37 protein-coding genes and 2 tRNA genes are annotated in these 41,462 nt (G+C 67.2%); 27 read left to right on the top strand and 12 right to left on the bottom strand.

Annotated elements, in window-relative coordinates; all coding sequences use genetic code 11:
• The first annotated feature begins 92 nt into the window (after positions 1-92).
• Positions 93-893, top strand: coding sequence for an acryloyl-CoA reductase electron transfer subunit gamma (acrB, locus tag QZ332_RS06615; protein WP_295763896.1), 801 nt, complete (start codon positions 93-95; stop codon positions 891-893).
• A 17-nt stretch (positions 894-910) separates the two neighbouring features.
• Positions 911-2,020, top strand: coding sequence for an acryloyl-CoA reductase electron transfer subunit beta (gene acrA / locus QZ332_RS06610; RefSeq protein WP_295763893.1), 1,110 nt, complete (start codon positions 911-913; stop codon positions 2,018-2,020).
• A gap of 47 nt (positions 2,021-2,067) precedes the next feature.
• On the opposite strand, the gene uvrC is transcribed toward acrA, so the two are convergent.
• Positions 2,068-3,921, bottom strand: a complete 1,854-nt coding sequence (gene uvrC, locus QZ332_RS06605) for an excinuclease ABC subunit UvrC (protein WP_295763890.1) — start codon at positions 3,919-3,921, stop codon at positions 2,068-2,070.
• Positions 3,922-3,994: 73 nt separating this feature from the next.
• Positions 3,995-4,258, bottom strand: coding sequence for an HPr family phosphocarrier protein (locus tag QZ332_RS06600; protein ID WP_295735727.1), 264 nt, complete (start codon positions 4,256-4,258; stop codon positions 3,995-3,997).
• A 534-nt stretch (positions 4,259-4,792) separates the two neighbouring features.
• Here QZ332_RS06600 and QZ332_RS06595 point away from each other — a divergent pair.
• Positions 4,793-5,185, top strand: coding sequence for a hypothetical protein (locus QZ332_RS06595; RefSeq protein ID WP_295763888.1), 393 nt, complete (start codon positions 4,793-4,795; stop codon positions 5,183-5,185).
• A gap of 118 nt (positions 5,186-5,303) precedes the next feature.
• A complete protein-coding gene (gene tsaA / locus QZ332_RS06590; RefSeq protein WP_295763886.1) occupies positions 5,304-6,017 on the top strand; it encodes a tRNA (N6-threonylcarbamoyladenosine(37)-N6)-methyltransferase TrmO in 714 nt (237 codons plus the stop codon).
• Between the two features lie 151 nt (positions 6,018-6,168).
• Here tsaA and QZ332_RS06585 read toward each other — a convergent pair whose 3' ends face one another.
• The 4 genes from QZ332_RS06585 to QZ332_RS06570 form a co-directional block, all read right to left on the bottom strand.
• Entirely contained in the window at positions 6,169-7,062 is an 894-nt protein-coding gene (locus QZ332_RS06585) for a YitT family protein (protein WP_295763883.1), read from the bottom strand.
• Positions 7,063-7,227: 165 nt separating this feature from the next.
• On the bottom strand, positions 7,228-7,536 hold the full coding sequence (locus QZ332_RS06580; RefSeq protein WP_295763880.1) for a sigma-70 family RNA polymerase sigma factor: 309 nt from the start codon (positions 7,534-7,536) through the stop codon (positions 7,228-7,230).
• Positions 7,517-7,750: a hypothetical protein gene (locus QZ332_RS06575; RefSeq protein ID WP_295763877.1), complete on the bottom strand. Its 234-nt coding sequence runs from the start codon at positions 7,748-7,750 to the stop codon at positions 7,517-7,519. Before QZ332_RS06575 ends, QZ332_RS06580 begins: the two co-directional genes overlap by 20 nt.
• Complete coding sequence (locus QZ332_RS06570) at positions 7,747-7,929, bottom strand: hypothetical protein (protein ID WP_295763874.1); 183 nt, start codon at positions 7,927-7,929, stop codon at positions 7,747-7,749. Before QZ332_RS06570 ends, QZ332_RS06575 begins: the two co-directional genes overlap by 4 nt.
• 100 nt (positions 7,930-8,029) lie before the next feature.
• Between QZ332_RS06570 and QZ332_RS06565 the strand changes: the two genes are divergently transcribed.
• The 13 genes from QZ332_RS06565 (at position 8,030) to carB (ending at position 23,372) form a co-directional block, all read left to right on the top strand.
• A tRNA-Thr gene (locus tag QZ332_RS06565) sits at positions 8,030-8,105 on the top strand.
• A gap of 30 nt (positions 8,106-8,135) precedes the next feature.
• Positions 8,136-8,220 (top strand) — tRNA-Tyr (locus QZ332_RS06560).
• 371 nt (positions 8,221-8,591) lie between these two features.
• Positions 8,592-9,341, top strand: a complete 750-nt coding sequence (locus QZ332_RS06555) for a LexA family transcriptional regulator (protein WP_295763871.1) — start codon at positions 8,592-8,594, stop codon at positions 9,339-9,341.
• 101 nt (positions 9,342-9,442) lie between these two features.
• The gene (gene proS / locus QZ332_RS06550; RefSeq protein ID WP_295763868.1) at positions 9,443-10,876 is read left to right on the top strand and encodes a proline--tRNA ligase; all 1,434 of its coding nucleotides are present in this window, start codon (positions 9,443-9,445) and stop codon (positions 10,874-10,876) included.
• Positions 10,877-10,946: 70 nt separating this feature from the next.
• Positions 10,947-11,690, top strand: a complete 744-nt coding sequence (locus QZ332_RS06545; protein ID WP_295763867.1) for a heparan-alpha-glucosaminide N-acetyltransferase — start codon at positions 10,947-10,949, stop codon at positions 11,688-11,690.
• Positions 11,687-14,353, top strand: coding sequence for a translation factor GTPase family protein (locus QZ332_RS06540; protein ID WP_295763865.1), 2,667 nt, complete (start codon positions 11,687-11,689; stop codon positions 14,351-14,353). Before QZ332_RS06545 ends, QZ332_RS06540 begins: the two co-directional genes overlap by 4 nt.
• A gap of 4 nt (positions 14,354-14,357) precedes the next feature.
• Positions 14,358-14,789 carry a signal peptidase II gene (locus QZ332_RS06535; RefSeq protein WP_295763862.1) on the top strand — a complete coding sequence of 144 codons (432 nt, stop codon included), beginning with the start codon at positions 14,358-14,360 and terminating at the stop codon, positions 14,787-14,789.
• A gap of 97 nt (positions 14,790-14,886) precedes the next feature.
• Positions 14,887-15,027 carry a six-cysteine ranthipeptide SCIFF gene (gene scfA / locus QZ332_RS06530; RefSeq protein WP_204791920.1) on the top strand — a complete coding sequence of 47 codons (141 nt, stop codon included), beginning with the start codon at positions 14,887-14,889 and terminating at the stop codon, positions 15,025-15,027.
• Between the two features lie 75 nt (positions 15,028-15,102).
• Complete coding sequence (gene scfB, locus QZ332_RS06525; protein WP_295763859.1) at positions 15,103-16,488, top strand: thioether cross-link-forming SCIFF peptide maturase; 1,386 nt, start codon at positions 15,103-15,105, stop codon at positions 16,486-16,488.
• Positions 16,485-17,828, top strand: a complete 1,344-nt coding sequence (locus QZ332_RS06520) for an amino acid decarboxylase (RefSeq protein ID WP_295763856.1) — start codon at positions 16,485-16,487, stop codon at positions 17,826-17,828. Before scfB ends, QZ332_RS06520 begins: the two co-directional genes overlap by 4 nt.
• A 97-nt stretch (positions 17,829-17,925) precedes the next feature.
• On the top strand, positions 17,926-18,105 hold the full coding sequence (locus QZ332_RS06515; protein ID WP_295763854.1) for a ferredoxin: 180 nt from the start codon (positions 17,926-17,928) through the stop codon (positions 18,103-18,105).
• Between the two features lie 168 nt (positions 18,106-18,273).
• Positions 18,274-19,341 (top strand): carbamoyl phosphate synthase small subunit, encoded by a 1,068-nt coding sequence (locus tag QZ332_RS06510; protein WP_295763851.1) that lies wholly within the window; start codon positions 18,274-18,276, stop codon positions 19,339-19,341.
• Positions 19,341-23,372, top strand: a complete 4,032-nt coding sequence (carB, locus tag QZ332_RS06505) for a carbamoyl-phosphate synthase large subunit (protein ID WP_295763847.1) — start codon at positions 19,341-19,343, stop codon at positions 23,370-23,372. The genes QZ332_RS06510 and carB overlap by 1 nt, the downstream gene beginning before the upstream one ends.
• Before the next feature lie 70 nt (positions 23,373-23,442).
• Here the strand turns inward: carB and QZ332_RS06500 are convergent, their stop codons facing one another.
• The 3 genes from QZ332_RS06500 to QZ332_RS06490 form a co-directional block, all read right to left on the bottom strand.
• On the bottom strand, positions 23,443-24,525 hold the full coding sequence (locus tag QZ332_RS06500) for a DUF4825 domain-containing protein (protein WP_295763844.1): 1,083 nt from the start codon (positions 24,523-24,525) through the stop codon (positions 23,443-23,445).
• Complete coding sequence (locus tag QZ332_RS06495) at positions 24,515-25,006, bottom strand: RNA polymerase sigma factor (RefSeq protein ID WP_295763842.1); 492 nt, start codon at positions 25,004-25,006, stop codon at positions 24,515-24,517. The genes QZ332_RS06500 and QZ332_RS06495 overlap by 11 nt, the downstream gene beginning before the upstream one ends.
• Before the next feature lie 241 nt (positions 25,007-25,247).
• Positions 25,248-26,789: a 4Fe-4S dicluster domain-containing protein gene (locus QZ332_RS06490; RefSeq protein ID WP_295763839.1), complete on the bottom strand. Its 1,542-nt coding sequence runs from the start codon at positions 26,787-26,789 to the stop codon at positions 25,248-25,250.
• A gap of 469 nt (positions 26,790-27,258) precedes the next feature.
• Between QZ332_RS06490 and QZ332_RS06485 the strand changes: the two genes are divergently transcribed.
• The 7 genes from QZ332_RS06485 to QZ332_RS06455 all read left to right on the top strand — a co-directional run bounded on the left by QZ332_RS06485 (position 27,259) and on the right by QZ332_RS06455 (position 34,639).
• The gene (locus tag QZ332_RS06485) at positions 27,259-28,359 is read left to right on the top strand and encodes a DUF4340 domain-containing protein (protein ID WP_295763837.1); all 1,101 of its coding nucleotides are present in this window, start codon (positions 27,259-27,261) and stop codon (positions 28,357-28,359) included.
• 13 nt (positions 28,360-28,372) lie between these two features.
• Entirely contained in the window at positions 28,373-29,050 is a 678-nt protein-coding gene (locus QZ332_RS06480) for a response regulator transcription factor (protein ID WP_295763833.1), read from the top strand.
• Between the two features lie 115 nt (positions 29,051-29,165).
• A complete protein-coding gene (locus tag QZ332_RS06475) occupies positions 29,166-30,416 on the top strand; it encodes a cell wall metabolism sensor histidine kinase WalK (RefSeq protein ID WP_295763830.1) in 1,251 nt (416 codons plus the stop codon).
• Positions 30,417-30,500: 84 nt separating this feature from the next.
• On the top strand, positions 30,501-30,647 hold the full coding sequence (locus QZ332_RS06470) for a hypothetical protein (RefSeq protein WP_295763827.1): 147 nt from the start codon (positions 30,501-30,503) through the stop codon (positions 30,645-30,647).
• Positions 30,648-30,775: 128 nt separating this feature from the next.
• The gene (locus QZ332_RS06465; RefSeq protein WP_295763825.1) at positions 30,776-31,474 is read left to right on the top strand and encodes a response regulator transcription factor; all 699 of its coding nucleotides are present in this window, start codon (positions 30,776-30,778) and stop codon (positions 31,472-31,474) included.
• Positions 31,449-33,797 carry a HAMP domain-containing sensor histidine kinase gene (locus tag QZ332_RS06460; RefSeq protein ID WP_295763822.1) on the top strand — a complete coding sequence of 783 codons (2,349 nt, stop codon included), beginning with the start codon at positions 31,449-31,451 and terminating at the stop codon, positions 33,795-33,797. Before QZ332_RS06465 ends, QZ332_RS06460 begins: the two co-directional genes overlap by 26 nt.
• A 29-nt stretch (positions 33,798-33,826) precedes the next feature.
• Entirely contained in the window at positions 33,827-34,639 is an 813-nt protein-coding gene (locus tag QZ332_RS06455; RefSeq protein WP_295763819.1) for a hypothetical protein, read from the top strand.
• Between the two features lie 121 nt (positions 34,640-34,760).
• Here the strand turns inward: QZ332_RS06455 and QZ332_RS06450 are convergent, their stop codons facing one another.
• The 3 genes from QZ332_RS06450 to QZ332_RS06440 form a co-directional block, all read right to left on the bottom strand.
• Positions 34,761-36,800 (bottom strand): SpoIIE family protein phosphatase, encoded by a 2,040-nt coding sequence (locus QZ332_RS06450; RefSeq protein ID WP_295763817.1) that lies wholly within the window; start codon positions 36,798-36,800, stop codon positions 34,761-34,763.
• A gap of 300 nt (positions 36,801-37,100) precedes the next feature.
• Positions 37,101-38,213 carry a PTS transporter subunit IIC gene (locus QZ332_RS06445; protein ID WP_295763814.1) on the bottom strand — a complete coding sequence of 371 codons (1,113 nt, stop codon included), beginning with the start codon at positions 38,211-38,213 and terminating at the stop codon, positions 37,101-37,103.
• A 99-nt stretch (positions 38,214-38,312) separates the two neighbouring features.
• On the bottom strand, positions 38,313-38,954 hold the full coding sequence (locus QZ332_RS06440) for a superoxide dismutase (protein ID WP_295763811.1): 642 nt from the start codon (positions 38,952-38,954) through the stop codon (positions 38,313-38,315).
• Between the two features lie 174 nt (positions 38,955-39,128).
• Between QZ332_RS06440 and QZ332_RS06435 the strand changes: the two genes are divergently transcribed.
• The 3 genes from QZ332_RS06435 to QZ332_RS06425 all read left to right on the top strand — a co-directional run bounded on the left by QZ332_RS06435 (position 39,129) and on the right by QZ332_RS06425 (position 41,312).
• The gene (locus QZ332_RS06435; protein WP_295763808.1) at positions 39,129-40,040 is read left to right on the top strand and encodes a hypothetical protein; all 912 of its coding nucleotides are present in this window, start codon (positions 39,129-39,131) and stop codon (positions 40,038-40,040) included.
• Positions 40,041-40,109: 69 nt separating this feature from the next.
• The gene (locus tag QZ332_RS06430; protein ID WP_295763805.1) at positions 40,110-41,078 is read left to right on the top strand and encodes a stalk domain-containing protein; all 969 of its coding nucleotides are present in this window, start codon (positions 40,110-40,112) and stop codon (positions 41,076-41,078) included.
• Between the two features lie 45 nt (positions 41,079-41,123).
• Positions 41,124-41,312, top strand: coding sequence for a hypothetical protein (locus tag QZ332_RS06425; protein ID WP_295763802.1), 189 nt, complete (start codon positions 41,124-41,126; stop codon positions 41,310-41,312).
• Positions 41,313-41,462 lie beyond the last annotated feature (150 nt).

Here is a 41,462-nt window from a genome sequence, read left to right as displayed (position 1 = left end):
CCAAGATCACCGAGATCTACGAGGGCACCAGCGAGGTCCAGCGCATCGTCATCTCTGCCAACATGGGTCTGTAAGAGGAGGAAGGAACTATCATGAAGATCATCGTTTGTGTCAAGCAGGTCCCGGATACCTCCGGCAAGGTGGCCGTCAACCCCGACGGCACCCTGAACCGGGCTTCCATGCAGACCATCACGAACCCCGACGACATGAACGCCGTCGAGGCCGCCCTGAAGCTGAAGGACGAGACCGGCTGCAAGGTCATCGTCGTCACCATGGGCCCGCCCCCGGCGGCCGCCATGCTGCGGGAGCTGATGGCCATGGGCGCGGACGAGGGCGTGCTGGTCTCCGCCCGGGAGTTCGGCGGTTCCGACACCTACGCCACCTCCCAGATCCTCGCCGCCGCCATCGACACCATCGGCGTGGAGAAGGACGACGTGGTCATGTGCGGCCGTCAGGCCATCGACGGCGACACCGCCCAGGTGGGCCCCCAGATCGCCGAGAAGCTGGGCCTGCCCCAGGTCACCTACGCCGCCGACATCCACAAGGACGGGGAGAACATCACCGTCAAGCGGATGCTGGAGGACGGCTATATGACCATCAAGGTCCAGACCCCCTGCCTGCTGACCTGCATCAAGGAGCTGAACGATCCCCGCTACATGTCCATCGGCGGCATCTATGCCACCTACAGCAAGCCCCTGGACACCTTCGATTATGACAAGCTGAAGGACCACAGGCTCATCGATCCCAGCACCATCGGCCTGAAGGGCTCCCCGACCAACATCTTCAAGAGCTTCACGCCTCCCCAGAAGGGCGCCGGCATGATGCTGGAGGGCGACGGCAAGGAGACCTGCGAGAAGCTGGCCGGCATCCTGGTCAGCAAACACATCATCTGAGAAGGGAGTACATAGATATGTCTAATTTCAACAGTGCGGATATCGCTGCCTTCAAGGACGTTTGGGTGTTCTGCGAGCAGCGCGAGGGCAAGCTGATGCCCACGGACTTCGAGCTGATCAGCAAGGGCCGGGACCTGGCGAACGAGCTGGGCGTGGACCTGTGCGGGCTGCTGCTGGGCGGCGAGGGCATCGAGGCGGCGGCGAAGGAGCTGGGCGGCTACGGCGCGGACAAGGTGTACGTCTGCGAGGACCCGAAGCTGGCCGTCTATAACACGGACGCTTACGCGAAGGTCATCTGCGACGTGATCGAGGAGCTGAAGCCCGAGGCGTTCCTGATCGGTGCGACGAACATCGGCCGGGACCTGGCGCCGCGGTGCGCGGCCCGGCTGCACACCGGCCTCTGCGCGGACTGCACCCACCTGGACATCGACGTGGCGAACTACATCCAGTTCCTGCGGGAGGCCTCCACGCTGGACGTGGACGGGCAGAAGTGGGACATGGAGGACCGGAACCTGAAGATGACCCGTCCGGCCTTCGGCGGGCACCTGATGGCGACGATCATCTGCCCGCGGTTCCGGCCCTGCATGGCGACGGTGCGCCCGGGCGTGATGAAGAAGAACGCGTTCGACCAGGCCAAGGCGGACGCCTGCGTCATCGAGAAGCCCGCGTTCACGCTGACCGACGGGGACATCAAGACCGAGGTCACGGAAGTGGTGAAGGCGGCGAAGAAGCTGGTGGACCTGATCGGGGCGGACTTCATCGTGTCCGTGGGCCGCGGCATCAGCAAGGATGTCGAGGGCGGCATCAAGCTGGCGGAGGAGCTGGCGGCAGAGCTGGGCGGCGTGGTCGGCGGGAGCCGTGCGACCATCGACAGCGGCTGGCTGAGCGCCGACCATCAGGTGGGCCAGACGGGCAAGACGGTGCATCCGAAGGTGTACGTGGCCCTGGGCATCTCCGGCGCGATCCAGCACAAGGCCGGTATGCAGGACTCCGAGTGCATCATCGCCGTGAACAAGAACGACACGGCCCCCATCTTCGAGATCGCCGACTACGGCATCTGCGGCGACCTCTTCAAGGTCACTCCCCTCCTCACCGAGGCCATCCGCGCCGCCAAGGCCGCCAAGTGACCGGCGCCAAACAGACGGATATGACCTAATAAAAGGAGGCTGACCGATCATCGGTCAGCCTCCTTCCCCTTTTCATCCGCCGCCGGGTGGAAATGCCTCCACACCGCCTCCGCGGCGCTCCGCGGCACCGCCGCCGCCAGCGTCTCCACGTCCGCCTCCCGGATGGCCTTGATGGTCCCGAACCGCTTCCGCAGCTCCTCCTTCCGCTTCGGCCCCACGCCGGGGATGCCGTCCAGCGCGGAGCGCATCGCGCTCTTGGCGTGGCTCTCATGGTGGTAGGTGATGGCGAAGCGGTGGGTCTCCTCCTGGATCTGCCCGATCAGCGAGAAGACCGCCTGCTCGTTCACGATCCCGACCTCCCGCCCGTCCGGGGCCACCAGGGCCCGGGTCCGGTGCCGGTCGTCCTTGACCATGCCGAAGATGGGCACGCCCACCCCGAACTCCCGGGCGACGCCCAGGGCCGTCTGGGCGTGGGTCACGCCGCCGTCGATCAAGAACACGTCCGGCAGGGGCAAGAACTTCTCATCGCCGTCCGCCGCCCTCTGGAGCCTCCGCCGCAGGACCTCCCGCATGGAGGCATAGTCGTCCGGCCGGCCCGCCAGCTCCTTGATCCGGAACCGCCGGTACGCGCTCTTCAAAGGCCGCGTCCCGCTGTAGACCACCATGGAAGCCACGATGTCGCTCCCCCCGGTGTTGGAGATGTCGAAGGACTCCAGCCGCTTGGGCGGCTCCGGCAGCTCCAGCATCTTCGCCAGCAGCTCCAGGGTGTGGGCCACCCGCTCCTCCGCCGAGGTGGCCCGCTCGGCCTCCTCGGCGGCGTTCCGCTGGGCCAGGCGGCGCAGCTCTTCCTTCTCCCCCCGCTGGGGGACGTGGACCCAGACCTTGTGCCCCGCCCGCTTCGTCAGCACCTGGGAGAGCTCCCCGCAGTACCCCTCCGTCTCGAAGGGGAGCAGGATCTCATGGGGCAAGATCGCCCGGGGCAGGTAATACTGGGCCGTCAGGGCGGACAGCATCTCCGCCTCGCCCTCCTCCATGGGGGCGGCGAACAGTTCCGTCTCCCGGCCCGCCAGATTGCCCTCCTCCATGTGCAGGATGGCGTAACAGCACTTGCCCGCCCCCCGGTACAGCCCCCAGATGTCCGTGTCGGCGCAGAGCCCGGCGATCACGGTCTGCTTCTTGCTCAGGGCGCTGATGGCGCCGATCCGGTCCCGGAGGGCCGCCGCCTGCTCGAAGCGCAGGGCCTCCGCCTCCGCCTCCATCTCCCCGGTCATGTCCCGCAGGAGCTCCTTCGCCTTCCCCTCCAGCATCTGGCACGCCTGCCGGATGCGGCGCTGATACTCCTCCGCCGTCATCTCCGGGCGGCAGAACCCGTCGCACCGTCCCATATGGAAATTCAGGCAGGGCCGCTCCGCCCCGATGTCCCTGGGGAACCGGCGGCTGCACGTGGGCAGGCGCAGCGCGGCGCACACCGCGTCCAGGGCCTGCCGGGTCTCGAAGCGCCCGCCGAAGGGCCCGAAGTACCGCGCCCCGTCGTTGGCCCACTTGTGGACCATGGAGAACCGGGGATAGGTCTCCCGGGAGAGCCGGACGAAGGGATAGCCCTTGTCGTCCTTGAGCAGGATGTTGTAGCGGGGCATGTGCCGCTTGATGAGGGAGTTCTCCAGCACCAGGGCCTCGAACTCGCTGGTGACGAAGATGGTGTCGAAGCGGTCCACCTGGGACACCATCTGCCGGGTCTTCGCCGTGTGGGAGGCGCTGTCCTGGAAATACTGGCTGACCCGGTTCTTCAGCTTCTTGGCCTTGCCCACGTAGATGACCTTCCCGGTCCTGTCCATCATGAGATAGACGCCGGGGGCCAGGGGGAGATCGTTCGCCTTCTCTTTCAGTTCGTCCCTGGTCATGCCGTCTGCCTCCTCTCGAAAAACCGCGAAAAAAAGAACACCCCGCGCTGACGGGCAGCACGGGGACGGTTCATTACTCTCCGAAGTTGTCTTTCACCAGATCCACCAGCGCGGTGACCGCCTCTTTCTCATCGCTGCCGTCCGCGATCAGGGTGATGGGGGTACCCTTCACGATGCCCAGGGACAAAACGCCCAACAAGCTCTTGGCGTTGACGCGGCGGTCCTCCTTCTCGACCCAAATGCCGCTTTTGAACTCGTTGGCTTTCTGGATGAAGAACGTGGCGGGGCGGGCGTGCAAACCAACTTCATTGTTGACAGTGATTTCCTGCGTATACATGTTGCAGCTCTCCTTTTTATATCAGATCAGATCGCGATGTATTGCCCACGAACTATCACTTTATCATCATAACCGCTTTTTCGCCTCCAGTCAATGGATAATTGCACAAACATTTTAAAAAAATTTCCCCGGCAGTAAAATTCTTTTTGTTAGTTTACACCAGTTTCAAGCGAAAATATACGTCATTTCGCCGAATTTTTGTGGGCCTCCAGAGACGCCCCGTCCTCCCGCGCTCCCCCGGGCCGCGGTCCTCCCGCGGCGCCCTCCTCCCATACTTATGGTCCCCGGCCGCGCTTCATGTCTCGTTCCTAAAAAAGCCTCCATCCCCTGGAAATCCCATGGTTCATCCGGCGCGGCCGGGGGACAATACCACTCGGGTATCGCAGATACGCGAGGCGGCACGGCCGCTCCGCGCGCCGTCAAAACAGTCCAAAGGCGGACGATCCCCTTTGGGCTCCTTTGACGGGGAGGGCGGCCCGGCCCCGGCCGGACCGGCGGGGCTGGGCCCTCATCTATCCTAAGGAGGAGTATCACGTGAAAAATACTCTGATGTTCCTGCTGGTATCCCTGCTCCTGGCCTTCAGCCTCACCGCCTGCGGCGGCGACGGCCGGGACGACGGCGACGACACCGGCAGTCAGGATCCCACCGGCCAGACCGGGACCGACGGCTCCGACACCGGGGACTACGGCACCGGCGGCCAGACCGGGACCAACGGCTCCGATAACGGGGACGCCATCATGGGGGGCGACTCCATCACCGGGGACGACGGGATCTCCGGGGACAACGGCCAGACCGGGACCGACGGCTATGACAACAACAGCGGCGTCATGCCCGACGACGGCCTGGTGGACGACGCCAGGGACGCCCTGGACGACGCCGGCCGCGCCGTGGAGGACACGGTGGACGACGTCACGCGGGGCCTCTGATCGTCTCCGGGCCGCCGGAGGGCCCTATGGCCCTTTGGCGGCCTGGACTACATAACGGGGCTTCCCTTTTCCCGGCCCTTCCTGTATAATGGGCCGCAAAGGGAAAGGAGGCCCGCCTATGCCGCAAGCGTTCACCATGGAGACCATCGCCCGGATCCACAGCGACTTCGCCACCAAGTTCGGCGTCCCCCGCCAGAGCGGCTTGGTGGAGGCGCTGGAGGCCCTGGTGGTCTTCGAGCCGGAGTACCGGGACCCCGCCGCCCTCCGGGGGCTGGAGGGCTTTTCCCACCTGTGGCTGATCTGGGCCTTCGACCAGGCCCTCCGGGACGGGTGGTCCCCCACGGTCCGCCCGCCCCGGCTGGGAGGGAACGCCCGCCTGGGGGTCTTCGCCACCCGCTCCCCCTTCCGGCCCAACCCCATCGCCCTGTCCGCCGTCACTCTGGCGGGCATCGAGGAGACGGGAGGACACGGCACGGTCCTCCGCGTCCGGGGCGCGGACCTGATGGACGGCACGCCGATCTTGGATATCAAGCCCTATCTCCCCTACGCCGACTGCCGCCCGGAGGCCGTGGGGGGCTTCGCCTCCGCCCCCGCCGCCCAGACGCTGGCGGTGGAGTTCCCGCCGGACCTGCTGGAGAAGGTCCCGCCCCGGCGGCGGGAGGCCCTCCGGGCCGTGCTGGCCCTGGATCCCCGGCCCCGGTATCAGGAGGACCCCAGCCGGGTCTACGGCTTCGGCTTCGCCGGGATGGAGGTCCGCTTCACCGTGGAGGGCGGGACCCTGTGGGTCCGGGAGATCGCCGAGAGCGGCCCCGCCCGCTCCACCCTCGGCTGACGCCGGGGGCCCGGGATCTTTCCCCGGCCCCCCCGCGCACACCTCCCTATCGTTTGAGCCCCCGCGTCTTTCAACAGTAAGGAAGCGGCCGACGAACGTCGGCCCCCCCCCCCCCCCCCCGCTTCCCTGCTACTGTGCCGCTGTGCCGCGGTCACTCCAGTTTCCGGACGAAATTGCCATAGACCCGGACCCGCTCCTGCACCGTGGTGAAGGCGTGGGGGTCCATCTCATGCACCGTGCGGAGCAGCTCTTCGATCTCGAACTTGGACAGGCACACCACCAGCACGTGGAGCCCCTTGCCGCTGTAAGCGCCGGTGCCCTCCCAATAGGTGACGCTGCGCCCCAGCTTCTCGATGATGAAGCGGCCCAGCGCTTTCTCGTCCTCCTTGGTGAAGATCATGGCCTGGACGTTCACGTTCTGCTGGTGCATCCGGTCCAGCACCATGGCGGAGAAGAAGTTATAGATGACGGAGTAGATCGCCACCTCCGGCACGAACAGGATCAGGCAGGCCGCGTAGAGGAAGAAGTTGAACGTCAGGGAGAACCGGCCCACGGTGAACCGGCTGCCCCGCTTGCTGAGGCACAGGCCCACGATGTCCAGCCCGCCGCCGCTGCCGCCGCAGGTCAGCACGATGCCGCTGGCCACGCCCACGATGATGCCGCCCAGCAGGACGGAGGTGAGGTAGTCCTCCACGATGGGGACCTGCGGGATGGGGATGACGCTGTAAAACAGGGAGAAGGCCACCGTGCAGGCGATGGTCTTGAAGGTCATCTCCTTCCCCAGGGTCTTATACGCCAAAAGCAGGATGGGCACGTTGCTGGCGAAATAGAGGATGCCGGCGATGTCCGTGCTGCCGAAGTCCAGGCCCAGCCCCGTCTGGAGCAGGGTCCGGATCAGCTGGCACAGGCCCATCAAGCCGCCGGAGTACAGGCCCAGCGGCACGATGAAGAGGTTCATCGCCAGGGCGATGACGAACTCGCCCGCCACGGCGGCCAGCAGCCGCAGCCAGCGGTTGTGCAGGGAATTATACATCACATCATTCATACCGACCCTCCGCGTCCTGTCCCGGGATCTCCTCCGGGCGGCGTCCATTCCAGTTTTATGGGATGCTAGTCATGATTATACTGGCTCCCGGCGGAAACCGCAAGAGGGAAACGCGGGCAGGATCGCCGGATCCGCGGGGGGATCCCCGGCTTTCCCGTTCAAAACCTACAAAGCGTACCGGAGGCACCGGTACAGCCGGTCCCTGGCCCGGCGAAGGGTGCGGGAAACGGTGGAGCGGTTCACCCCCAGCTCCTGCGCGATCTGGGGGATGTTCATCCCCTGGTCGTAGTAGAGGGCCAGCATCTGCCGCTGGCGGGGGGTCAGCTCCTGTTCGCGGGCCTGGCGGAGGCTCCGGCGCAGCCGGGCCAGCCGCTCGCTGTTGTCCGCGGCGTTCTGCCGCTTCCAGACGGTCAGGTCCCCGATCCACTCGCTGGCGCGGGTGTCGAAGGTCCCTTCATAGCGCATATTTTTCATGCTTATGATAGCTCCTGTCATAGTAATGGGCGGTCAGGGCCGCCAGTTCCCGGGCCTCCCGCCACAGCGGGGTCAGCTCGTCGATCCGGCGGCGGAGGCGGGAGGACTCCTCCGGGTCCTCCTGGGCCCGCTCCAGGATCCGCAGCTCCACGATCCGTCCGTGGATGGCGGCGGCGCTGTCCCGGTAAGAGGCGGACATCTCCAGCAAGGTCATGGCCGTCCCTCCTTCCCAAAGACCTCGCGGCAGGGGGCCAGCTCCCGCCGGGCCAATTCCGGGAGGCATCCCCGGCAGGCCAGATGGCCGTTGCAGGCCCAATATTCCTCGCCCCGTACGATCTCCCGGCCGCACAGCGTGCAGCGCAGGACCTGTCCCACAGGGCGTCGTCCCGTCATGATCATCGGCTCTCCACTCCTTTAAAAAACTGAAAAACAGGAAAAATTTTTGTTGACAAAAGGGGGTGCGTCTGCTAGAATAAACACTGCTGTTGGAACTGCTGGTGTAGCTCAGTTGGTAGAGCAGCTGATTTGTAATCAGCAGGCCGGGGGTTCGAGTCCGTCCACCAGCTCCACCTTCTTTTCCAACACCACGATTTGAATATGGGGGAATTCCAGAGCGGTCAAATGGGGCAGACTGTAAATCTGTTGTCACTGACTTCGGTGGTTCGAATCCACCTTCCCCCACCAGCTCAGAGATCTCCCTTACCGCTGCGCTCCCCGCCCGAAGGGCGGGAAGCTCCGCCGGACGGGGGATCTCTTCGCTTTCAACTGCGGGCCACTGCGTTGGGTCCGCAGTTGATCTTTTTACGGGGGACGGGGGACGGGGGACGAGAGACGGGGCCTCTGCCGGCGGCTTTTTGCGGGGAGGCGGAGGCACGCCTCTCGGATGGGGCGGTCCGGGAGGCAGGGCCGAAGTCACAAGAATCTTGGCGGCAGATTTAAAATAGCACATTTGTTCGATGTTGTCAAGAGGGTATTTACAAGAAACTTGGAAAAATAGATTGACAGGACCTCAGGGAACTGATAAGATGGGGAAAACGCGCAAGGAGGGCACGTCTATGTCGTTCGGTGAACGGATACGGGCACGCCGCGGGGAACTGGACATGACCAGGCCGGAGCTGGCGGCCCTGCTGGGGGTCTCGCCCTCCGCTGTGGGGAATTATGAGACGGGGGTCAGCTTCCCGAAAGAGGAGATCATGCTCCGGCTCTTCGACTCCCTGGAGATCGATCCCAACACCCTGTTCCAGGACAGCTTCCAATCCGACAAGCGCCTGCTGGACCCGAAGGAGCAGCGCCTGCTGGAGGGCTATCGGGGCCTGTCGGCCCTGGGCCGGGAGACGGTGAGGACCCTGGTGGAGGCGCTGTGCGCCTGCCGGGACGAGGCGGAGGCCGGTCCCGAGGCGGCGGAGCCCAGGACGATCCCCCTCTACCGGACCCCCGCCGCCGCCGGCTATGCCTCCCCGGCCTTCGGGGAGGACTTCGACCTGATCCCGGTGACGGGGGACGTGCCCCCGGCGGCGGAGTTCGCCGTGCGGATCCAGGGGGACTCCATGGCCCCCTTCATCGCCGACGGCTCCGTGGTGTATGTGAACCGGGACCCGCTGAAGGCGGGGGACGTGGGCATCTTCTGCGTGGACGGCGACATCCTGTGCAAGCAGTATCACAAGGACCCGGCGGGGATCGTGTACCTCTTCTCCCTGAACCGGGCCCGGGCGGACGCGGACGTGGTGCTCCCCGCCGCCAGCGGGCGGGCGCTGGTCTGCTTCGGCCGGGTGATCCTCCGCCCCTTCCCCCTGCCGGGGCGATGAGGGCCGGGGATCTGCCCCAAAACAGTTGACGATCCCGCCCCGGATGGATAAAATAGATGCGTCATATCGGCCGCATCTCAATGGGAAAGGAATTGAAGGATATGGATAAGAGACAAGTGGACGCCATCACCGCCCGGGACGTGGACTTCGCCCAGTGGTACACCGACGTCTGCAAGAAAGCCGAGCTCATCGACTATACCTCCGTCAAGGGCATGTTCATCTACCGCCCTTATGGCTACGCCATCTGGGAGAACATCCAGGGCGAGCTGGACCGGCGCTTCAAGGAGACCGGCCATGAGAACGTCTACCTCCCCGTGCTGATCCCCGAGTCCCTGCTCCAAAAGGAGAAGGACCACGTGGAGGGCTTCGCCCCCGAGTGCGCCTGGATCACCATGGGCGGCAGCGAAAAGCTGGAGGACCGCCTCTGCGTCCGTCCCACCTCCGAGACCCTTTTTTGCGAGCACTATGCCAATATCATCCACTCCTGGCGGGACCTGCCCAAGCTCTATAACCAGTGGTGCAGTGTCCTGCGCTGGGAGAAGACCTCCCGCCCCTTCCTCCGCCACCGGGAGTTCCTCTGGCAGGAGGGCCATACCATGCACGCCGACGAGGCCGAGGCCCGGGAAGAGACCATGCGGATGCTGAACATCTACGCCGACTTCATGGAGAACTTCCTGGCCATGCCCGTCCTCCGGGGCCGGAAGACCGAGAAGGAGAAGTTCAAGGGCGCGGAGGAGACTTACACCGTGGAGTGCATGATGCACGACCACAAGGCCCTCCAGGCCGGCACCAGCCACTATTTCGGCGACGGCTTCGCCAAAGCCTTCGACATCACCTACGCCGGGAAGGACAACCAGCCCCACCATCCCCACCAGACCAGCTGGGGCGTGTCCACCCGGATGATCGGCGGCATCATCATGACCCACGGCGACGACAACGGCCTGGTCCTGCCCCCCCGCGCGGCCCCCATCCAGGCGGTGGTCATCCCCGTGGCGGCGCACAAGCCCGGCGTCCTGGACGCCGCCGCCGCCCTGCGGGACCGCCTCACGCGCTCCGGCGTCCGCTCCAAGATGGACGATTCCGACAACTCCCCGGGCTGGAAGTTCGCCGAGTATGAGATGAAGGGCGTGCCCCTGCGGGTGGAGATCGGGCCCAAGGACATGGAGAAGGACCAGTGCGTCGTCGCCCGCCGGGACACCGGCGAGAAGATCACCGTCCCCCTGGCCGGGCTGGAGGAGGCGGTCCGGGAGCTCCTGGACGCCGTCCATGACAACATGTACGCCATGGCGCTGAAGAACCGGGAGGACAACACCTTCGACATCTCCACCCCCGAGGAGGCCAAGGCCATCGCCGAGGGGAAGGGCGGCTTCCTGCGCTCCAAGTGGTGCGGCTCCCCGGAGTGCGAGCTGGCCATGAAGGAGCGGGCGGGCGTCACCTCCCGCTGCATGCCCCTGAAGCAGAGCGGCACCGAGGGCGTCTGCCCCGTGTGCGGCAAAGCGTGCACGACCGACATCTATTGGGGCGTCGCCTATTGACGGCCCGTGAGGGGGGAGCTCTGCTCCCCCCTCGCCGATACCGCCGGCGCAGCCGGGAAGGAGCCTCGCCATGGACAAGCAGCGTTATGAGGTCCTGGACACCATCCGGGGCCTCGCCCTGCTCAGCATGACCTGCTATCACGCCGCCTGGGACCTGGTCTACCTGTTCGGCGCCGACTGGCCCTGGTACCACAGCGCCGCCGCCCACGTCTGGCAGCAGAGCATCTGCTGGACCTTCATCCTGCTCTCCGGCTACTGCTGGTCCCTGGGGCGGCATCAGCTCCGCCGGGGGCTGACGGTCTTCCTCTGCGGGGCGCTGATCACCGCCGTCACCTGGGCCTTCCTGCCGGAAAATTTGGTGCTCTTCGGCGTGCTGACCCTGCTGGGGAGCGCGTCCATCCTGCTGTGCGGGGCCCGGCCCCTCCTGTCCCGGATCCCCGCCCGGGCGGGACTGGCGGGGAGCGCCCTGCTCTTCCTGCTGACCCGGGACGTGAACGCGGGCCATCTGGGCTTCGAGGGGCTCCGCCTCGCCGCCCTTCCCGAGGGGCTGTACCGGGACCTCTTCACCGCCTACCTGGGTTTCCCCCCGGCGGGGTTCTCCTCCACGGATTATTTCTCCCTCCTGCCCTGGTGCTTCCTCTTCCTGGCGGGACACTTCCTCTCCCGCCTCCGGCCGGAGCCCCCCTGCGGGCCCCGGATCCCCCTGGTCACGGCCATGGGCCGCCATTCCCTCCTCCTCTATATGCTTCACCAGCCGGTGATCTATGTCCTGCTGACGGCAGGCCACACTCTCTTGACAGGAGCGACGGCATGAAAAAACTGGTCATGGGCATCCTGGCCCACGTGGACGCCGGGAAGACCACCCTCTCCGAGGCCCTGCTCTACCATGGCGGGGCCATCCGCCGCCTGGGCCGGGTGGACCACCGGGACGCCTTCCTGGACACCGACGCCATGGAGCGGGAACGGGGCATCACCATCTTCTCCAAGCAGGCGGAGCTGGCCCTGGACGGGCTGGAGCTGACCCTGCTGGACACGCCGGGCCACGTGGACTTCTCCGCCGAGGCGGAGCGGGTCCTCCAGGTGCTGGACTGCGCCGTCCTGGTCGTCAGCGGCAGCGACGGCGTCCAGGCCCACACCCGGACCCTCTGGCGGCTGCTGGAGCGGTACGGAGTGCCGGTGTTCGTGTTCGTCAACAAGATGGATCTGGCGGGGACGGACCGGGCAGCCCTGCTGGGCGAGCTGAAGGGCCGCCTGGACGGCGGCTGCGTGGACTTCTCCCTCCCCCCGGACGCGCTGGCCGAGGAGGCCGCCGTCTGTGACGAGGCCCTGCTGGAGCGCTATCTGGAGGCCGGGGGGATCGCGGAGGCGGACCTGACGGACCTGATCGCCCGCCGGAAGCTCTTCCCCTGCCTCTTCGGCTCCGCGCTGAAGCTGGAGGGCGTGGAGGCCCTGCTGGAGGCCATCCGCCGCCACGCGCCCCTGCGCTCCTATCCGGAGACGTTCGGCGCGCGGGTCTTCAAGGTCTCCCGGGACGACCGGGGGACGCGGCTCACCCATTTGAAGGTCACCGGCGGCGTGCTCCGCACGAAGGACCTGCTCACCAACCGCCGGGAGGACACGCCGGAGGAGGAGGTCTGGGAGGAGAAGGCGGACCAGCTCCGCGTCTACTCCGGGGCGAAGTTCCGCCCGGTGGACCGCGCCCCGGCGGGGACCGTCGTGGCCGTGACGGGGCTGAGCCACACCCTCCCCGGCCAGGGCCTGGGCTTCGAGACCGCCTGGACCGTCCCGGCGCTGGAGCCGGTGCTGGCCTACCGGGTGAGCGCCGATGCGGACCCCTCCGCGGTCCTCAAGGCCCTGCGGCTCCTGGAAGAGGAGGACCCCCAGCTCCACGTGGTCTGGGACGGGGCCGCGGGGGCGATCCACGTCCAGCTCATGGGCGAGGTCCAGACCCAGATCCTCCAGCGCCGCCTGGAAGAGCGCTTCGGCATCCGCGCCGCCTTCGGCGCGGGCCAGGTGGTCTACCGGGAGACCATCGCCGCCCCCGTGGAGGGCGTGGGCCACTTCGAGCCCCTGCGGCATTACGCCGAGGTCCACCTGCTCCTGGAGCCCCTGCCGCGGGGGAGCGGCCTGCGCTTCGGCACGGTCTGCCCGGAGGACGCGCTGGACGGCCATTGGCAGCGCCTGATCCTGGCCCACCTGCGGGAGAAGGCCCATCTGGGCGTCCTCACCGGGTCCCCCATCACGGACATGCGCATCGTCCTGACGGCGGGCCGGGCCCACGAGAAGCACACCGAGGGCGGCGACTTCCGCCAGGCCACGTACCGGGCCGTCCGCCAGGGGCTCATGAGCGCCCGGAGCATCCTGCTGGAACCCTGGTACGCCTTCCGCCTGGAGCTCCCCGCCCCCCAGCTGGGCCGGGCGCTGAACGACATCCAGCAGATGGGCGGCGAGACGGAGCCGCCGGAGGCCGTGGGGGAGGAGGCCATCCTCAGCGGCGAGGCCCCCGTGGCCGCCATGGGGGATTACGCCCGGGAGGTCGCCGCCTACACCCGGGGCCAGGGCCGCCTGAGCCTCCGCCCCGCCGGCTTCCGGCCCTGCGCGGACCCGGAGCGCGTGGCCGAAGCCTCCGGCTACGACCCGGAGCGGGACGTGGAGAACACGCCGGATTCCGTCTTCTGCGCCCACGGGGCGGGGTATACGGTGAAGTGGGACCAGGTCCACGCCCACGCCCACGTGGCCAGCGGCGTCCGCCTGGACGCCCCCGCGCCGGAGCCGCCGGGGCCCGTCCCGTCCCGGCGGAGCGCCGCCCCCGGCTCCTACGCCGGGACCATCGAGCAGGACAAGGAGCTCCAGGCCATCTTCGAGCGGACCTACGGCGCGGTGAAGCGGCGGGACTTCCTCCCGCCCAGGGAGCCCCGCCGCCCCGCCCAGGCCGCCCCGCCGGAGCCCCGTCCCGTCCGCCGCCGGCCCTCCGGCCCGGAGTACCTGCTGGTGGACGGGTACAACATCATCTTCGCCTGGGACGAGCTGAAGGCCATGGCCCAGGACAACCTCGACGCCGCCCGGAAAGCCCTGTGCGACCTGCTGTGTAACTATCAAGGCTACCGCAGGTGCGAGGTCATCGCCGTCTTCGACGCCTACAGGGTCAAGGGGGGCCAGGGGTCCGTGGAGAGATATCACAACATCCACGTCGTCTACACCAAGGAGGCGGAGACGGCGGACGCCTATATCGAGCGGGCCACCTATGAGATCGGCCGGGAGCACCGGGTGAAGGTCGCCACCTCCGACGGCCCGGAGCAGCTCATCATCCTGGGCCACGGGGCCCTGCGGGTGTCCGCCTCCGCCTTCCGGGAGGAGGTGGAGCAGGTCCAGGGCCAGATCCAGGACCTGCTGTCCAGGAACAACCGCCTGGGCGGAGGCCGGGGGGCCCTCCGGGCCGCCATGGAGAAGGCGGAGGGAGAGGGAGAGGAGGAATGAACCCATGCTGACCGCGCTCACCGCGCTGACCACGTGTTCCGGCTGTGCCGCCGCCCGGTGGTACCTGGACCGCTCCAGCCGCCGGGAGGCGGAGCTCTTCGGCGGGCATGTCCGCCTGCGGGCCCTGCGGAACGAAGGGGCGGCGTTCGGCCTGCCCATCCCCCGGGAGATCCTGCCCCTGGCCTCCGCCGCGGCGCTGGGGGCCGTCTGGGCCGGCCGGGACCGGCTGGGCCCGATCGGCGCGGGGCTCGTTTTAGGCGGCGGGCTGAGCAACCTCCGCGAGCGCCTGCGCCGGGGGGCGGTCTATGACTATATCCAGTTCCCCAAAGCGCCGGGCCCCCTGCGCCGGTATGTCTTCGACCTGGCGGACCTGGCCATCCTGGCCGGAGGGGCCCTCTGTGCCCGGAAGGGCGCCAAACCGCGGCAAGCCTCTTGACTTTCCCGCGGCCCTATGCTAAACTGACGAAAACATCAGGCCGTTTTCCACGGGGGACGGCACGTTTTCAAATTCGGATCCGATAGGAGGAGATATCATGAAGAGGATCAAGACCTTGGAGACCCGCAGCCTCTGCGAGAGCGCCAAGAAGGGCGGCTGCGGCGAGTGCCAGACTTCCTGCCAGTCCGCCTGCAAGACTTCCTGCGGCGTCGCCAACCAGAAGTGCGAGCAGAAGTAAGCAAGCAGCGCCATGCGCCGCCCCTCCGGGCGGCGTTTTTTCCGCCCGCCGATCCCAACATACAGGAGGCTCCCCATGGTACATCGATACAAGCTGAACGGCTATAACATCGTCCTGGACACCTGCTCCGGCGGCATCCACGTGGTGGACGACGTGGCCTATGACGTCATCGCCCTCTACCCGGACCACGCCCCGGACGAGATCGTCCGGCTCCTGCTGGAAAGATACCGGGACCGCCCCGACGTGACGGAGGCGGAGCTCCGGGAGTGCCTCGCCGACGTGGCGGCGCTGGAAGCCTCCGGCCGGCTCTACACCCCCGACACCTTCGCCGAGATCGCCGGGACCTTCAAGGAGCGCTCCGGCGACGTGGTGAAGGCCCTCTGCCTCCACGTGGCCCACACCTGCAACCTCGACTGCGCCTACTGCTTCGCCAGCCAGGGCAAGTACCGCGGGGAACGGGCGCTGATGTCCTTCGAGGTGGGCCGGCAGGCCCTGGACTTCCTCATCGCCCACTCGGGGGGCCGGACGAACCTGGAGGTGGACTTCTTCGGCGGCGAGCCGCTGATGAACTGGCAGGTGGTGAAGGACCTGGTGGCCTACGCCCGGTCCCAGGAGGGCCCCTGCCGCAAGCATTTCCGCTTCACCCTGACCACCAACGGGATGCTGATCGACCAGGACGTGATCGACTTCACCTGCCGGGAGATGGACAACGTGGTCCTGAGCCTGGACGGCCGGAAGGAGATCCACGACGCGCTCCGGGTGGACCGCGCCGGGAACGGCAGCTATGACCGCATCGTCCCCAAGTTCCAGGAGCTGGTCCGGGCCCGGGGCGGCGAGCGCTATTACATGCGGGGCACCTTCACCCACCGCAACCCGGACTTCACCAAGGACCTCTTCCACATGGCGGACCTGGGCTTCACCGAGCTGAGCATGGAGCCGGTGGTCTGCGCCCCCGGGGATCCGGCGGCCCTGACGCCGGAGGATCTGGAGATCGTCAAGGAGCAGTACGAGCTCCTGGCCAAGGAGATGCTGCGGCGCCGGGCAGAGGGCCGTCCCATCACCTTCTACCACTACATGCTGGACCTCACCGGCGGACCGTGCGTGTACAAGCGGGTCTCCGGCTGCGGCTCCGGCACGGAGTACATGGCCGTCACTCCCTGGGGCGACCTCTACCCCTGCCACCAGTTCGTGGGCGAGGAGGCGTACAAGCTGGGCGACGTCTGGCAGGGCGTCACGAACACCGCCCTCCGGGAGGAGTTCCGCTCCTGCAACGCCTACGCCCGGCCCGAGTGCGCGGACTGCTGGGCGAAGCTCTACTGCTCCGGCGGCTGCGCCGCCAACGCCTATCACGCCTCCGGGTCCATCCGGGGGATCTACGAGGCGGGCTGTGAGCTGTTCCGCAAGCGGATCGAGTGCGCCATCATGCTCCAGGCCGCTATGGCGGAGGAGGGCGAGGCGTGACCACGCCCATCTGGGACTTCCTGCGGTCCTACCGGCGGGAGGGCGCCCGCCGCTTCCACATGCCGGGGCACAAGGGCTCCGGCCCCCTGGGCTGCGAGGCGTGGGACATCACCGAGATCGAGGGGGCCGACTCCCTCTACGAGGCGTCCGGCATCATCGCCCGGAGCGAGGGGAACGCCGCCGCCCTCTTCGGCTCCGGGGCGACCTTCTACTCCGCCGGGGGCTCCAGCCAGTGCATCCGGGCCATGCTGTACCTGGCCCTCCAGGCCCGGCCCCGGGGCACGCCGCCCGTCGTCGCCGCCGCCCGGAACGTCCACAAAGCCTTCGTCTACGCCGCCGCCCTCCTGGGGTTCGAGACCGTGTGGCTCTGGCCCGAGGAGGACGGCGCTCCCCTCTGCGCCTGTCCCGTCACGGCGGAGGGCCTGGAGCGGGCGCTGGACGCCCTGGAGGCCCCTCCCGCCGCCGTGTACATCACCAGCCCGGACTACCTGGGCGGCATGGCCGGCATCCCCGCCCTGGCGGAGGTCTGCCGCCGCCGCGGGACCCTCCTCCTGGTGGACAACGCCCACGGAGCCTACCTGCGCTTTTTGGAGCCCTCCCGGCACCCGCTGGACCTGGGCGCGGACCTGTGCTGTGACTCCGCCCACAAGACCCTCCCCGTCCTCACCGGGGGGGCGTACCTGCACGTCGCCAAGTCCGCCCCGGCGGCGCTCCGGGGACGCGCCAGGGCGGCGCTGGCCCTCTTCGGGTCCACCAGCCCGTCGTACCTGATACTGGCCTCCCTGGATCTTTGCAACCGGGCCCTGGCGGACGGGGAGCCGGAGCGCATCCGGGCCGCCGCCGGCGCACTGGACGCGGTGAAGCGGGAGCTCTCCGGCCGGGGCTGGGTCCTGACGGGGGAAGAGCCTTTGAAGCTCACCATAAACGCCGCCGCCTCCGGCTGGAGCGGCTCCTCCCTGGCGGGCCTCCTCCGGGCGGAGGGCGTGGTCCCGGAGCACGCGGACGAAGACCATGTGGTCCTCATGGCCTCCGGCTCCACGGACCGGGGGGCCATGCGGGCCATGGCGGACGCCCTGGGCCGCGCCGCGCCGGGGCCTCCCCTCCCCCGCCCCGCCCTGCCCCCGGCGAAGGGGGAGCGCGTCCTGTCCATCCGGGACGCCCTCCTCGCCCCCTGCGAGTCCGTCCCGGCGGAGCAGAGCCTGGGCCGGATCTGCGGCGCGCCTACAGTGAGCTGCCCCCCGGCGGTGCCCATCGCCGTGTCCGGGGAGCGGATCGGGGAAGCGGCGCTGGCGCTGTTCCGCCGCCACGGCGTCAAGACCGTCGATGTTTTGAAAGGATGACGCGCCCCCGGGATTGAAAACCAAAAAAAGAGGCACACTATGCCGTACGCCCCGTTCCTCTGGGACGGGGCGATCTTTATCATCCAAGGAGGAAGCTATGAAGGCGACTGTGAACGAGAACTGCATCAGCTGCGGCCTCTGCGCCGGGAACTGCCCCGAGGTGTTCACCATGGGGGACGACGGCTTCGCCCACGGCGGCGAGATCCCGGACGGAGCGCTGGACGCGGCCCAGTCCGCCCGGGACGAGTGCCCGGTCAGCGCAATCAGCATCGGCTGAGCGGCCCCTGGGGCCCCGGCCGGGGCCCCACTATGAACGTTTTCAACAAAAAGTAATACCTTTACGCAGAAAACTTCGCCGCCCGCCGGGCATTCCGTCATTGACGCTGAGGGCAAAACCCATCATAATAAAGGAGATAAGGATCGTCAAAGGACCCTGGAGGTGTCTATGGAAAAAGGCTATTTGGTACTGGCGGACGGCCAGGTCTTCGAGGGGCTCCGGTTCGGCGCGGACGCCGGCGGGGCCATCGGCGAGCTGGTCTTCACCACCGGCATGTGCGGTTACATAGAGACCCTGACCGACCCCAGCTACGCCGGGCAGATCGTCATGCAGACCTATCCCCTCATCGGCAACTACGGCGTCATCCCCGAGGACTTCGAGGGCGCCTGCCATGTCAAGGGCTACGTGGTCCGGGAGTGCTGCGGCCACCCCTCCAACTTCCGCTGCGGCGGCGGGCTGGACGGCTTTTTGAAGGAGCGGGGCGTCCCCGGCCTCTGCGGCGTGGACACCCGCCAGATCACCCGGATCATCCGGGAGTCCGGCGTCATGAACGCCATGATCTGCGGAGAGGTCCCCGGGGACCTCTCCGCGCTGGAACGCTACGCCGTCACCGGCGTGGTGGACGCCGTCACCCGGGAGGGGCCCGCCGTCTTCCCCGCGGAGGGCGGGCCGCGCTCCCGCGTCGCCCTGCTGGACTACGGCGCGAAATCCAACATCATCCAGGAGCTCTGCAGACGGGGCTGTGAGGTCACGGTCCTCCCCGCCTCCGCCTCCGCGGAGGACGTGCTGTCCCTCCGCCCCGACGGCGTCATGCTCTCCAACGGCCCCGGCGACCCGGCGGAGGACGTCTTCCAGATCGAGCAGATCCAAAAGCTCCTGGGCAGGGTCCCCCTCTTCGGCATCTGCCTAGGCCATCAGCTCACCGCCCTGGCGGCGGGCGGGTCCACCTATAAGCTGAAATACGGCCACCGGGGCGTGAACCAGCCCGTCCGGGACCTGAACGGCCCCAGGACCTACATCACCAGCCAGAACCATGGCTACGCCGTGGACGGCAGCTCCGTGAAGATCGGCCGGGTCTCCTTCGCCAACGCCAACGACGGCACCTGCGAGGGCATGGATTACCCGGACCTCCGGGCCTTCACCGTCCAGTTCCACCCCGAGGCCCGGAGCGGCCCCCACGACACCGCGTTCCTCTTCGACCGCTTCGTGGATCTGATGAAGGGAGGCGACCGGTAATGCCGCTGGATAAGAGCATCCAAAAGGTCCTGGTCATCGGCTCCGGCCCCATCGTCATCGGCCAGGCCGCCGAGTTCGACTACGCCGGGGCCCAGGCCTGCCGCGTCCTCAAGGAGGCCGGGGTGGACGTGGTCCTGTGCAACTCCAACCCCGCCACCATCATGACCGACCAGGCCATGGCCGACGAGATCTACCTGGAGCCCCTCACCGTGGAGACCATGAAGCGCATCATCCGCAAGGAAAAACCGGACTCCATCCTGGCGGGCCTGGGGGGACAGACCGGCCTGACCCTGGCCATGCAGCTGGACAAGGAGGGCTTCCTCCAGGAGCAGGGCGTCCGCCTCCTGGGCACCGACGCCGCCGCCATCTCCCGGGCCGAGGACCGGGAGCTTTTCAAGGAGGCCATGGCCCAGATCGGACAGCCCGTCATCGCCTCCGAGATCGCCGAGACCGTGGAGGGCGCCCTGGAGGCCGCCCGGCGCATCGGCTATCCCGTCATCGTCCGTCCCGCCTTCACCCTGGGCGGCGCGGGCGGCGGCGCGGCCAAGGACGAGAAGGAGCTCCGGATCATCGCCCAGACGGGCCTGGACGCCTCCCCCATCACCCAGGTCCTGATCGAGAAGGCCATCTTCGGCTGGAAGGAGATCGAGTTCGAGACCATGCGGGACGGCGCGGGCAACGTCATCGCCGTCTGCTCCATGGAGAACCTGGACCCCGTGGGCGTCCACACCGGCGACTCCATCGTCGTGGCCCCCACCCAGACCCTGGCGGACCGGGAGTTCCAGATGCTCCGCTCCGCCTCCCTGGACATCATCACGCACCTGGGCATCGTGGGCGGGTGCAACGTCCAGCTGGCCCTGGATCCGGACAGCTTCGAGTACGCCGTGATCGAGGTCAACCCCCGCGTCTCCCGCTCCTCCGCCCTGGCCTCCAAGGCCACGGGCTATCCCATCGCCAAGATCACCGCGAAGATCGCCCTGGGCTACACCCTGGACGAGATCCGCAACGACATCACCGGGAAGACCTGCGCCTGCTTCGAGCCGACGTTGGACTACATCGTCGTCAAGATGCCGAAATGGCCCTTCGACAAGTTCGCCGACGCCTCCCGGACCCTGGGCACCCAGATGAAGGCCACCGGCGAGGTCATGTCCATCGCCCCCTCCTTCGAGATGGCCCTGATGAAGGCCGTCCGGGGCGCGGAGATCGGCATGGACTGCCTGGACCGCAGGCCCGACGGCGACGCCCCCATCTGGGAGCGCCTGCGCCGGGTGGACGACCACCGGATCTTCACCGTCTTCGAGGCGCTGAAGTCCGGCGTGTCCGTGGACGAGGTCTTCGGCATCACCCGCATCGACCGCTGGTTCCTCTGGAAGCTGAAGGGCATGGCCGACTTCGAGACCTCCCTGGAAAAAGACGGCCTGACGGCGGAAAATCACGCCACCGGCAAGCGCCTGGGCTATCCGGACGAGACCCTCCTCCGCCTCTCCGGGGCGGACAGGCTCCCGGAGGAGAGCCGGAAGGCCGTATACAAGATGGTGGACACCTGCGGCGCGGAGTTCGACGCGGAGACCCCCTACTTCTATTCCAGCTTCGACCGCTCCTGCGAGTCCCGGACCTTCCCCCGGTCCGGCCGGCCCGTCATCATGGTCCTGGGCTCCGGCCCCATCCGCATCGGGCAGGGCATCGAGTTCGACTACTCCTCCGTCCACTGCGTCTGGACGCTGAAGGAGCTGGGCTATGACGTGGTCATCGTGAACAACAACCCGGAGACCGTCTCCACGGACTACGACACCGCCGACCGGCTGTACTTCGAGCCGCTGTATCCCGAGGACGTGATGCACATCATCGATGTGGAAAAGCCCGTGGGCGTGGTGGTGGCCTTCGGCGGGCAGACCGCCATCAAGCTGACCAAGTTCCTGGACAGCCGGGGCATCCCCATCCTGGGCACCAGCGCCGAGTCCATCGACATGGCGGAGGACCGGGAGCGGTTCGACGCGCTGTTGGAGCGCTTCCACATCAAGCGCCCCCAGGGCCGGGGCGTCCTGGGCATGGACGAGGCCCTGGCGGCGGCGAACGAGCTGGGCTATCCCGTCCTGCTCCGCCCCTCCTACGTCATCGGCGGGCAGAACATGGTCATCGCCCACAACGACCAGGACGTGCGGACCTATATGGAGGTCATCCTCTCCGGGAAGGTGGAGAACCCCGTCCTGGTGGACCAGTATCTCATGGGCAAGGAGCTGGAGGTCGACGTCATCTCCGACGGCACGGACGTGCTGATCCCCGGCGTCATGCAGCACATCGAGCGCACCGGCGTCCACTCCGGCGACTCCATCGCCGTCTACCCGCCCTTCTCCATCGGCGACCGGATGCTGGGGACCATCATCGACTGCTCCGAGAAGCTGGCCCTCTCCCTGGGCACGAAGGGCCTCATCAACATCCAGTACCTCATCTACCAGGGCGAGCTGTACGTCATCGAGGTCAACCCCCGCGCCAGCCGGACGGTGCCCTATATCTCCAAGGTCACCGGCGTGCCCATGGTGGACCTGGCCACCCGGGTCATGGTGGGCCGGCCTCTCAGGTCCCTGGGCTACGGCACCGGGCTCTATAAGCAGCCGCCCTACGTCGCCGTCAAGGTCCCCGTCTTCTCCTTCGAGAAGATCACCGACGCCAACGCGGCCCTCTCCCCGGAGATGAAGTCCACCGGCGAGGTCCTGGGCCTGGGCAAGGACATGCAGGAGGCGCTGTTCAAGGGCCTGGTCTCCGCCGGGTACAAGGTGGAGAGCGAGGAGAAGAACGGCGTCCTCATCTCCGTGAACCGCCGGGACCAGCCGGAGATCCTGGACACCGCCCGGAAGCTGGACGAGCTGGGCTTCCGGCTCTACGCCACCGACGGCACCGCCCACGAGATCGAGCAGCTGGGCACCAGCGTGGAGGTCGTGGGCAAGCTGGGCCAGGACAACCGGGTCTTCCAGCTCCTGGAGGACGGGAAGATCGACTACGTGATCCTCACCGGATCCACGGAGCCGGAGTACATCCGGGACTTCATCCGCCTGAACCACCGCTGCGTCCAGCTGGGCATCCCCTGCCTGACCAGCCTGGATACCGCCGGGGCCCTGGCGGACATCCTGGAGTCCCGGTACAACCAGGGCAACACGGAGCTGGTGGACATCTGCCACCTCCGCTCCCACCGGGAGACGCTCCGCTTCACCAAGATGCAGACCTGCGGCAACGACTACATCTTCCTGGAAAACTTCGACGGGCAGATCTCCTGTCCGGAGTCCCTCTGCGTCACCTTCTGCGACCGGCACTACGGCGTGGGGGCCGACGGCATCATCCTCATGGAGCGCTCCGCCGTGGCCGACGCGAAGATGCGCATGTTCAACGCCGACGGCAGCGAGGGGAAGATGGCGGGCAACGCCCTTCGGTGCGTGGGGAAGTACCTCCATGACAGCGGCTTCGCGGACAAGGAGTCCCTGACGGTGGAGACGGCCAGCGGCGTGAAGTCCGTGACGCTCTACACCACCAGCGGGAAGGTGACCTCCGCCTGTGTGGACATGGGGAAAGCCGCGCTGGACACCGCGGCGCTGAAGTTCACCATCGCGGAAAAGCAGGTGGTGGACTACCCCGTCCGCATCGCCGGACGGCCCTACCGCATCACCTGCGTGGACATGGGCAACCCCCACTGCGTGGTCTTCTGCGACCGGGTGGACGCCGTGGACATCGACTTCATCGGCCCCCGGTTCGAGCACGCGCCCTATTTCCCGGAGCGGATCAACACGGAGTTCATCCGGGTGGTGAACCCCAGCACGATCAAGATGCGGGTCTGGGAGCGGGGCAGCGGCGAGACCATGGCCTGCGGCACAGGGGCGTGCGCGGCGGTGGTCGCCGCCGTGGCCAACGGCCTTTGCGAGAAGGGCCGGGACATCACCGTCCGGGTGAAGGGCGGGGAGCTCATCGTCCACTACACCGACGAGGGCGTCACCCTGACCGGGGACGCGAAGCTGGTGTATACGGGGGAAATCGAATACTGAGTGGATACTGTCGACATATTATTACAAAAAGGACCGCCCCGAAGGGCGGTCCTTTTCCTGTGCGGGGGCGTTACTGCTTGTACTCCCGGAAGTACCAGTTCAGAACATCCAAAAACTGCTGGAACTCCGCCGGAGACTGGGTGTAATCCCGGATGTCCTCCTTCGCCTCCAAAGCCGTGCCGTTGGCGGCGTTGTATTTTCCTGTAAGGGAAGCGATTCCCCGGCCGGTCCGTTCCCTTTGCATGTCGCCTCCCAGGCTCCACTGAGCCACCTGGATATGCTCGATATCCGGCAGCCTATACCGCACCTCCCCCAGGTTGTCCACCAGGGCCAGAATCACATACATGTTGCGCGTCATCAGCGCCTCTTCCGGCTGGCTCATCTGCTCGGAAAAATTCAGCGTCCAGCGGTAGGGCTCCCTGGATGTCTGTAATTCCGTGGTATAGGCCCCCAGGTTTCCGATTTGCAGGATATTCGCGATGCGTCCCAGGGCCGGGGCGTCCCCGCAGTAGGGAGTCTTGGCGTCCAGCAGCCGCAGAGTGTCCCGGTCGATGATGACCCCGTCCTGCCACACCAGCCGCCCGCAGATCCACACCTCGTCCAGGCCGTCCAGAGGAATGGACAGGGGGATCTGCTTCCAGTATCCCGTCATGCCGCCGATGTTCTCCCGCATAAACAGGGTCTGGAAGACGTTCACCCGGACCTCCCGGGCGGTGTAGCGGAGGATCCTGTCCTTCGTGTCGGCCTTCAGCCCCCGGAGCTCATAGGCCCCCCAGTAGGTGTCCAACAGCAGGGTCAGGTTGCTGTCCTCGTCCACCTGGGCCAGCTGGATACTGATGCTCTCCGGGTCCGGGGCCCGGCCGATGACGAACTCCTTCGTCAGGAAGCCCGCCACTACCACCAGCGCCGTGCAGACCACCGCCAGGGCGATTTTCTTGAAGGTCCCCTTCTTCAGCCGCTTGAGGTAATTGACTTCCTTGGCGGTCTCCTCTGCCTCCCCCGCCGGAGAGGCCATGGTCTCCTCCCGCTCCCGGCACTCCGGGCAGCCCTCCAGGTGCCGGTCCACCGCCTCCCGGGACTCGTCGCCGAGGAGGCCCTCCACATAGCTGGGCAGCAGATCCCGCACCACGCCGCAGGTCAGATCATTCTTCATCGCTCCCGCCTCCGTTCCGTAATCTCTCCTTGCTCCGGTAAAAGGTCACCCGGGCCCAGGTCTCCGTCTTCCCGAACACGTCCCCGATCTCCCGGAAGCTCAGCCCCCCGAAGGCCCGGAGGTACACGACCTCCTTCTGGGTCTCGGGGAGGCCGTGGACCAGCCGCAAGAGGTCCATTCGTCCCTCCCGCTCCAGCACGCCCTCCTCCGCCGAGGGCCCGGGGGCCTCCGGGAGCTCCTCGGCCGGGACCGGGGCCTCCCGCCGGCGCTTGCGCAGGTGCTGGTACCACAGGTGCTTGGCGATCTGGCAGAGCCAGACGGAGACCTTGCAGCTCCCGTCGAAGCGGTCCACGGAGCGGACGGCCTGATAGAACGCCTCCTGGGTCAGCTCCTCGGCCAGCCCCGGGTCGCGGCACTGGGCCAGGAGGAACTTATAAACGGTCTGGGCGTGCTGCTGATAGACCTTTTGCATGTCCTCCATGGGAGCTCACCTTCCTTCGCCCTGCCGGGCCCCTGTTCCTGTCCATATATCCCCAAGGCATGGCGTTCGTTACGCCTCCGCCCAAAAAATTTGACGGGCTTCCGCCCGTCAAATTTGGTCCGCTGCCCGGAGCCTCGGCCGCCGCCGCTCCGGCCCGGTCCAGCGCCGGACGAACAGAGCGCGCGAAAGCTCTTTTGCTTCCTTTGCCGCAAGTGGCTCTGAGGCTCTCGAGGAAAGCAAGTCAGTCGTGATGATCGATCTCGTACTTGTTGATCACGTCCTCCAGCTGGTCCAGATAGGGGCTCTCGGTGCAGCTCATGGAGGGCGCTCCGTTCTTGAACTTCTCCACGTTCATGGTGCTGTCCCGCACGGGGCTGATGGTGCCCGCGCCGGCCACGCAGCCGCCGGGACAGCCCATGCCCTCCAGCAGGTAGCCGTCCCGCTTGCCCGCCTTGGCCATGGCCAGCATCTTCCGGCAGTTCTTCAGGCCGTCGCCGTACTCGATCTGGATCTTCCGGTCCGGGTCGATGTGCTTGATGGCCTCCACCACGGCGGCGGCCACGCCCCCGCCCACGGCGAAGCCCCGGCCCATGCCGGTGCCCTCGTCCATCTCGTCCTCGGGGTTGGTCTTGAGCTTGCTGAAGTCGATGTCCGCCGCGTCGAAGATGCCCTGGGTCTCCTCGAAGGTCAGCACGAAGTCCACGTCGGAGCGGATGGTCCGCCGGTTGGCCTCCAGCTTCTTGGCGGAGCAGGGCCCGATGAAGACGACCTTGGCGTCGGGATGGTCCTTCTTCACCATCCGGGCGGTGATCACCATGGGGGTCAGGGCCATGGAGATGTAGTCCGTGAACTCGGGATAGAGCTTCTTGGCCATGACGCTCCAGGCGGGGCAGCAGCTGGTGCCCATCCAGGGCTGCTTGGCGGGGACCTCCTCCAGGAAGTCATGAGCCTCCTCCACGGTGCACAGGTCCGCGCCGATGGAGACCTCCACCACGTCGTAGAAGCCCAGGACCTTCATGGCGGCGTGGACCTTGGCGGGGGTGGCGTCCTTGCCGAACTGGCCCACGAAGGCGGGGGCCACGCAGGCGATGACCTTCTCGTCCGTGCGCAGGGCCTGGCAGACCTGATAGATCTGGCTCTTGTCGGCGATGGCGCCGAAGGGGCAGTTCACCAGGCACATGCCGCAGGAGACGCACTTGTCGTAGTCGATCTTCGCCCGGCCCAGCTCGTCGGACCCGATGGCGTCCATGCCGCAGGCGGCGGCGCAGGGCCGCTCGATCTTGCTGATGGCCCGGTAGGGGCACTGGTTATAGCACTTGCCGCACTTGATGCACTTGTCCTGGTCGATGTGGCAGTGCTTGTCTTTGTCCATGTAGATGGCGTCTTTGGGGCAGACGTTCATGCAGGGGTGGGAGATGCAGCCCTGGCAGTTGTCGGTGATGCGCAGCTGCTTGGGCGGGCAGGCGTTGCAGGCGAAGGGGATGATGTTGACCAGGGGGTTCTGGTAGTGCTTCTCCGACTCCTCGGCGGAGCGCAGGTCCTCGCTGACGGGGATGGTCTCCCCGGCGTAGCGGATGTTCAGGCCCATGGCCAGCCGGACCCGTTCCTGGACGATGGCCCGCTCCAGGAAGACGTCGTGGCGGTGGTGGGCCACGTCGCCCTGGATCATCTTCAGGGGGATCTGGTCCAGCTTCCGGGGGTCCCCGCCCTCCAGCGCCAACCTGGCCACCTCTTTGAATACGGTGCGCCGGATATCGTCGACTGCGCTGTGTACACCTCTCATAGCGTTTCCTCCATATCTTTCAAGCGGGCCCTGCCGCCTGTTCCTTGTGAAATAAGTGACCATCTCGGTCCAAGCTCATTATAGCGGACTCCCCCTCACATTGCAAGAGGTTCTTGCAGGAAGCGGCCGTCCAAATGGCCGGGGATCTTCCCCTGCGGAGGGCAAACGGGCAAAAAGATCCGGCGGAGGGAGAGCCCGCCGCCGGCAGCAAAGAGGGAAAAGAAACAGAAAGAGAGGAAATCGTGTCTCCTCCGTGGAGGATGTTATCAGCATACCCGGAAAATTTGAAATCAATCTGGATTTTTTATAAATAATCTGTGAACCTTTCCCCGCATCCTTTCAGATGGATCTCAGGCGGGGGCCGTAAAATTGACAAGACCGGGTAAGATGGGATATAATCCTCCGTGTATCTTCGGACCGAACGACTTCCCGGCGGCCCCGCCGCCGGATCCAAACAGGAGGACCATCCATGACCTGGAAAGAGAGACGGACCATCTCGATGCTGCTGACCATCATCGCGGTGCTTTTCGCGGCGCTGCTCATCGTCTTCGGTATGCGCTACCGGGAGGGCCGGGAGGAGGCCCTGGCGGGCACGGACGTCTCCGCCGCCGGGCTCTCCGGCAGCGGCGTTTTGGCAGATCCCGGGGCCTACAGCGCGCTGAGCTACTATAACGGGGCCGTCACCCTCTCCTTCGCCCTGGACGAGGACGGCGCGTGGATCTGGGCCGACGGCCCGGACTTCCCCCTGGACAGCGCCACGGTGTCCTCCATCCTGGAGGCCCTGTCCGCCCTGAAGTTCCAGCAGGTCCTCCCCGCCCCGGAGACGAAGGAGGAATACGGCCTGGACGCGCCCTCGGCGACCCTCACCGCCTCCGGCGGCGGCGCGGAGCAGAGCCTGCTCTTCGGCAAGGCCACCACCGACGGCGACAGCTATTATATGATGATGGGAGAGGACGAGTCCACGGTCTACATCGTGGCCGACACCCTGGTCAAGCTGATGCAGATCCCCATCTACGACATGTGCACCCTGCCGGAGCTGCCGGACCTCAGCGAGCAGGCCCTCCGGGCCATCACCATCCAGGGCCCCGCTCCCGCGGCAGATCCGGCGGGGGACGAGAGCGGGGAGGGCGGCGCCCCCCGGCCCGCGGAGGAGCCGGAGCGCCCCACCGTCAGCCTGAACGCCCGGCGCTCCAGCGGGGAGGATCAGCCCGCCCTCTGGTTCTCCGGGAACGACAACGTCACGGCCAGCGTGCTGCTCCAGGACCTGCTCCACGATCTGCGGTCCATGAGCATGGCCAAGTGCGTGGACTACTACCCCAGCGACGAGGCGGCGGAGATCTGCGGCTTCCACAGCCCGGACGCCATTTTGAAGGTGGAATACACCGCGGGCGGCCTAGAGCAGACCTTCACCCTCGAAGTGGGGGCCCGGATGCCCGACGAGTCCGGGCGCTACGTCCGGCTGGAGGAGGACGGCCCCATCTACGCCCTGTCCACCGACAGCGTGGACGCCATCATGACCATCTCCGTCTCCGGGATGCGGGGCGCGGCCCAGGACGGCGGCGAAGGATGAAGGAGGGAGCCCCATGCGGGTACTAGTGATCGAAGACGAGGTCCGGCTGGCCGCTACGCTCCAGGACCTCCTGGAGCTCGGCGGCTATACCGCCGACGTCTGCCATGACGGCGAGGCGGGGCTGGACAACGCCCTGACGGATATCTACGACGTGATCTTGCTGGACGTGATGCTGCCCAAGCTGGACGGCTTCACGGTCCTCCGCCGCCTCCGGGAGGCGGGGAACGCCGTGCCGGTGCTGATGCTCACCGCCCGGTCGGAGGTCTCCGATAAGGTCCAGGGCCTGGACTGCGGGGCGGACTACTACCTCACCAAGCCCTTCGACCCCAAGGAGCTGCTGGCCTGCGTCCGGGCCCTGGCCCGCCGCCAGCCGGAGCTCCGCAGCACCGACACGCTGGAGTTCGGCGGCGTGAAGCTGGACAAGAACAGCTTCACCCTCTCCTGCGGCGAGCGGTCCGTCCGCCTCAGCCGGAAGGAGTTCGACATCTGTGAGCTGCTGATGCTGAACCGGGGCCTGGTGCTGACGAAGGAGTCCCTCCTGCTCAAGATCTGGGGCTATGAGTCCGACGCGGAGGACAACAATGTGGAGGTCTACATCTCCTTCCTCCGCAAAAAGCTGGCCCATATCCACGCCAAGGTCCGCATCCGCACGATCCGCATGGTGGGCTACTGCCTGGAGGAGGACAAGTGACCGGGCCCGACTCAAACAGCCGTTTTGTCAACTGTGAGTTCCGCCCATCTTCCCCCGGCCGCCTTAGCGGTTTTTCACAATTTCCACAAACTTATCCACAAGGAGGCGGAGCGCCGTGATCCGAAAGCTGCGGCTGAAATTCGTCGCCGTCTGCATGGCCCTGGTCACCGCCGTGCTGGCGGCGGTGTGCTTCTCCATCTTCGCCGCCCTGCGGGGGAACGTGGAGGACCTGAGCCGCCAGATCCTCTACCGGGTCATCCAGGAGGACGGCGGGGGCCGGAGGCCGGAGATCGGCGTGGAGATCGGCGGGGACAAGCTCCTGCTGCCCTATTTCACCGTCAGCGTCTGGCCCGGCGGCGGCGGGGGCTACACCGCCTATGTCACCGGCGGCACCTACGCCGACCTGGAGGACACGGCGGAGCTGGCCGCCGTCCTCCAGGACTGCCTGGCCCGCAGGGAGCCGGAGGGCGTGATCCCCGGCTATGACCTGCGCTACCTCCGCCAGGACAATGGACTGTATCGAAGGCTGGCCTTCGTGGACATGTCCATGGAGCAGGCCATGCTGCGGGAGATGATGGGGTCCTACCTCGTCATCGCCCTGGCGGCGTTCCTGTTGCTGCTGGGGGTGTCGGCCGTCCTGGCCCGGTGGGCCACCCGGCCTGTGGAGCGGGCCTGGGGCCAGCAGCGGCAGTTCCTCTCCGACGCCTCCCACGAGCTGAAGACCCCCCTGACCGTCATCCTCTCCAACGCGGAGCTCCTCTCCGCCCTGCCCCTGGAGGAACGGCCCGCCCGGTGGACGGACAACATCCTCTCCGAGTCCCGGCAGATGAAGAACCTGGTGGAGGAGATGCTGACCCTGGCCCGCGCGGACAACATGGCCCACGCCCCCGTCCTGGCGGAGGTCTCCCTCTCCGACGCGGCGGAGGACTGCGCCCTGGCCTTCGAGCCTGTGGCCTTCGAGGCGGGGAAGTCCCTGGACCACCGCGCGGCAGAGGGCCTGGAGGTCCTGGGGGACCGGGACCGCCTGCGCCGCCTCATCTCGATCCTGCTGGACAACGCCATCAAGTACGGCGCGGACGGCGGGACCGTCACCCTCTCCCTGGAGAAGCTGGACCGGCAGGCCCGGCTGACAGTCTCCAACCCCGGGGAGCCCATCCCGGCGGAGCAACTGGACCGGCTCTTCGAGCGGTTCTACCGGGCGGACGCCTCCCGGGGCGGGACGTCCGGCTTCGGCCTGGGGCTGAGCATCGCCGCCGTCATCGCCCAGGAACACAAGGGGGCCCTCCGGGCCGAGAGCGACCGGGCGTCCACCCGGTTCATCTTCACCATGCCGCTGAAAAAAGAGAGCGGCCCCCGAAAAGGGTGAGGGGGACGGGAGCGGGACCGCCTTGACGCGGGGGCGGTCCTCGTGTAAAATAAGAGCATCCCACTGAGGAAAGAGCGCCCGGCTATGGGGATGACAGACAGTCAATTCAAGGCTTTCATCCGGTTCTTATTGGACAGTCTGCACGAAGTGAAAAAAGAACAGGACCCAGCGTTGAAAGAGGGGAAGCTGGACAAGATCATCGATAACCTGCAAAAGGCCCTGGAAGACTGATATGCGGACAGGCGGGGGACCTCCCCCGCCTGTCCTTTTGCGATCGTAAGGAAACCTTAAGATTTTTGTCGAGGCGTTCGTAAGGATCGCCTGCTACGATAGTCTCAGCTCAAGGGAGGAGACCCGATATGAACGAATGCGTCTTAGTCGTGGACGACGACCCCGAGATCGTCGGTGCCATCGCCATCACCCTGGAACGGGAGGGCTACCAGGTCCGCCGGGCCTACGACGGCCTCCAGGCCCTGGACGCCTGCCTGGACCCCGCCGTGAAGCTCATCCTCATCGACGTGATGATGCCCAAGCTGGACGGCCTTTCCGCCCTGCTCCGCATCCGGGAGCGGCGGAACCTGCCCGTCATCCTCCTCTCCGCCAAGAGCGAGGACACGGATAAGATCCTGGGGCTGTCCATGGGGGCCGACGATTACGTCACCAAGCCCTACAACCCCCAGGAGCTGGCCGCCCGGGTGCGGAGCCAGCTCCGGCGGTACACGTCCCTCGGCGACGTGAACGCCGAGGGGCGGCAGGGGCTGATCGTCAACGGGCGGCTCAGCTACGACCCCGCCGGACGGGTGCTCCGGGCGGACGGGGACGAGGTGAAGCTGACCCCCACGGAGACGAAGATCGTCGACCTGCTGATCCGCCATCCGGGGCAGATCTTCCCCGCCGAGGAGATCTACCGCCGGGTGTGGAACGAGGACGCGTTCTCCTGTGAGAACACGGTGATGGTCCACATCCGCCGCATCCGGGAAAAGATCGAGTTGGATCCCAAGGAGCCAGACTATGTAAAGGTGGTGTGGGGCATTGGATACAAGATGGAACAGCACTGAGGGGCCCGCCGTGACGCAAAGCGTCCCCCTGCGGGAGGGGCGGACCAAAGGCGGACGGGCGAAGGCCCTGGCGGGCTTCCTGGCCTTCGTCCTGGGAGCGAGCCTGACCCTCTCCAGCCTGGTTTCCGTAGCGAATCAGATCGCCTGGGAGCGGGACCCCTCCCCCCGCTGGACGGAGGACTGGCAGGAGACGGATTCCTTCCGAAACGAGGTCTCCCAGTATTTGAAGGAGTTTCTGACCATCGGAGCCGGAGGGAAGGTGGACCTTTACAGCTATGATTACTGGTACGACATGGCTGACGACATCCTTGTGGAGGCGGAAGAAGCCTACCGGGCCTGGTGGGACTTCAGCGGGCCGGCGACCGAAGCCGTAGCCGTGGACCGTGGAAGCGCGGAGCCAGCTCTCCCTGACTCGTCCACGCCGGTGCCGGCGGAGCCGGAAACCTCCCCGGACGCGCGCTATCAGGCGGACAAAAACGTCCTCTACTACATTTGCAGCGGCTGGGGCACAGAGCAAAAGGTCTACACCAACGCCCTGAAAGACGGTTGGCTGGACAAACTCATGGCCCGGTCGGTGGAGGGTTACAACTTCTACGTGGTGTTCAGGGACAACAAAGTCACCATCACCAAGGACGGGAAAAACCTGGACGTGTACGGCGACGGGTACTATGCCGGAGGGTCCCAGTGGTTCGTCCCCGGCTACGACAACTTCCCTGTCAGCGAGGAGCTGGAGGACGTGAAGGTCATCATGGCCGTCCGGCAGTCCCCCATCCGCTATTACAGCAACGACTACCAAACCGGGACCACGAACTACTACAGCGCCTTTTACAACATCGCCCAGCGGGTGGATGAGAGCTGGGCCTTCTACCACGCGCAATTGTTCCGGTTCCTGTGCGGCATGTGGGGGCTGGTGGTCTGGTTCCTCCTGCGGAAGTCAACGGAGCCGGTGAACCGGAAACTCGCCGCATGGACGGTCCATGTCTGGACGGAAGCCCGCTTCCTGGCGGTGCTGCTGTGCGCCCTGTGGGCCTTCCTGCCGGGGTTCCTGGACAGGGACGCCTGTGAGATTCTCTATGCCTACGGCTATCCCTGGGACGTCGGATACTCCTTCTACGCCTGGGGCATGGCGGTGCTGCGTCTGGCGCTGGCGAACCTCCCGGCCCTGCTGGCCCTGTTCTGGCTGTGCTGGCTGATTTACAACGACCACCGTTACAACCCCAAGGAGGCCCGGAGGTCCCTCCTGGGCCCCTTTCTGCGGGGCCTCCGCGCCCGGGACCTGAAACGCCCCGTTGAAAAGCGCCTGAGCCGCCGGGCGGCGTTGACGGCCCTGGCGGCGGCGGTCCTCTGTGGAGAGGTCGTGTCCATCCTGATCAACATGACCCTGATCGGCTACCCCTCCTGGATTCTCTGGACCGCCTATCTCCTGCCGGTCCTGCTGATGGTGTGGGCGGCCGCCGCCCTGCTCCGCCGGGAGCTGAGCCTTTCCAAGGACCTGGGCCGCCTGGCGGACCAGGTGGAGGCCGTCCGGGCCGGGGACCTGCGCACGCCCCTCCGCCTTCCGGAGGACGCGGACCTCCGCCAAACGGCGGAATCCCTCAACGACATCCAGGCCGGGATGCGAGCCGCCCTGGAGGAGCAGACCCGCAGCGAGCGGATGAAGGTGGAGCTGGTCAGCAACGTCTCCCACGACCTGAAGACCCCCCTGACCTCCATCCTCTCCTACGCGGGGCTCCTCCGCCAGGAGGAGGGCCTGCCCCCGGCGGCGATGGACTACGCCCGCATCATCGACGAGAAGGCCCAGCGGCTCAAGGGCATGGTGGAGGACGTCTTCGAGGTCAGCAAGGCGGCGGCGGACCAGCTCCCCGTCCACCTGGAGCGGCTGGACCTCAACAAGCTCCTGCGCCAGACCCTGGCCGACATGGACGGGCCCATCCGGGGCAGCGCCCTGACCTTCAAGGTCGACCTGCCGGAACAGGCGGTGACGATCACCGCCGACGGGCGGCGGCTGTACCGGGTCTTCCAGAACCTGATCGACAACGCCCTGCGCTACGCCCTGGAGGGCAGCCGGGTGTACCTCTCCCTGAAAACGGCGGAGGGGACCGCCGAGGCGTCCGTCCGGAACACCAGCCGGACGGAGCTGGCGGAGGGGGTGGACTTCACCGCCCGCTTCGTCCGGGGCGACGCCAGCCGCACCGACGGCGGCAGCGGCCTGGGCCTGAGCATCGCCAAGAGCTTCACGGAAGCCTGCGGCGGGAGCTTCCGGGTGGAGACCGTGGCGGACCTGTTCACGGCGGTGGTGACCTTCCCCACGGAGGAGGCGTGACGATGCTTGGAAAGGAGGCTGTCAAGCTCATGTTTGCGAAACGGCTCCCGGCGGTGCTCTGCGGGGCGCTGCTGGCGGGATACCTGGCCGGGTGCGGCCTTTCGGCGGAGGTCCGGGGCCCCAGCGGGCCCCGGACGGCGGAGGGCTCCCCGGAGGTCACGGCCGTATCCCTTGCGGTATCCTCCGGGGACAGCGGAGAGGAGGAGGCCGGTCCCGCGGGACGCTTCCGGCCCTACGAGCCCTTCGGCCTGCTCTACGACGCGGAGGAAAACGAGCTGCGGTTCGGCGGCGAACGGGTGCGGTGGTTCGAGGACTATTACCCCCTGTCGGGAGACGGCGCACAGGCCGGGAACGACTTCTTCGACGAAGACGGGACCGTGGACGTGCACGCCGTCCGGGACCGGAGCAGACTCATCCGCCGCGCCGACGGGTCCTATGATCCCGGCGGGATCCTGACCGGGGTGGAGGCATTCTCCGAGGAAGCCTTCGCCGCCCGGGACGTCCAGGCGCTGCGAGATCCCGCGCCCGCCACCGCCGTGGCCGGCGGCGGGGAGTGGTCCCAGGCGGAGCTGGAGGCGATCGCCGAGGGATACGCTCCCTTCGGCATCACCTATGACGCCGGAGAGGACCAGTGGTATTACAACGGGGAAGCGGTGTGCTCCATCCGGGACGTCTTGATCTCCAACGGGGAGAGCCCGACCGGCGGACGGTTCCATGGCACCATCCGGACCCTGTCCAGCGAAAGGGGCTCCGTCCGCATCGAGACCGTCCGCGACTTCACGCGTCCGGATGCCCAGGGATACGGGACCCTGACCGGCGTGAACGCGGCGGGAGCTCCCTGATCCTGGAGGGGAGGGCGGGGCCGCACCGGCCGGAAACGGGAGGGGCCCCTGCGCCCCTCCCGGCCTGCCGGATCGCTCTTGCAGCACTTTGAAAACTACGGGAGGTATCCCTCCCGTAGTTTTATACTCTTCGTATCTCGTTTTCCGGGCAGTACAGCACCTGGACCCCGCAGTCGTCCCGCAGGTGCTCCCGCCGGACGCTCTCCGCCAGGATCAGCCCCGCCAGGTCCTGGGGGTCGTCCCCGGTCCAGCCCGCCAGCAGGTCCAGCAGCCACTCGTCCGCCGCCGGGTCCGCCACGCCGTCGCTGACCATGACGGCGAAGCCCCCGGGGGCCAGCGGGGCCCGCGTCACGTCCGGCGGCGCGCCCTGGAGCCCCACCGGGAGGCTGGCCCCCGTGACCCGCCGGACCACGCCGCCCCGCTTCAGATAGCTGGGCGCGGCCCCGAACTTGTAGAACGCCGCCTCCCGCGCCCCCGGATCGTAGACGCACAGGTCCACGGTGGTGAAGCTGCCGGTGTCCGCCCCCCGGAGGGACATGGCGGAGTTCAGGGTCTTCAGCGCCGCCTCCGGGGCCACGCCCGCCTCCAGGAACTGCTGGAGCAGGCGGCAGATCAGGGCGGACTCCTTCCGGGCGCCCTCCCCGCTGCCCATGCCGTCCGCCAGCACCAGGCACCACAGCCCCCGGTCCGTGCGGAAGGACGCCACAGTGTCCCCGCAGACCGTCTCCCCCTCCTTGGGCCGGAGGGCCGCGCCGATCCGGCAGGGCTTGTCCGCCCCCATGACGGGGGCGGCGGCCTCCAGCCCGGCGGCGGTGGCGGTGAGGAGCTCGGAGAGCTGGGCGTACTGCCCCCGGGCGCTGCGGCGGGTCTCCTCCAGCTGCCGCCGGTACTGCCGCCGGAGGAGGAAGGCCGACAGCTCCCCGTTGATGGCGTTCAGCAGGTCCGGCAGGTGGATGCACCGCCCGGTGAAGTAGTCCGGGAAGTCCTTCGCCAGGGCCCGGCCCCGCTCCAGGAGGTAGGGCGTGGCGTCGTTCATGGCGTTGAAGGTGCCGGTGTAGTCCTTCTGCCAGCAGAGGTCGCAGAGGGAGCAGCCCCGGCAGACCTTCTCCGCCGAGCGGTCGAAGACGATGGCGGGGTTCTCGTCGGTGCTGGGCGGCGCGGCGCGGCCCATGCTGTCGTAAAGGTCCCGGAGCGCCGCCGCCGCGCCCTCCAGACGTTTCCGCCAGGGGGCGGGGGGATCCTTCCGCCCCTCCCGGACGGGCGGGGGGACGGCGGGCTTGACCCGCTTCCCCGTCACCAGCCGCCCCGGCAGGGCCAGGAACGCCGCCAGCCCCGCCGCCGTCTCGGCCAGCAGGGGCAGGGGCCGTCCCGCGGCCAGGGCCGCCGCGCCCACGGCGGCCAGGAAGGCCAGCGCCGCCCCGGTCCGCCGCCGCCCCTGGCGGCTCCCCGCCGCCAGGCCCGCCAGGCCAAAGGCGGACGTGAGGCCCAAGCGGCTCCCACACAGCTCCGCGGTCAGCCCCAGGCCCAGGCCGAAGGCCGCCCCGGCGGCGGGGCCCCGGTCATAAGCCGCCAGGGCCACCAGCAGGCACAGCGCCGCCCGGGCGGGGGAGAAGCCCAGGAACTCCACGTCCTCCACCGCCGCCAGCAGCGCCCCCGCCAGGAAGATCATCCCCCCCGCCAGGCCCGGGCGGCTGTCGCCCCCGCCCCGCAGGAGCGGGTGGAATAGCAGGACCGAGGCCCCCAGCAGCCCCGCCGCGGCCAGGCACTCCTCCAGTCGGGCCAGGGGGGAGAGGGACTGCACGATGTAGATGCCCTCCACCGTCACGAAGAGCCCCACCGCCGTCAGCGCGGCGTTCCTGGGCTTCCCCAGCAGCCAGGTCCCCGCCAGGGCGGTGGAGGCGGTGACCAGCAGCACCGCCACGGCCAGGAAGGGCAGGGCGTCGGCGAAGTCCAGGAACAGCGCCGCGCCTACCACGGCCCCGGCCAGGGCCGCGCCGCCCTCCAGCCCCGGCCCCGCCGACGCGATCCAGCCCAGGGCGAAAGGCGCGCCCCCTCCCGGGGTCTGGCTGGCGGTCAGCGCCGCCGCCAGGAAGAAGCGGATCCCCAGCGTCAGCATCCGCCCCGCCCGCTCCCGTTCCAATGTCAGTTGACCGTGTGCCACAGCCTGTCCCTCCCGAAGTGGTGATTTTTTCCTATTGTACCGTCGGGGCGGGGCAAAACACGTCGGGAAACGTTACGGGGCGGTTTTCCCGCAAAAAAACCGGCCCTCACAAGAGGGCCGCAGGCTGCCGGGAACGCCTCCCCGACAGCCTGTGCAAGTTTTCAGGACGTTGGGGACGTCCTGGAACCGTATGATCGCAAACGAAAGGGACCCTTCCCGGGTCCCTCTCGTAACGTCCTTCTCTCCCGTCGATGCAGTCCCCTCTACTTGTTCGACAGGCTGGGGCCGGCCATCCGGATCTCAGCTCGGCAGGGTCAGGTCCCCCTCCTTCACCCAGCCCGCTTTCCGGCAGAAGTGGTTGATGAGGGGACAGAGCACGGCGGGGAGCACGAAGGAGATCAGGATCAGCCCCGCCCAGTCCATGGCCCCGGGGACGATGGCCGCGGCCCCGTTGTTGACCACGGCCGCCTCGCTGGGGGCCACCCAGCCGGTCCACACGCCCAGCTGCCCGCACAGGCCGCAGGTGCCCATGCCGGAGTTGATGGCCGCGCCGTTCATCTCCAGCCGGAACAGGCACGTGGCGATGGGCCCGGTGATGGCGGAGGCCAGGGTGGGCGCGATCCAGATCCGGGGGTTCTTCACGATGTTGGGCATCTGCAGCATGGAGGTGCCCAGGCCCTGGCTCACCAGGCCGCCCCAGCCGTTCTCCCGGAAGCTCATGACGGCGAAGCCCACCATCTGGGCGCAGCAGCCCGCCACGGCGGCCCCTCCCGCCAGGCCCGTCAGCCCCAGCACGGAGCAGATCGCCGCGGAGGAGATGGGCAGGGTCAGCGCCACGCCCACCAGCACGGAGACCACGATGCCCATCAGGAAGGGCTGGAGCTCCGTGGCCCGCACGATGAGCTGGCCGAAAGCGCTGGCGGCGGCGGCGATGGGGGGCGCGACGATCCACGCCGCGCCGATGCCGATGAGGATGGTGACGATGGGGGTCACCAGGATGTCCACCTTGGTCTCTTTGCTGACGGCCTTGCCGAATTCCGCGGCGATGATGGCCACGAACAGCACCGCCAGGGGCCCGCCCGCGCCGCCCAGGGCGTTGCAGGCGTAGCCCACCGTGGCCAGGGAGAAGAGGACCATGGGCGGGGCCTGCAGGGCGTAGCCGATCGCCACGGCCATGGCCGAGCCGCTCATGAAGGAGGCCATGCCGCCGACGGTATAGCCCACATCATTGATCGTGACGATCTTGGCGGTGAGGGGCCCGATGTGGAACTGGGTCCCGAGGGTGTTGAGGATCGTGCCGATCAGCAGGGAGCAGAACAGGCCCTGGGCCATCGCCCCCAGGGCGTCGATGCCGTACCGCCGGGCAGAGATCACGATGTTTTTACGTTTCAGGAACGTTTGGAGCTTTTCCATGGGAGCACCCGCCTCTTTCGTTTCATAGGACTTACAGGTGTCAAGACACCTGTAAGTCCTATCATACGCAGACGGGGGCCGTTTGTCAATAGGGGATCTTCATCCCGGCCGCTTGGGGTGGGTCTCCATCAGCCGGCCATAGCCGTCCGAGATGCCGGGCCAGTCGATCTTGCGCCACCAGCCCTCGAAGTAGTCCCCCCGGCGGTTCTGGTAATCCAGGTAATAGGCGTGCTCCCACACGTCGCACAGCAGCAGGGGGATCAGCGGGAGGGGCGTGTCCTGATTGGCGGTCTTGACCACGGAGAGCCGCCCGTCGTTGTCCGTCACCAGCCATGCCCAGCCGGAGCCGAACTGCCCCAGGGACGCGTCCTTCATGACGGACTTCAAGCGGTCCAGGTCCCCGAAGTCCCGCTTGATGGCGCTCTCCAGCGCCCCGGAGGGGGAGGAGACCGGGCCGGGGGCCATGGTCTTGAAATAGATGTCGTGGTTGTAGACGCCCCCGGCGTTGTTCCGCACGCCCTGGCGCACGTCCTCCGGCAGGCTGGGCCAGTCCCGGACCAGCAGGGCCAGCGGCCAGCTCTGGAGGTCCGGGTGCTTCTCCAGGAGCTTGTTCAGGTTGTCGATATAGGTCTGGAAGTGCTTATCGTGGTGGAAGTGCAGGGTCCGCTCGCCGATCTCCGGCAGCAGCGCGTCATAGCCGTAGGGCAGGGGCGGCAGGGTGAAGGGATAGTGTGTTTCCATAGGTGTCTCCTTTCTTGGATCTGGCTCCGTATAGTATATGTGGAGGGGCGGACCGTCATACAGGAAGAAGATCTTGTAAAATTTTCTGGAAAGTTTGTGACAAAAGCCGTCCCAAAAACGTCTATAATAGAAAGCGGCGGATGCCGCCCATCACCGAAAGGGAGAAGCGACGACATGAAACTGTTCATCTGGATGCTCTGCGGGGTCTTCTTCTCGGGGCTTTTGCTCGGGAGCCTCAGCGCCTGCGGAGCGGACCGATTTGGCGTGACGGTCATCACGACCGGCGGGCCGGAGACCGCCGCCTCCGCGGACACGGCGGAGCGGGAGGCTATCCCGGAGGAGGAGGCCGCCCCCGTGCCCGAGACCAAGGAGGAGGCCGCCCGGCTGGGCTACGGCAAGGCGCTGTGGGACATGTACCTCCAGGGCGTCCTCCCTTACGGCGGTCTGCTGGACTGGACCAGCACGGAGGAGGCCGCGAAAAACGAGTTCGCCCTGGCCGACGTGGACGGCGACGGGGAGGAGGAGCTCATCGTCTATTGGACGAACGCCTGCACGGCCGGGATGCAGGGGCTGGTCTACGGATACAACGACTGGTCCCGGCATCTCGAGCTCTCCGCATTCCCGGACCTGACCTTCTATGAGAACGGCACCGCTACGGCGGGCTGGTCCCACAGCCAGGGCTGGGCCGGGCGCTTCTGGCCCTTCGACCTCTATCAATACGCCCCGGAGACGGGGGAGTACCTGGAGGTGGGCGCCGTGGATGCCTGGGACCTCTCGGCCACCGAGGGGGACGAAGCCTTGTCCGCCGCCTTCCCCAGGGACGCGGACGCCGACGGAGACGGGCTGGTCTACTACATCCTCACCGGCGAGTGGTACCAGAACGACCGGGTAGCCCCCGACGGCCAGCTGGACGGGCGGCTCTGGGGCGTCGACCCGGTGGACGGGGCGGAGATGGAGGCATGGCTGAGCTCCTATACCGGCGGCACGGAGCCCCTGGAGCTGAGCTTCCGGCCCATGACGGAGGAGAACATCGCCGCCCTGGGCGAACCCAAGCCGGACTACCCCGCCCGGGTGCCCGTGGGCTGAGCCCCTTGCCCAGGCGGCGAAACTATGATACACTATCCCATACATACGATACAACAAGGAGGGACCCCCATGAAAAAACTGCTGCGCATCCTGCTGGCCCTGGCGGTCTGTTCCACCGCCCTGTGCCTCACCGCCGCCGCGAAGGCGGACGCCCCCGTCCCTGCCAAGGTCTGGGGCAAGGTCTCCCCCTGGGACGGCGACGCGATCTTGCTGAAAAACGACGGCAAAGACAGCCCCATGGACGAGGTGGTCTTACAGACCGGCGAGCGCACCTGCGCCGTGGACGCCGCCACGGGCCTGCCGCTGGACCTGGCGTCCGTCAAGGAGGGGGACACCCTCTATGCCTGGATCGGCCCCGCCGTCACCATGAGCCTGCCGCCCCACGCCGTCCCCATCGTCATCGTGGGCAACGTCCCGGAGGGGACCGCCGTGCCGGAGTACTATGCGCTCACAAGCGGCGGCTGGAAGGACCCGGCGGGCAGCGGCGAGATCGTCTTCTCCTACCGGGACGCGGAAGGGGCCTCCCAGGACCTGGCCGTCCCCCTGGACGCGCAGGTCTCCCCCTGGCTGACCCGGCAGATCGTCCGGCTGGACGACATCCGGCCCGGCTCTGAGATCCTGGTCTGGCGGGACGCCGGGGGCGCGGTGAGCAAGGTCCTGGTCTTCCCCTACGCCTACCGGGGCTACGCCGCCTGGAACACCGCCGGCGGCGGCGTGGTGAACGGCGAGGCGGTCTCCGTCCCCGGGAAGGTCCTGAAGGACGGGGAGACCGGGGAAAAGCGGATCTACCTGCCCCTCCGGGCCATGGCGGAAGCCGCCGGGTACAGCGTGAGCTGGGACAAGAATCGGGGCGCGGTGGTGTACGATGGGGACATCGATCTGGTCTTCTACGCCGTCCCCGGCGAGGAGGTCATCTTCCGGGACGGGGACGGCGGGGAGGCCGGCATCTCCGGGCCCTGCATCCTGGAAAACGGCGTGACCTACCTCCCGGCGGAGGACCTGTGCTATTGGCTGGATCTGTACTTCCATGCGGAGTGAATGATCTGTCGGATCTGCGGGCATCCTGTCTTCGAGGTGAGGACGATGAAACGGATGTCCCTGGATATCGAGATGCCCCTGGGCCTGGGCCTGGCCATGGCCCAGCATCCCGCCGCCATGGAGCGCTTCTCCAGCCTGTCGGAGGAGGAGCGGAGGGCCGTGGTGGAACAGGCCCGGAGCGCCCGCACGAAGCAGGAGATGCGGGCGTGTGTCGACGCTCTGCTGAAAAAGTAAAAAGTGAAAGGAGGCCCTCCGCCGCTGGCGGAGGGCCTCCGGCTGTCGAAAACGTCTTTTCGACAGCCGGAGCAAGTTTTCAGGGCTTTGAAAAAGTCCTGAAAACTTTTTTATCGAAAACGAAAGGGACCCTTCCTGGGTCCCTCTCGT

The sequence above is a fragment of the uncultured Oscillibacter sp. genome (assembly GCF_910584465.1).
In the GTDB taxonomy this organism is placed as follows: domain Bacteria; phylum Bacillota; class Clostridia; order Oscillospirales; family Oscillospiraceae; genus Oscillibacter.
Note: the sequence above shows the minus strand (reverse complement) of the source record. Positions and strands in the feature narration are given on the sequence as shown.

What these genes read in the sequence shown, in the direction of transcription:
- acrB (WP_295763896.1), top strand. Translation starts at nt 93, where the DNA reads ATGAAGATCATCGTTTGTGTCAAGCAGGTCCCGGATACCTCCGGCAAG.
- acrA (WP_295763893.1), top strand. Translation starts at nt 911, where the DNA reads ATGTCTAATTTCAACAGTGCGGATATCGCTGCCTTCAAGGACGTTTGG.
- uvrC (WP_295763890.1), bottom strand. Translation starts at nt 3,921, where the DNA reads ATGACCAGGGACGAACTGAAAGAGAAGGCGAACGATCTCCCCCTGGCC.
- QZ332_RS06600 (WP_295735727.1), bottom strand. Translation starts at nt 4,258, where the DNA reads ATGTATACGCAGGAAATCACTGTCAACAATGAAGTTGGTTTGCACGCC.
- tsaA (WP_295763886.1), top strand. Translation starts at nt 5,304, where the DNA reads ATGCCGCAAGCGTTCACCATGGAGACCATCGCCCGGATCCACAGCGAC.
- QZ332_RS06585 (WP_295763883.1), bottom strand. Translation starts at nt 7,062, where the DNA reads ATGAATGATGTGATGTATAATTCCCTGCACAACCGCTGGCTGCGGCTG.
- QZ332_RS06580 (WP_295763880.1), bottom strand. Translation starts at nt 7,536, where the DNA reads ATGAAAAATATGCGCTATGAAGGGACCTTCGACACCCGCGCCAGCGAG.
- QZ332_RS06575 (WP_295763877.1), bottom strand. Translation starts at nt 7,750, where the DNA reads ATGACCTTGCTGGAGATGTCCGCCTCTTACCGGGACAGCGCCGCCGCC.
- QZ332_RS06570 (WP_295763874.1), bottom strand. Translation starts at nt 7,929, where the DNA reads ATGACGGGACGACGCCCTGTGGGACAGGTCCTGCGCTGCACGCTGTGC.
- QZ332_RS06555 (WP_295763871.1), top strand. Translation starts at nt 8,592, where the DNA reads ATGTCGTTCGGTGAACGGATACGGGCACGCCGCGGGGAACTGGACATG.
- proS (WP_295763868.1), top strand. Translation starts at nt 9,443, where the DNA reads ATGGATAAGAGACAAGTGGACGCCATCACCGCCCGGGACGTGGACTTC.
- QZ332_RS06545 (WP_295763867.1), top strand. Translation starts at nt 10,947, where the DNA reads ATGGACAAGCAGCGTTATGAGGTCCTGGACACCATCCGGGGCCTCGCC.
- QZ332_RS06540 (WP_295763865.1), top strand. Translation starts at nt 11,687, where the DNA reads ATGAAAAAACTGGTCATGGGCATCCTGGCCCACGTGGACGCCGGGAAG.
- QZ332_RS06535 (WP_295763862.1), top strand. Translation starts at nt 14,358, where the DNA reads ATGCTGACCGCGCTCACCGCGCTGACCACGTGTTCCGGCTGTGCCGCC.
- scfA (WP_204791920.1), top strand. Translation starts at nt 14,887, where the DNA reads ATGAAGAGGATCAAGACCTTGGAGACCCGCAGCCTCTGCGAGAGCGCC.
- scfB (WP_295763859.1), top strand. Translation starts at nt 15,103, where the DNA reads ATGGTACATCGATACAAGCTGAACGGCTATAACATCGTCCTGGACACC.
- QZ332_RS06515 (WP_295763854.1), top strand. Translation starts at nt 17,926, where the DNA reads ATGAAGGCGACTGTGAACGAGAACTGCATCAGCTGCGGCCTCTGCGCC.
- QZ332_RS06510 (WP_295763851.1), top strand. Translation starts at nt 18,274, where the DNA reads ATGGAAAAAGGCTATTTGGTACTGGCGGACGGCCAGGTCTTCGAGGGG.
- carB (WP_295763847.1), top strand. Translation starts at nt 19,341, where the DNA reads ATGCCGCTGGATAAGAGCATCCAAAAGGTCCTGGTCATCGGCTCCGGC.
- QZ332_RS06500 (WP_295763844.1), bottom strand. Translation starts at nt 24,525, where the DNA reads ATGAAGAATGATCTGACCTGCGGCGTGGTGCGGGATCTGCTGCCCAGC.
- QZ332_RS06495 (WP_295763842.1), bottom strand. Translation starts at nt 25,006, where the DNA reads ATGGAGGACATGCAAAAGGTCTATCAGCAGCACGCCCAGACCGTTTAT.
- QZ332_RS06490 (WP_295763839.1), bottom strand. Translation starts at nt 26,789, where the DNA reads ATGAGAGGTGTACACAGCGCAGTCGACGATATCCGGCGCACCGTATTC.
- QZ332_RS06485 (WP_295763837.1), top strand. Translation starts at nt 27,259, where the DNA reads ATGACCTGGAAAGAGAGACGGACCATCTCGATGCTGCTGACCATCATC.
- QZ332_RS06480 (WP_295763833.1), top strand. Translation starts at nt 28,373, where the DNA reads ATGCGGGTACTAGTGATCGAAGACGAGGTCCGGCTGGCCGCTACGCTC.
- QZ332_RS06470 (WP_295763827.1), top strand. Translation starts at nt 30,501, where the DNA reads ATGGGGATGACAGACAGTCAATTCAAGGCTTTCATCCGGTTCTTATTG.
- QZ332_RS06465 (WP_295763825.1), top strand. Translation starts at nt 30,776, where the DNA reads ATGAACGAATGCGTCTTAGTCGTGGACGACGACCCCGAGATCGTCGGT.
- QZ332_RS06455 (WP_295763819.1), top strand. Translation starts at nt 33,827, where the DNA reads ATGTTTGCGAAACGGCTCCCGGCGGTGCTCTGCGGGGCGCTGCTGGCG.
- QZ332_RS06445 (WP_295763814.1), bottom strand. Translation starts at nt 38,213, where the DNA reads ATGGAAAAGCTCCAAACGTTCCTGAAACGTAAAAACATCGTGATCTCT.
- QZ332_RS06440 (WP_295763811.1), bottom strand. Translation starts at nt 38,954, where the DNA reads ATGGAAACACACTATCCCTTCACCCTGCCGCCCCTGCCCTACGGCTAT.
- QZ332_RS06435 (WP_295763808.1), top strand. Translation starts at nt 39,129, where the DNA reads ATGAAACTGTTCATCTGGATGCTCTGCGGGGTCTTCTTCTCGGGGCTT.
- QZ332_RS06430 (WP_295763805.1), top strand. Translation starts at nt 40,110, where the DNA reads ATGAAAAAACTGCTGCGCATCCTGCTGGCCCTGGCGGTCTGTTCCACC.
- QZ332_RS06425 (WP_295763802.1), top strand. Translation starts at nt 41,124, where the DNA reads ATGAAACGGATGTCCCTGGATATCGAGATGCCCCTGGGCCTGGGCCTG.